Genomic DNA, 57,671 nt, shown 5'->3' on the forward strand with positions numbered 1-57,671 from the left:
ACGGCTGCATCATTCGTGCGGAATTCTTAAATGTCATAAGCGAGGCCTACCAAGAGCAGCCTAACCTGGCCAATTTGTTAGTCTCCCCTTACTTTGCAGAAAGAATCAGGGACTATCAGAACGGACTGCGTAAAATTGTCTGCGAAGGCATTCAATCCGGCATCGCTTTACCGTGCTTGAGCTCATCTCTTTCCTATTACGATAGCTATCGGACAGGAAACTCCAATGCGAGCATGCTGCAGGCACAGCGTGATTACTTCGGTGCCCATACGTATGAACGGACTGATTTAGAAGGAACCTTCCACACAAATTGGAATGAATAAAGCGGCGCCTGAGCTAAATTAATAGAGAAGAAAAAACGCTTGCCCCCGCCAGCTGCTTAGCATAGGGGGCAAGCGTTTTTAGTTTAGTCTCTTTCCAGCAGCGCAGCGCCTGCGATGCCAGGATCTGTCATCTCATATGGATCGAGAATTAAATCCAGTTCTTCTTCTGTCAGCACATCATATTTCAGGCATAGTTCCCTGATTGGAGAGCCTGTTAAAATGGCTTCCCTCGCGATTCTTGATACGACTTCATAGCCAAGGTGAGGGTTTACCGCTGTGATGATGCCCACACTTTTCTCAACGTATTCCCTTAATCTCTCTTCATTGGCTTCGATTCCTTTTACACAATGCTCAGTAAACGTACTGAAAGCATTGTTCATAATGCTGATCGATTGCAGAAGGTTAAAGATCAGGACTGGCTCCATGACATTCAGTTCAAGCTGTCCTGCTTCTGAAGCAAGAGAGATAGTATGGTCGTTTCCGATGACCTGGAATGCCACCTGGTTAATCAGCTCAGGAAGAACAGGGTTTACTTTCCCCGGCATAATGGAAGAACCCGGCTGTCTTGCTGGAAGCGATATTTCCCCAAGGCCGGCTCTTGGGCCAGACGCCATTAGACGCAAATCATTCGCGATTTTGGACATATTGATCATGCAGATTTTCAAGGCTCCGGAAACTTCCGTGTAAGAATCCGTATTCTGCGTGGCATCTACAAGATGATCAGCCCCTGTAAATGGCAGACCGCTGATGTCGGCAATGTGCTTCACTACCAAGTCAATGTATTTAGGGATGGCATTTAGCCCTGTTCCAACAGCTGTTGCTCCCATGTTCAACTCATATAAGTGCTGTTTGGATTGCTGAATGCGCTTAATGTCACGCGCAATGACACGGCTGTAAGCTTCAAATTCCTGGCCAAGCCTGATTGGAACCGCATCCTGCAGATGAGTCCGTCCCATTTTAATTACATGGTTGAATTCCTTTGATTTTTCAAGGAAAACGGAATGCATATGTTCCATGGTCGGGATTAACTGATCCAGCAGATTTAATACAGAGATATGCATTGCAGTCGGGAAGGCATCATTCGTCGATTGGGACATATTGACATGGGTATTTGGGCTGCAATGAGAATAATCTCCCTTTTCATAGCCCATAATTTCAATCGCACGGTTTGCAAGGATTTCATTAATATTCATATTAATGGACGTCCCGGCACCACCCTGGATCGGGTCAACAATAACCTGATCATGCCATAGTCCTTCAATCATTTCATCAGCTGCCTGTACGATCGGGTCTCCAATGCCTGAATAAAGGCGCTTAACCTCCATATTCGCCAAGGCCGCAGCCTTTTTCACCATTGCCATTGCCTTGATTAACTCCGGGTGGATCCGGTAGCCTGTAATCGGAAAGTTCTCAACCGCGCGAAGCGTCTGAACACCGTAATAGGCATCAACCGGAACTTCCTTAGAACCCAGGAAGTCTTTTTCAATTCTGAAGCTGTTCGTTGCTGCTAACATATACTCTTCTCCTTTATATAAACCTTTCAGATATATATAGGTTTTGTAATGACTTATCCTTCGTATACACTATAATCCGGAAAAGGGGAATAAGCAATGGTTATGGGACAATAATATATTGGCTATATGGAGTGCCAGCTTCTCCCTTATTATTTAACTGCACTTTGCCAACTATCTTATGCAATTGACATAAATTTAAATACGACCTACTATTTAATTGCCTTAATTGAAATTGCCTTTAATGCTCGAAATGAACAGGTTCCTTATTACCGGATGGCAGACAAAGGGACAGAGGAAGCTCTTATTATGGATTAAATGGAAGGCCAGCAAATGGCTGAATTTACTCAGCCCTTTAAACCGGAATAGCTTGCTTCACTGATTTTAGCCATAGAAGAAAGAATGCTTAAAGTAAACTCACCTATCCCTATAGGGCTTATTAATATGATTGGGAAGCTTATTGTTTAATCGACCTGCAAAATAAAGAATCAAGCAAGGCGTATATATATAAGACAAAGGAGAAAATCAGCATGTCCAATCAATCGAGCATGAGAACAGCTGGTCCAAAAAAACGTGCTGTTTCACTGGATTTAGCACGAGGTACGATGCTTCTGCTAATTGCACTTGCCCATGCCCCCCTCTATTTGTATACCTCTGAACCCGGGATTATGCAAAGAGTAGAGGCTGTTACCTTCCTTGACCAAATCGTTAATTTTTTGGGCCAATTTTTTATTGATAATAGAGCAAGGGCGATGTTTGCCGTTTTATTCGGATATGGGCTTGTTCTTGCATTTGACAGTCGAATATCTAAAGGAATAAGAGAAAAAGAAGCCATTAAGACGATAAGAAGGCGTTCCTGGTATTTGATTCTATTTGGGATTGTTTTGGCTGTCATCATTGGAGGCCAGGATATTCTTATGGCCTACGGGACAGCAGGGCTGCTCGTCAGCTGGCTTTTAGCACGTGAAATCAAGACACTGATTCGAACCTTTATTTTTATCACCTTATTCTATATAATTTTTGGCCCAATCATGTGGGGCTTCAACATGCTGGAAATCGGAGGCTATGGTTTCCCTCCAGAGGTTTCAGCCGCAGACACCTACCTTGGAACAGCTTTGATAGGCCTATATACTTTTCCTTCTATTCCTATTCTCATTCATTTAATGTTCCCGGTTCTCCCTTCCGTCCTGCTCGGCATGTGGATCGCCAGGTATCAGTTATTAATCAAGCCAGAGCAGCATTTAAAAATCATTTATTTGATTACCGTTTTAGGATTAACCGTTTCTTTATTAGGGGCACTGCCTTTATCGCTGCTGGGGACCTTATGGCATCCAAGCCCATTTACAGCTGGTTTGATGAACGGCTTACACATTTTAACAGGAATTGCAGGAGGCTTGGCATATGCCGCGATTTTCGGGATCATTGGGACCAAGGTAAAAAAGCCTGGGAGTCTTACCCTTTCTTTAATGGCTTTAGGGAAGCGCTCATTAACCTTCTATGTGTGGAACGAGACGATGCTTGTCCTCTTTTTATCGTCGGTGGCTCTTGATTTAGGTGGCCGTGTAAGCAATGGTACTGCAGCGGTTATTGCTGTGGGAATATGGTGTCTTTCTCTTCTATTGGCTTGGGGATTGGAAAAAAAGGATTTGAATGGACCATTGGAAGTTTTATTGAGGAGATTAGCCTATAGAAATAAGTAAACGAAGACAACCGAGTATTTTAGGGAACTCGGTTGTTTTTGAAATGTTTAAATAATTTTAACACTGTCATTTTCTCATACTGAAATGGAGCATTATGACAGGATAAATATCCATATAAGCTTCATAAACGGTCCGATTCATTCAGGAATTCCTTCCGATATTCACTCGGGGAACAGTTTTTCTGGCTTCGAAACACTTTGTAAAAATTGGAAGGACTTTGAAACCCCACCTCATAGCAAATCTCCAGATTTGTCAGCGAAGTGCTTTTAAGGAGGTGGGCTGCTTTATCGATACGAATCTTTTCTAAATAAGCACGCGGAGTTTCAGAGGTTTCCTGTTTAAATAAGCGCTCAAGATAAAAGGGACTTAAACCGATTTGATCCGCTATGTCTTTTAATGCCAGATTTTGTTTGTAGTGATTGACCAGGAATGTAATAATTTCTCTGACTAGGGTAATATGCGGCGATTGCTCCACTTCTGGCTGGCATCTTTTGCAGGGGCGGTAACCCGATTCTTCCGCTACATTCTTTTCTGCGTAAAATGCTACATTTATTTTTTTGGGTTTTCTCGATCTGCAGGAAGGGCGGCAATATATCTTCGTTGTTTTGACTGCTGTATAAAATAAGCCATCATATTTGCGATCACAAGCAATGATTTTCTCCCACATCTCTTCAAATGACAGATTGATATTCGCCGCCATTAACTCCACTTCCTTCCTGCGCTTCTGCTAGTTATTATACAAGATGGCAGTATCCCTAGACTCTGCCAGTTCACGTGCATTCTTTTCTATATATGCAATCACTTTATCAGACAGGGCATTTCCAAAGCTAAAACGCCTCACACCTAATTCTTCTAGCTTATTACAATTGGTCAGTCCCGGTAAAGATAAGACATTGAGCGGGGCACTGACATTCTTCGTGATGGCTTTAATCTCCTCTTCTTCTATTAAACCCGGTACAAAAACTCCGCTGGCACCGCTCTCCACATATGCTTTTGCCCGTTCTATCGTTTCTGGAAGCGGATTTTGTTTCTGTAAATACGTATCGGTTCTGGCGTTAATATAAAAATCCTTATAGCCATTGTTTTCTAACGCGGCTCTTATCCTTTCTAAAAGGCTGCAATGCCAGGAAATCTCCTTTAATCCTTTCTGCTTTTTGAAGGAATCCTCAATATTGATGCCGGCCACCCCTGCATCTGCTGTCATTATGACATGCTCAATTATTGTTGGGATATCTTCCCCGTAGCCCGCTTCAATATCAGCAGAAACAGGAATTTTCACATTTTCCGCTATGGTTTTGATAATCGCTAAGTGTCTATCAAAATCAATTAATTCTCCGTCTGCATATCCCAGTGAATCAGCAATCCCCCAGCTGGTCGTACCAATTGCTTTAAATCCTGCTTTTTCAAGTGTTAAGGCGGAAAGCAAATCCCAGGCGTTTCCCAGGAATAAAAGTTCATTTGAAAAATGCAGCTCATTAAATTTCTGTATTTTGTTCATTATTATCTCCTCCTAAAGTTGTTGGACTCATTTTAACAAGGAACGATATTCATTTCGTCCTCATTCTTGCTCTTATGGTCTGGCTTCAAGAGGACAAAAAAGTGAATGTTGATTGTGTTTCACATTCGGCGCGGGGATCCTTCTGGTTTTTCGAGTAGCAAAAAAAGACCACCTTAAATGGCTTTGGCCAATCAAGATGGTCATAATTTTAATTTACAATACAGAAAAAACTATATAATCAGTCATTAATCTAAGCAATAAACTCTTTAATATTTCATTACTTTACTGCAATTAATAATTCAAATAATGGATTTGAAAACATATTTAAGGATATAAAAGGGAAGAACCAACCATGTTTGGCGATTCTTAAAATGAAGTATTTAGGGAAATATCAGTTCAAGGAATTTAATATCGTTTTTTCACGTATAACCATTCCCGCCAGGTGAACTTTAACCTCCTATTTACAGTAGTATATATTACTTAAATTCTACACTATTAATCAACCATAGCCATAAAGTATTCATCGTCCTCATCAATCTTTCTTATAAATTCCTCTAATGAATCAGCTATTTTTATCCCAAAGAAATAAACAGGAGTATAATTAGAAGTGTTTAAGTCAAGCGTTAAATATACCCCCTCGTTTTTTTCAAAAAACACTAATTTATCTTCCTCTTCATATATATTTTCTAAATCTGGATCAAACTCGTAAATATCTTCTCTAAGCGTTATATCAGCTATAGTGTCTGGATCCATAATTCTATTTATCGCATTACCATTGATTCCTTTTATAAAGCCATAGCCAACTTCTAAGTAAAAATTTCTAAGTTCATTGGGTAACGTAAACCCAAGTCTCTCTTCTGCATTTAACAGTTCACTTTCTTGTAGTTTAATAAATTTATGCTTACCGTTTTTCACAAAATCAAATTTAGCCATTAAAACTACCTCCTTGGAAATAATTTATTTGATGGAGACCCTTTACCATGAATCCCTGCCTGATGTTCATCAGGAAATTTAGCAGGATGTATATTCCACCATTCGTGAGGACCACCAAAATTATTTTCTATTATATGGTGAGCATCATAGGGTTGACCTATATCCCTTGCTAACCTCCCTTTTTTATCATAAATTTCCTCAGTATACCTTGGCCATGTTTGCCCCGTGTTCACTTCCCATTCATCAATCAATTTATTTTTTACACCATTGAATTTACTTCTGTGTTTTATAGTTTCCAATGGGGTCATCTTTTCATATTTATTATCCCTTAAAGCATCCTTTAATTTTTCAATTTGTCTTTTATGAAGTTTCAATCCTGTTTTCGACTCAACATCTCTAATATAATTTTTAGCTAAATCATAATCAATTTTTACGGTATCCTTCGTACCCTTGCCCCCATACACTTTCTCCGTCACAGTCTTTATCTGCGTCAAAGGGTCATGAAGAACATTATAAGGCACCGGGCGCTGAACCAGTCCTCCCGCCAAGGCAGGTCTCTGAATCGGCGTGTAAATCGGAAGTGCCTTCTCTCCTTTACCAGCCTGGCGAACCGTCTTGGCAACGGTTCCAGCTTTCCCAATCCCCTTATCCCCCAGAATGCCAATTCCAAGGGAAGTCAGACCATAGGTAAAGAAGGCTGTCCGGCTTTTGACATCTCCACTTATGACATCCCGCTCCCAGGCGCTGGTGACAGCGGACCATATATATTTCGGCATATCCAGAGCCTGGCTCACTTTTCCTATAGGGTCATTTAAAATGCCTAAGTAAAATTCCTGGTGCTTCCTTTGGTTTTCTAATAGCTGGTCACGGTTAAACAGCAATTCACTGCCCAAAAACAGCGGACTGAACGGTCCCATAATGGTTCTGCCTAGTTCATAGGTCGACTTCAGCCCATCCCATGTATCACCTACAGCTTTGGATGCCCCCTCAATGGCTCCTTCAGCTATATCCTGAAGAACACTTTGCCCGATTTCTGGATTGGGATTCGATATTTCCTCGTGGAAATCCTTCCAGTTTAGAGATTTAGGCTGATATTGGGCCAGAGATAAGCTGCTGCTTTGGAACATGCCCGCTATTTTTTGAATGTACTGGTTCATGAGGTTTAGATCATGCAGGATAGGGTCCAGTGCAGCCGTTTCCCGATGGTCAAAATCCTCCAATTTTTGAACTGTTTCGCGGCTTGAGTCCTCAGCGCTCTTTGTTGCCTGGATAAAGCGGCCAACCTCCAGCCGCGGAAGCGCAACAATATCGCTTACGGACTTCATGATCTCATTCGCTTCCTCTGTCAGCTCAGCAGTGATCTGAAGAGTGTTTCTAAGCCCTTGTTGGAGTTCATGCTCCAGAAATTCCTGGCGGATAAAGCCTGAAGGGGAGGGTTCAAGATTACCCAATGAACCTATGAAACTTTTTAAATAGGATCGATACTCGTCAATCCAGGATTCAAGAATTGCAAAAATGGTTGGTGGCATTCCTGATAAAAAGCCCGTATTGCCTGGCCGCCCTGTCCTTTGAACGCATCTTCAAGAGACACCAGTTCCTGGATGGATACCTGAACTTGACTTACCTGATCTTTAAGGATGGATAATTGATTGCTGGTTTCGTGGATTCCTGCAAGCAAGGAATCTACTTCAAGAACTTTCAACAGAATCAGCTCCGTATTATAAATTCCATTTTCTTCTATTTTTATCTTAAAGGACTCGGGCAATTAGTTGAATAGGAATTTTGGCATGAAATAGTGTAAAAGTATCCTAGAGTTTGATCCATGTTTTTTGGATTCCCCAAGCACCTGAAATGAAAAGAGACAGGCTTTTGCTAAGCATGTCTCTTTTTTATGAGGAAACTAGAAAAATAATGACAATATCAATGTCCAAATACAAACAAACACCAGCAATCCAAAGCTATATTTCAATGTCATTTTCGTCAAATCGGCTTCTTTTCCTGTCTCGCCAACAGCTGCTGTGGCAATGGCGATGGACTGAGGAGAGATGAGCTTTGCCATCACGCCTCCAGCCGTATTGGCAGAGAGCAATAAGGATGAGTTGGTTCCGATCACATGACCGGCAGTCGCCTGGATGGGCGCAAATAGAGTATTATTGTTCACGACAGATCCTGTCATGAACACCCCAATCCAGCCTAAAACGGGTGATAGCAGTGGAAATATAGTTCCAGTGGTTGCAACGGCTTCACCCAAAGTGACGGTCATTCCTCCGTACGTCATGAGCTTTGAAATCCCGATAATGGCACAAATCATGATAATCGGAATCCAAAACTCTGAAACTGTCTTTTTGAGAAGCTTGAATCCTTCACCCATACTGATGCCTTGAGTCGTTGCGATTGTCGTTAAGCCTGCCAATAAGATTGCTGTGCCTGTTGCTCCTATTAAGCTGATGCTGACACTAAGAGAAGATCCGGGTATATCGAAGTTAATGACTGTGAACTCCAGCAGGCCCCCTTCAGCAAAAAAACCTTTAAAAGCCGGGAAACTCCATATTAAAATAAATAGGGTCAATAGATAAAATGGTGACCATGCTTTAACAATTTTACCTAAGGAATGCTGTTCAAATCGACACTCTTTCCCATTGAGCAAAAAGATATTTTTTGGTTTCCACTTTTTCAGAAATAACGCTAATACACCCATTGCTAATAAGGAAGGAATAATATCAGCAAGTTCCGGGCCTATAAATATCGTGATGATTGCTTGTGCCACAGTGTAAACCCCAGCTGTGATCAGGATAGCCGGGAATACTTCCTTAATTCCTTTAATCCCGTCAATGAGCCATATTAATAAAAAGGGAATGGTAAAGTTAATAATCGGCAGTGTCAGAGCTGTCATGATCGACACATCCATGGAAGTAACCCCTGGAATCCCAAACGTATCGACAATGCCGACCGGTATTCCAATCGCACCAAAGGCGCCTGAAGCACCGTTTGCGATGAGACAGAGCATGGCTGCCTGTAAAGGCTTGAAGCCCAGTGACACTAACAGCACGGCACAAATGGCAATCGGTACGCCGAAGCCGGCAGCTCCTTCGAGAAAGGCATTAAAGCAAAATCCGATCAGAAGAAATTGAATGCGCTGGTCCTGGGAAATTCCTGCGATGCTTCCGCGCAAAATATCAAACTTGCCTGATGCCACCGAAATTTTATATAGCCATACAGCCATGACAATAATCCAGCCAATTGGCCAAATTCCTGATGCAGCACCTTGAATAACACTTCCTGCCGCTTCTCCGAATGGCAATTTAAAGATGATAAGAGCGATGAAAAAAGTGACAGCTAAGTTTACTAGTGCTGCATGAATACCCTTCATTTTCAATACCGTCAAGCAAATCAGAAATAACAGAATCGGTATAGCTGCCACCAGGGAGGAAATAGCCAGGTTATGAAAAGGATTGAACGTTTCCACTAACATATGATCTGCTCCTTTGGATCTAAGATGTCAACTCGTCATAATGCTGAATTTTGGATGTCTTTTAAGGTTTGAACAGATCTAGCAAACTTCCTTTTTTCATCCTCTGTCAATGACAGCTCAACAATATTTTTCACACCGTTTCTTGTGATAAGTGACGGAATCCCGACAAACACATCACTGTGGCCATATTCTCCTTCTAACAATGCTCCAACCGGCAATACCACATTCTCATTTCGTAAGATGGCTTTTGTTATTCTGACCAGCCCCATCGCAATTCCATAGTAGGTTGCACCTTTTGCGTTAATAATTTCATATGCAGCATCCCGGACTTGGACAGCAATTTCTTCTTTTCTTTCTTCTGTTAATCTCTCAGCTACCGGGGTTCCGGCAATATTGGCAAAGCTCCATACCGGGAATTGGGAGTCGCCATGTTCACCGATAATATACCCATGGACACTTACGGCTGCCGTATCAAATTCTTTCCCTAATAAATAGCGGAATCTGGCAGAGTCCAGGATGGTTCCAGACCCGATGACTCTTTCTTTAGGCAAGCCAGAGAATTTCCAGGTTGCATAAGATAAGATATCGACTGGATTTGCTGCAACTAAGAAAATCCCATTAAATCCAGAATCCATAATGCTCTCTACAATGGATTTGAAGATCTTAACGTTTTTATTCACGAGATCCAGCCGTGTTTCTCCCGGTTTTTGCGCTGCCCCTGCACAGATCACCACAAGAGCGGCATCCTTACAGTCCTTATAAGAACCATATCTAATCGTCATAGCCGTTGGAGCATAGGCAATGCCGTGGTTTAAATCCATGACATCTCCTTTTGCTTTCTCCTCATTTACATCAATAATGATTAACTCATCACATAAGCCCTGATTTAATAAGGCATAAGCATAACTTGATCCAACAGCGCCATTTCCTACTAATACAATTTTGTTTCCTAATGTTAAATTCATAATAAGTTCCTCCAATAATTAATTGTGAAATATTTCACATGAGATCATAAAAAAATATTCTATTGATTTCATCTTATTTAGGTGATTAAATCTATGTGAATTAATTCACATATTAAACTAAAAAAATATCGATATAGTTATTTGTGAAATGCTTCACATTTAAAATATATCAGTGCTTTTGTTTTTGCGCAAGTCTTTCCTCAAACTTTTTTTAAACAATTAAGGAGTGGATAAGAAGTGCCAGCCCCCCTGTAAGCTGCAGCATAGCGGGGAGCTGGCACTGATCATTATTGCACTAATACTTTTTTCCGTGCTTCATCCTGAATGGGATTTGTGCCATTCTCCACACCCAGCTCATTTAGCCATTTGCGATAGGCAATAGTAAGGGCGTCTGACTTAAGATGCAGCTCTGCCTGTAAGTCAAGCGGCAGAAGCTCTGGTTTTTGACTTTGGACGATATCTAAATCCTGATAAAAAATCGTATCCTGAAATTCAATAAAAGGCTCATCCGGCATGTCCAGATCATAGTTTCTGGTCAACAGCATAAATGCCTTGGCCTGCTCATGATCCTCTTGATTGACAGCTAGCAGAATCGTCAGCTCATCATCCGATCCTTCCGTTGTTTTTGTAAAACGGGCGGTAGTTGGATTGAGGATTTCATACACATAGTCAGCATACCCGCCTTTGGAGCGTCCGTCAGGGTTCGGCTGATAGACCGGGATTTTACTAGTAATTAAGCGATTATCAACAAATTCAACTTTATAATCGACAACCTCCGCATGATCCTCATCTCCAAGCAGGCCTTCATGTACAAACATAAGATGCGAAACATCCAGGAAATTTTCAATAATTCTTGGGGCATTTGCTTTTACCTCATAGGGGCCGCAAATTGCAGTCCGGTACCCCTCCATGCTATATTCAGGAAAGGAAACAAGCGGCGCCGGATCTTCCCCTAAGTTAACCCAGATCAGCCCCAGATACTCCTCACAATGGTAAACGGTTGCTCTTGCTTTACTTGGAATGGCTCTGCCGCTCGGCAGGGCAGGAATCTTCTCACAGGCACCTGTACAATCGTATTCCCAGGCATGATAAGCGCAGACCAGATTTCCGTTCTTCACCTTTCCAAGGGAAAGGGCTGCCCCCCGGTGGATACAAAGATCCTTAAATGCGTGAACCCCTTTTTCATTGCGGAAAATGACGACACGCTCCCCAAGGACAAATACCTGTTTGGGATCCTCCAGTAATTCCTCTGCTTTGCATACTGGATGCCATTCATTCCATAATCGATCTTGCTGCATAGCGACACTTCCCTTCGCGACTTTAATTGACATGTACTGTTACTTCATTTGTTTTTACACTATCTTCAAGCTTTTGCGGCAGAACCAGATTTAGAACCAGCGCTGTAATCGCTCCGATGGCTGTACCTGATGAGACAAAATAGGTTGCAATGTCAGGCAGCCCTTTTAACACATCAGCAGGCATTAGCACGGCAAACAGGGCAAGCATAATCGGCACACCGATCACAAGCATATTCCGTTCTGTAAAGGCCACTTCCTTAATCACTTTGAATCCATTCATCATGATGACTACGCATAAAATGGCAAACACACTGTTGATGACAACCCCGGGAATGCATGCTATTAAATTCATCAGCTTTGGCATCATGCCCAGGATAATCATAATCACACCGCCTGCGATAATTGGCCTGCGGCTTTTCACTCCTGTGATGGCAATGATGCCGGCATTGGATGAGTAGCCTGTTACCGGTGTTCCCCCAAAGAAGGAACCAATAAAACAGCCCAGCCCTTCTCCAAATGCCCCGCCATTTAAACGTTTATCATCCAGTTTTTCCCCTGTCACCTTACTAACCGTAAACCACGTCCCAGTTGTTTCGATTGTGACAATAAAATAGATGGCTGCCATAATCAGAATCGCATGCAGATCAAATTCAGGAGCTCCAAAGGCAAACAGGCTTGGCATCTGGAACCACGCCGACTTACCCAGCGATGAGAAGTCGACTAACCCAAAGAATGAAGCAACAATTGATCCAATACCTAGTGATAAAATAACGGATACGATTTTAATGTATTTCAGTTTCGATTGGGACTTCTCGCCAATATACATGCAGAAAATCAGCACAGCCGCTGTCACAGCTGCAACGAATATATTTTCTCCAAAGTTTCCTGGTGCCGAGTAGATAGAATTGATCGCACTCGGCATTAATGAAAGCCCAACAACGACAATGACTGTCCCCGCTACAATCGGAGGGATGAATTTCCTGACGACCTTGCTGAATACTTTAAGCGGGTAGCCCAATAAGGCAACAAGCAAAGCTCCGGGGATCAAACTGCCAATCATCGCACCGATTCCAGAAGTTGTTCCGATGGCTGCCAGTGCACTAAGCGGTACAAAGGATGGCCCTTGCATGACTGGAAGCTTCATAGCAAATCCTGCTTGAATGATTGTGGCAATTCCGCAGGCAATAAAGGTCATTTGTATTAACAGAGCACTATCCGGAACGGAAAAGGACAATAATCCTGCTAGAATCATCGGCGGAATGAAAAGATCCATCGCCAATACTTGCTGCAGCCCCAGAAAAATGGATTGTCCAACTGAAACCTCTTTTCCCGTTTTACTGCTGTTTGTTTTTCGTTTTTCAGTCCTTGCATCCATCATTAGAACCCCCTGTTGGTGTTATGATATCCATATAATCACTGTTTCTTTAAACAGACCAATAGAAAAAGCCCAACGTATATGCTCTCTCCCAAATGTAAAAAAGCATATACCTCGAGCTTAAAAAATCGAAGTACGAAAAGAACAGACGAATTCCAAGTGAGTCTTTGTCCATCCTGTTCCTGCTTTTCATAGTCGGTTTATTTACGGTAAACGGGTAGAAACTTGTAGGCCATATCCCTACGATTATATGAAAAAACTATTTAATTTTTTGATTGAAATTATCTTACAATAACTTTCCTGTAAATGACAACAAGATTTTTTACAATACTTTTCTGCTAGACTGAGTTTACTCTTTCCTTTACAATGACTATAGTAGCACAAAACACGAACGTTAGGAAGGTATATATGAGTAAATATACGTATATTTTTCATGGAACCGCTTTTTCTAGTCATTCTCCTAAGAAAATAAATATTTTAAAAGATTACTTATTTTTCGTGAATTCAAATGGGATAATTGAAAAAATCGCGGATCCTGAGCATGAGGACTACCAATCCCTGCTGGCTGCCTATGAAGGACAGGAGAACTTTCACCGCTTAGCAGACGGGCAATATTTCCTTCCTGGTTTTGTGGACTTGCATGTCCATGCTCCGCAATGGGCTCAATCAGGGACAGCTTTGGATATTCCCCTCTATGACTGGCTCCACACATACACATTTCCATTAGAGTCCAAATATGCAGATTTGGCTTTTGCCAAGAAGGTTTATGAAGATCTCGTGAATACACTGCTTGCAAATGGAACCACGACGGTCCTTTACTTTGCTACCGTTCATAAACAGGCAAGTTTATTATTAGCGAAAATATGTGCGGAAAAAGGGCAAAGGGGCTTAGTGGGTAAAGTCGTCATGGATGATCCTGAACAAAATCCAGACTATTATCGGGATGCAGATGCGAAAACAGCGTTAGCCGATACGGAGGAGTTTATTTTAGCGGTAAAGGAGCTGGCCAAAACGGTCAAACAAGGCGTGTATCCTGTCGTTACACCGCGATTCATACCAAGCTGTTCAGATGAAGCACTAAAGGGCCTGGGTGAACTGGCTGCCAAATATGATACACATATTCAATCCCACTGCAGCGAAAGTGACTGGGCTCACATCTATGTACAGGAACGTTTCAGCAAGCATGATGCAGCAGCCCTGCATGATTTCGGATTATTAGGCGAAAAATCGGTAATGGCACATTGCAATTTCCTGGATGACCATGATGCAGAGCTATTTGCCAGTACAGGCACCGCAATCAGCCATTGTCCGCTGTCCAATGCCTACTTTGCCAATAGCGTGATTCCAATCAAGCGCTTTATGGCCAAGGGAATTGATATTGGATTAGGGACTGATATTTCAGCTGGCGCAACTCCAAGTCTTTATGATAATGCCAAACAGGCTGTTGTCTCCTCCAGAATGCTGGAGGACGGAGTAAATTCTGCTCTTCCTGCAGAGGAACGGGGAGTGCCGGACTCCCGGCTTTCCATCCATGAAGCCTTTTACCTGGCTACAGCCGGCGGCGGAGAAAGCTTAAGTCTGCCTATTGGGCGAATTCAGGAGAACTATGCATGGGACGTTCAAATAGTCGATACGAAAGTGCCGGGAGCAAGCCTCCCCATCTTTACCGAAAGTGAAGCGTTAGATGATATTTTTCAAAAAGTCATGTATCTCGTCCGTCCGGAGCATATTCGGGAAGTCTGGGTACAAGGGGAAAAGGTTCACTCGCGTTCTTGAGGGATTGCGTAAAAGGTTCAGAATGACTTCTGCCTCTTTTGTCCGAACGAGCATTGGGTTCGGACTACTCCCCTTGGATTCCCATTTCTTCTGTCCGAAGTTGCGCCCGGTTCGGACTCTATCTCCCGGTTTTTCGCCTCTCCTGTCCGAAGTTGCACCAGGTTCAGACTCTCTCTCTCGGTTTTCCCACTCTCCTGTCCGAAGTTACACCAAGTTCGGACTCTATCTCTCGGTTTTCACACTCTCCTGTCCGAAGTTACACCAAGTTCGGACTCTCTCTCCCGGTTTTCCGGCTCTCCTGTCCGAAGTTGCGCCCGGTTCGGACTCTATCTCCCGGTTTTTCGCCTCTCCTGTCCGAAGTTACACCAAGTTCGGACTCTATCTCTCGGTTTTCCCACTCTCCTGTCCGAAGTTACACCAAGTTCGGACTCTATCTCTCGGTTTTCACACTCTCCTGTCCGAAGTTACACCAAGTTCGGACTCTCTCTCCCGGTTTTCCGGCTCTCCTGTCCGAAGTTGCGCCCGGTTCGGACTCTCTCTCCCGGTTTTTCGCCTCTCCTGTCCGAAGTTACACCAAGTTCGGACTCTCTCTCTCGGTTTTCCGGCTCTCCTGTCCGAAGTTACACCAAGTTCGGACTCTATCTCCCGGTTTTCCGGCTCTCCTGTCCGAAGTTACACCAAGTTCAGACTCTCTCTCTCGGTTTTCCCACTCTCCTGTCCGAAGTTACACCAAGTTCGGACTCTATCTCTCGGTTTTCCGGCTCTCCTGTCCGAAGTTACGCCAAGTTCGGACTCTATCTCTCGGTTTTCACACTCTCCTGTCCGAAGTTTCTCCAGGTTCAGACTCTCTGTTTCGGTTTTCCCACTCTCCTGTCCGAAGTTGCGTCTGGTTCAGTCTTATTCCTTTTAATGTAAGTCATTTTTCAGCACATCAGCAAGCCGGTGCAGTTCATCTGACCGCCGAATGAGGTATTGCCGCCCTTCCTTCTGCAGGTATCCTTTATCGCAAAACTGTACAAGAACATGCAATAGGTGGCGATAAGATACCCCTAAAAAATCACAGACGGTTACATGTTTTTCCTTATAGACCTCCCCATCAGCGGTTTGCAGAATGAAATCCGCCAGTCGGTTTTCTAGCGGAAAGGAAAGGCTCTGGGAGTACTTTTCAGCCATTTTCGTTGCTTTCATACTTAAAAACTTGGTGAGTTCACGAAGAAAGGTCGTATCTTCAAGGAGCCTGTTGCGGTATTTATGCAAAGGCATCGCAAAACAGATTGTCTTCGTGGAGGCTTGAATCCCCTTTGTATAGTACACTTCATGTAATAGCTCCATTTCGCCGATATAATCGTGGGCATTAATAAAATTGATCAAAGAAACCTTGCCATTTTGATATGTTACATAGATTTTGGCTTTACCCTCGATAACATAATACAAATAATCTGGCCTCATGCCTTCGCGAATAATCCATTCATCCCGCTTATATTCGCGTACTTCCATAAACTCCTCAACCTGAAAAGAAAATAAATGCGAAATGGAGTACTGCTCCAGGTAATGCTGCCTTTTTTCCTGATTATAAATTTCCATTCTCCACCCCGAAATATGAGATATCTCATATTATTGTACGAATCTTCCTGATATCATGCAAATATCGGAGGGATATTTAATGAATACACAGAGCTGGATGGGCAGACAGTTTTTCAGTTTCTTTATGACCTGGGGTGTTTTTCTGCCCTATTGGACAGGGTGGCTGATCCATATAAAAGGAATGACCGTTTCACAAGCGAGTTTGATCATGAGTCTAGGTTTGGCTGTACGGGGCCTTTCCACACTCTTTGCCTTTCCCTATTTATCAGGAAAATTCAGCAGTAGAACCCTGCTTAACGGGATGGGAATCGGCACACTGATTGCCATTCTCTGCTATATCCCGGCCAATTCTTTTACAAGCCTGCTGGTGGTTACGCTGTTTTTACACTTCTTTTACCCTGCTCTGATGCCAGCATTGGATAGTGCTGCAGGCATTCTTGTACAGAGTAAGCAATTAAGAGATTACGGAAAGAGCCGCTCATGGGGGTCAATTGGATTCGTTGTATCCGGCATGATCCTGACTTTCTTCACAGGGGCATTTGGGGATGATGCCATATTCTGGGCTCTGCTGCTCGGCATGATCGTATTTCTGTGCCTCGGTTTAATGAATACGCCGGACGTTTTATCGGAAAAACCCAAAAGCGTCCAGACAAAAGGCGCCATAAAGAAATTATTCAGCATCCAGCACTTCGGCCTGGTGCTCGTCATAGTCATTTTACTGCAGGCAGCACATGCTTCTTATTACAACTATGGCTATATTTATTTGCAGGAAATTCAGGCTCCCCAATATTTAATCGGCCTGATCATTAACATTGCCGTGATTGCAGAAATCCTATTCTTTTTCATTGCCGACCGGACTTTCCGCAAATTTTCAATCGGCTCTTTACTGGCATTGGCAGCATTGGGCTCAACCGCACGCTGGATACTCGTATTTGCTTTTCCGCATGTGATTATGTTTACGGTTGCCCAAACACTTCATGCCTTTTCATTTGCCATGGCACACTATGCCTTTATGAAATACTTAATCAAATACGTTCCCCATGAACAGGTGCCGATTACACAAGGAATATACTCTGCACTCGCTCTTAGCTGGAGCACAGCCATCTTCACGATTTTTGGCGGGTATTTATATGAAATGGAACCAAGATACGCGTTTATCGGCATGGTGGTTTGCACGATACCAGCATTGATCCTGGCGGTTATTTATAGGAAACTTGTTCATGCGAAGGAAATTACTGAAGGGAGTTTGGCAGGTTAGCGGAGCATGCCCTTTTCGGGAATGCTCTTTTTCTGTGTTATCCAAGTAAAAAAACAGCAAGCTCAAAAGAAGCTTGCCGTCTATTTTGCTTCGAACATATATTTCCGGTACGGCTTTCGTATCGATAATAGGATACCCATGAATATCATATTGGACAGCAATGAGCTTCCCCCATATGACAATAAGGGCAGTGAAATCCCTTTGACTGGCATGACCCCGATTGTCATCCCGATGTTTTGGAAGATTTGCAGGGTATACATCGCTATCGCCCCCGAGCAAATATACAAACCAAAGGGCGATTCCGCATGATCGCCGATTACAGCCATCCGGTACAATAGGACGAAGAATAAACTGAGAACAACAGCAGCAGCTATAAACCCGCCTTCTTCCGCAATGGTGGCAAAGATGAAATCTGTATGCTTTTCAGGAATATAGACTGTTCCGCCGCCAAATCCATTTCCCTTTAATTCGCCGCTTCCCACCGCCAGTATGGCTTTATTCGTCTGATATGCATGATCTGCATATTCACTTGGCGAAAGCCATCCCAGGATTCTCTCCTGCTGGTGGGGCTTTAATAACGGAATCAGCTGATCATAGAAGACGGATGGATACTGAAAGTAGACATACATGAGGATGGCTGTGCCTGCCGCCGGAAAAAAGCACGCGGCTGCTAGAATCTTCTTTTGAATGCCGGACAGAAAGAGGACGGTGGCACTGCCGGCCAAGTAAAGAACAACCATGCCGGTATCAGGCTGCTGATAGACAAAGATGGATGGAATGATTGTCGCCAGAAGGATTTTGCCAATCAGCAGGAGGTCAGTCCAAACCGTCCTCACCTGGTAAAGCAAATTGTGTTTGTAAGCTAATCTGGATGTTAACAGAAGCAAAGCGATTTTAAAAAACTCAGATGGCTGTATAGAGCCAAGCAGGGGGAGGCTATACCATCTTTTCGCCCCTAAAATAGACGGCGCCACTGCAGGAGGCATAAGCGGCAAAAGAACGATGGACGCAAAACAAACAAGATAGAGGGGCCATGCAATTCTCTCCAGCTGGTCTGCATCCAGATAAGCAACAGCCATCAGCAGGACGAACCCAATCATATAGCTGACTCCCTGCTTAAGCGCAAAGTTCTGGTCTCCGTACTGACCGGTCCCCTGGCTGCTGTAAATAAAAAGGATACTCATGATGCTAAATGTACAAATAATGAACAAGACCGATTTATCCAGCCGTTTCAAATATGTATTTCCCATGTTGAAGTTCTCCTCAATCTCTTTGCCCGCTGGATGCGTCTATCCCTGATTTCCTGGAGTCCCCCTCCAAAAAGGATCGGATTGCCTCTTTATTTGTCTCAAAATCAATATCCAGTGCCAGCCCTACCCCCTCATACCTTACATCTGTATAAGAATTCTGGATGGGAATGGTCAGTGTTTCCACCTTATCAGGCCTGTGCATAGCGACGTCCTTCATGATAGCGAGAAGTTCTGCGCCTTGAAGATTCGTCTGAATATAGGGCTGAGCAGTTCCTATCAGCTTCGGCAGCTTTACCACACCACTAACACTTAAAAACTCGTCCTTTAGTGCATTGATGACCTGCTGCTGGCGCCTTACCCGTCCGAAATCGGCCTCTGCATCCTTGCGAAAACGGGCATATCCCAATAATTCCTTCCCGTTCAGCCTTTGCAATCCGGGCTCAAGGGACACGCCGATATTAGCTGACATCTTTTTTTCAACATCCATTTCAATGCCATCAGGGGCAAGAGCATCCACCATTTTCTCGAAGCCTGTAAAATCGATCAGGGCGTAATACTCAATATCCAAGTCAAAGTCATCTTTCAAGGTTTCCCGCAGCAATTCCGGTCCGCCCAGATAAAAGGCAGTGTTAATTTTGTAGTTCTTATATCCGGGAATTTCTGTGTAAATATCCCGCATGATCGAGATGACCTTGGCTGTCCCTTCCTTCGGATCGTATTGGGCGACCATGATGGAGTCAGTGCGGGATTTTCCCTCATCCGGCCGTGCATCGACTCCCAATAGAAGTACATTGATTTTATCGTCGAGGCTTTTCTCCCCATGGAACTCATATTCCTGCTGTTCAACCGGTTCTGCCATGCTTATTCCCGCCTGGTATTGATAGACAAAGTATCCGATCACAGCCGCACTCACTGCCAGCAATGCTGCAGTCAGTTTAAGCACTCTGCTTTTTCTTTTATAGCGATTTTGTCTGCTCATTTTTTCTCCCATCCTACTTATTTTCCGCAATTTATTTTTTCAGCGACAGTCCATTCATCACCCAATTGATGACCAGTGCATCGTCTATATAACCGACCGGAAAGACATAATCCGGGATACAGTCAACGGCCGTGATAAAATAGAGGAGTGCCCCGCCCATCATAGCAAGCTCCAGCTTATTCCCGCTCCCCATAGAGAATTTCCCGTACATGTCCTTTAAATAATGAATAAAGGGACCGATGCTCCCCACTTTCTCCACCTTCTCCTCAAACTTGGACTGAATGGTTTTGGCCCCTTCCTTGGTTTGAGAGAACTGCTGGTATTTTTCAAGTTCCTGCTTCACAGCTTCCAGCCGAAACTCTTTATCTACTAAGCTTGTGGATTCAAGAACAGCCTGAATATAGCCAATCGACTCATTCAGTTCCGTCTGCTTTGGATCTATAGGGTACCCTGCGCTCTCATAAAACCGGGAGATTGATACTCCAAAATAATCCGCAAACCGCTCCAAATGCTCGGGGGTCGCTTTTCGTTTTCCATTAATAATTTTTGATATGACCGCCGTATCGACTCCAGTCATCTGACTGAATTTCCTCATGGATAAAGACCGCTCCTTCAGTAAGCTCTTAAGCAGCTGGCCTATTTCATTGCTTTTATCTGCCATACTCATTTTCCTTTCCAACATGTTCAGCTTCTATCAATATACAAATAGTGTTGACATTTTGTCAACACTACTTTCTTTAACCTATTAAAGGCCGACTTTTCTATTTGCTTAATAAATATCAGCTATCTTTGATTGTATAGATTCTGGCAATAGCTGAAAGAATAGTCCTTGATACTTAATATCGAGCAGTCCAGCAATTAACAAACCAACCGAAATGATCAATACCATCCATTTTTTCTTTTTTTTAAACATCTCTGTCAATTGATTCACCTCCATGAAAATAACGGCAAGCCACGAATTAATAAAAGCCCCTCAGAAGGAGCTCTTTTGATTAATACGTTAACTTATAAACGATTTCCCCATCAATTATCCGGCCATCGGCTTCAAAGCCCAATTTTTCATACAACCCCTTCGCAAGATTGTTTTCTGGCTCAAAGCTTAAATATATCACCTTATGCTCTTGATCCTGTTTAATCCGCTCGATCAGCTTCTCCATGGCCTCTTTTCCATACCCTTTTGACTGGTGCTTCGCGTCAATCATCAGGCGGTATATCCAATATTCCTTATCGTCAGAATCCATGCAATACATCGTAAAGCCCACTAACACATCATCCTGATAGATCGCTAAACAAATACACTCCGGAAATGCCTTTGCCTGTGCAAGCGAAAACACATTCGGCGCTACAAACGATTTCTGCTCTTCTGCTACACGCAAATCAATTACATCCAAAAAATTATGCCGGTCTATTTCTTTGAATTCGATCATGTGATCCCCCTGAAATAAATTTTCTCCGTTACCTGTGTGCCTCCCCGGATGTTTGTGGGGGAGAAACCTGAAATTTGGCTTTCTGAATTCAGAATTCCACAGATCCAAATGAAAATCCTTCAATGTGAACACCTTTAGGATATTGCGGGATAAGAGTTCTTATTTTAGAGGGAGGCACTGCCTTCCATTAGACACATAGATTATCCGCGAGCGCCAATAGGAGCAGATAAAAAAGACCACCTTAAGAGACATTTAGTCTATCAAGGTGGTAATAATTATAATGCTTTTATCAATTTATCTGCAGAATTGCAGGTTGAATCATCTTTGGTTTAATGTTCTTTCAATGAGCATATCAGCTCAATATGCTGAAGGAATTCTTCTCTATTAAGCTGCTTCTTTATCTTCTCCAGAATCTCGTGGTACACGCTTTCCTATTCCAAAAGCGAAATAACTTAAAGTTACAATTCCCAGAAAAACAATACCTGCGATCAGCGAGATCCGGGTATCATCATTCAGCCACATTCCCACTAATACCATCAATAAAAATGCGATGGTTAAATAATTGGTCACAGGAGCAAAAGGCATTTTGAATGGATGCTTGTCCATTTCAGCTCCTTTTGCTTTTCTAAACTTAATTTGGCTGATTAAGATGACAAACCATGGAACCATACCTGGAAGAACACTTGCACTGTATACATAGACAAATAAATTTTCTGGTGCAATATAGCTTAAAACAACACCAACCGCTAAACCAATCAGTACACCCATAGTACCGACAATCGGTACACCTTGAGAAGATATTTTCGTAAAGAATTTAGGTGCCTGCCCATTTACTCCTAACGTATAAAGCATACGACCTGCACTATAAATACCGCTGTTGCAGCCGGACATCGCCGCTGTAATAACAACAAAGTTAATAATTCCTGCAGCCGCAGTAATTCCTACTTTTGCAAAAGTAGCCACAAATGGGCTTCCGACCGATTGAAGCTGATCCCAAGGATATACAGTTACAATCACCAAAATAGCCCCTATATAGAAAATCAAAATCCGCCAAATGATACTTTGAATTGCACTCGTAAGCGTTTTCCTGGGGTCTTTTGCTTCCCCTGCTGTAATTCCAATTAGTTCAACGCCTTGATACGCTCCAATTACAAGGGATAGGGCAAAGAAAAAGCCTGTCCATCCGCCTGTAAAGAATCCGCCATGCTCCCAAAGATTAGAAAAACCAATTGCCTCACCTCCATTGCCAATTCCGAAGAAAATAAGCCCAAAACCGGCAATGATCATTAAGATGATCGTTACAACTTTAATCAAGGAAAACCAAAATTCAAATTCACCAAATGATTTAACGGATATTAAATTCGCGGCTCCCAGCATCACCATGGCAATGATACCCGGTATCCACGCAGGCAAGTCAGGAAACCAGTATTGCATGTAGGCACCGACGGCAATAATTTCAGCCATCCCGACTATTACCCATTGAAACCAGTTGCTCCAGGCAGTCAAATACCCAGCCAATGGATGAATATACTTATAGCCAAATGTGGCAAAGGACCCCGTGTTAGGCTCTAAATACAACATTTCCCCCATGGCACGCATGATGAAGTAGATAAAAATCCCTGCAGTTATATAAGCAAGAAGCACAGACGGTCCTGTCCATTGAATGGTGCTTGCTGATCCCATAAATAAGCCGACACCAATCGTACCACCCAGAGCAATCATCTGAATGTGACGTGATTCTAAGCCTCTCTTCAATTCTTTGTTTGCCACTCCATATCCTCCTTTGTTGAAAATATTGAAATATCAAGAAATATTGGTTAAAAAGATTCTTAATCTTGTACTAAAATACTCATTTATAATAATAAATACCACTAATAATTACAATGGAATATTTTAATAAATGGCTGTATATCAATGTTAACAACAGGAAAGAGTCACAAATAAATACTATAGTAAAATACAAAAATACTTCTGACCTAATCAAAGGAGAGAAGTAATTGCTCCTTTCTATTTATACTTAAAACACCTTGCTTAATAACGCTGCATTTAGGATGAAATAGTGTAAGAAGCCACTTAAACTTATCAAAGACTATTTAACAATTAAATCAGGAGAATCTCACACCGTTTATCGGAAGGATAATGATAAACGATTAGCAAATTAATAATATGGCGGCTGAACAGCTAATGGGCAAGAGGGATTAGTGATATGGTTTTAATCAAATTTAACTTGGAGGGATCGACATGAACCAAAACAACTCAACAAACAAAATGACAACACAAATAGGGGACCGTGAAATTACAGTGACCTGCGTATTTGATGTGCCTGTTGATCTTGTGTTTGATTCTTGGACGAAAGAAGAGCATCTGTCAAAGTGGTGGGGACCTCAAGGTTTTACGTTGACTTCTCAAACATTCGATATGAAACCGGGCGGTACATGGCAGTTTATCATGCACGGTCCTGATGGCGTTGATTTTCCGAATACCAACGTCTTTGTAGAGGTCGTTAAACCCGAGCGAATCGTCTTCAAACATGATGTATTTCCCCATTTTCTCGCCACAGCGGCCTTTGAGGATCTGGATGGCAAAACGAAGCTCACTTATACCACAATTTTTGAAGAAACTGCCGCTGTATTTGAAAAGGTGAAAACATATGCCGCCCCAGGTGCCGAACAGACAATGGAGCGCCTTGAGGAGCATCTGGCTTGTATGTAAAATTAAAGAGCTATTAGGGGCTCTGCAAACCTGGCAAAATGCCGGTTTTAACTAGCTCTGCTTATGGGCAGAATAAGCCTAATCTCTCTTGTAAACCTTCTAAGATTTCTTCCGGCATCTCCCTGACCTTGATATCCCCTCCGAGGAAAAGCAGCCAATTGGTCATTTCGGTCAGCTCTTCTGAATTATTGACATTGATAAAAGTCTTTAGAACGGCTGTCGTTTGGTAAGGATTTGTATAAGAAATGGATACTTTTAAAGGATGGTATTTTTTGAACTGGGCAATCGCCTGTGGACCGAGTTCAAGGACAAGATTGATTACTTCCTCCTGCTTGCTTATTTTTTCTATAATATTTTTTCTGCTTACTCTTTTGTTCACAGGATATGGTTCGACGCTGGTGAGATTGTCCACGGGGAAAATTTGTTTCTTTCCTTCCTTTAAGTCAAAGCCTTCAATCAGCCAGATGCTTTTTTCACGATAAAGGTGCAAGAGATAAATGGGATAAGACCTGATTTCCTTCTCTTCGTTAATGGTAATCAATAAATATCTATCCAAAAGAAGGGTTTGGATGAGTTTCTCCAGCATCGGATGAGGGAGGTCCGACAGTTCAAGCAGGTCGGGATTATTGGGGTTGGTCCCTTCAAACAGCAGGATTTTATTTAATAGAACAATGTCTTCCTGCTGGGCTTCTGAGATGAGGCCGATTAATTTTTCAGCTAAAGACTGACGGCTCTTTAGATAAGGGAGCTGAAGGTTTCTTGTAGCCATAAAGGCAATAAACAGTGCTTTGATTTCATTATCAGTAAAGCGGACAGTGGGCAGGACAGAATTGTTCATGACAAAATAACCCCCATCCCTGCCAACTTCAGCGACAAGCGGCATCCCCATGGCTTCAATTTCCCGAATATCTCTAATAGCCGTTGAACGGGAGATGATAAATTCCCGCATGATTTCAGAAATAGTAAAGTGGGCGCGGTTATTGATATACCGCATCATCACATTAATCCGTTCAACTTTTTTCATGGGGACCTCCTAAACAGTATCATTTTTTGACATGATTTAAAGTTATTATAAACTCATCAAGTGAAAAGATAAATCATTTGATCAATTTTTAGAGAAGGAAGGTTTTGATTATGGCAGATTATACTCTGGAAGAAAAAGAAGGCTTTACGGTTTTAGGCATCGGAACTGAACTGAAGAGCGATTACACAGACTATGCCGGCATCAATAAGGAAAAGGCGGATTTTTGGCAGGCAGTTAAACAGGATGGCAGGCTTGATAAATTAAAAGCTATTGCCGCAAATGATTACATTTTTACCGTGAACGAAGCGGTGAATAACAAGATGATGCATTATGCCGGCGTCATGACAGAGGAGTCGCTCCCAGAAGCATCCAGACTGATCCAATTCCCTAAAGGAGAATACATCGTTGTTAAAGGGGAAGCCGAGACAGCTGAAATGTTGAGCAATATGCTTACCGGCATGGCCTTTGGTCAAGTCTTGCCGGAAGCAACAAATGTTGCCTATGTTGGCGGGCCCAATGCAGCGGTTGAAATGGGCCAGCGAAATGGCTTAGTATTTGGTGAAATGTGGATTCCTGTTGTTAGGAAATAGGAAATAAAAGGCGGGATGAAAATGTCCTATATTGTTGATTTCAAAAATGTGTCTGCAGCTGGTCTAGAGTCTTCACCGGCAGCGGAAGCCCTTGCTGGTTTGCGTGCGAATGAAGCCCGTTACTTCATGACTAAATATAAGCATGAATTTACCGTTGTACCTGCCAGCGAAAGCCAGGAAACCCTTGATTATGTAAACCATATCTTGAAAAAAGAACGGGATATAGAGTTTGCAGCCAAACCTTTAGAAACTTCCCAATTTCAAGTCGAAAATATTAAATGGACCTACGTCTTTTATGAGGATGGCCTTAGTGTCAACGTCATGTATACGGTTGATGACCCCAAGAAACGTGCTGTTGGTTTTAAACTTTCTGAGGGAATGGAAATACCAAAGGAATTAGAAGGGAAGTTTAAGTTTGCCAGGCGGAAGTCTAAATTGGCGGGGGTTATTCGGGGGTCGTTTTTTGTAATTAGAGGGGAGTATTAGGGTTAGAAATAATTCAACTCTAAGGACAATGATACAGACAATACATGTAGGCAATTACAAAACAGCACCTCTCCATTATATTAGGGGGTGCTGTTACTTTTTCGTAAAGTTTCGTTAAATTAGAATTACTACACAGGTGCCTGAACTCTGGAAATGTATATAGGCAGTAAGGTGGGCTCAGGCATATCTCTATTCCGGATGCCCCTTGGAAAGCGAGTGCCACTGAGTAAAGAGAGAATATGGCTGCACTTTAATTCTTAATATCTTTATTAGCACCCTTAGCATCAAACAAGGCTTTCGGGCTCTAAAATGTCATCTCGTCTTTTTATCGTACTTCTTTCACAAAGGAAGTATTAAATATATTACTGTGATAGTACAACCATCATGAGTTATGAATTTCATAAGCATTTTTTATGTTGTCCAAAAGCATAAATTTCTCACCAAAAAGCACTTGTTGCCTATTAAACAATCAAGTGCTTTAAAATAACTGTATAATGTTCTTCATGTTAATACTTCTTTTTATTCTTCTGTGTCCTCATATAAATTATCTAAAAATTCATCAATATCATTTGCTAAAAAATACATATTACTCATATCATCTGGGTCTTCAGGTTCCTGTTCATGATCCCAAAAATAAATCTTGTCGTAAAAAGGTTCCTCCGTACCTAAGCATATAACATTGCCTGCTGGATCATCTGCTATTGGTATAAAGCCTTTAGCAAGCCTATATTCGTATATATCTATAACTTTTTCTAGATTATCGTACATTTCACCTATACCATTAAATACATTCAAAACACTTTTTCCCATTTTATCTGAAATAGTAAATATACTTTCTTTCGGGTATCCACCATTCCATTTAAGTAAAAATTCAGTGTATTTTTCTGTTAATTTCACACCATTATCTATTTCAAACTGTTTAATTTCTTCTATAGTAAGTTTCTTATGAGAACCTTCAATTTTGACCATTTTTATATCCTCCCTTATTTTTTTCCATTAACTGTCGATACTCCTCCCGTATGAGTAAATTGTCTATGAATATCTTTATCTACTAGAATCATCGTTTTCCCATTTTGATGATGATGCCAGATATATCCCACAGGTGGCTTATCTAATGCGGGCACAGGAGGATCAGAATCTTTACTTAATCCTGCCTCTACATTAGCATTTTTATAATCCAATGGACGATTGGTTGGATTTGCAATTTCAATTTCTACCGGCTTAACAGTTGGATGTGCATATTCAGTGAAGTCTGGATAACCATCAGGATACCTTACAGTCTGTCCCTTTTTATTTGTATACACCCAAGTGCCATCTTCATCAATTGTCACTTTACCGCCTTTCTTTGTCCATTTATCCGGGGCAGGCGAATATGACGGTTTAGTGGCAAGTTGTTCTTTGGTAAATTGGACTTCTAAATTACTTTTACCCGTACCCTTAACCCCAAACACATCATCAGTCACCGCCTTAATCTTCGTAAACGGATCATTAAGAACATTATACGGCACAGGCCCCTGAGCCAGTCTCCCTCCAGCCATGGCCGGTGTCTGAACCGGCGTGTAAATAGAAAGTGCCTTCTCTCCTTTACCAGCCTGGCCAACTGTCTTAGCAATGGTTCCAGCTTTCCCAATCCCCTTATCCCCAAGAATGCCAATTCCCAGGGAAGTCAGGCCATAGGTAAAGAAGGCTGTCCGGCTCTTGGCACTACCATTTATGACATCTCGCTCCCAGGCACTTGAGACAGCGGACCATATATATTTCGGCATATCCAGAGCCTGGCGTGCTTTTCCTATGGGGTCATTTAAAATGCCTAAATAAAATTCCCGATGCTTCCTTTGGTTTTCAAGAAGCTGGTCACGGTTAAACAGAAATTCATTGCCCAAAAACAACGGACTGAACGGCCCCATGATGGTCCGTCCCAGCTCATAGGTTGACTTCAGTCCTTCCCATGTATCTTCTATAGCTTTGGATGCACCCTCGATGACTCCTTCAGCCATATCATGAAGGATACTTTGCTCGCTTTCTGGATTGGGATTCGATATTTCCTCATGGAAATCCTTCCAGGAAAGAGTTTTTGGCTGATAATGGGTTAGAGATAAGTTGCCGCTTTGGAATATGACCGCCATTTTTTGGAGGTACTGGTTCATGAGGGATAAATCATGCAGGAGAGGGTCCAGTGCAGCCGTTTTCCGATGGTCGAAGTCATACAGTTTCTCAACGTTTCGCGGCTTGAATCCTTGGCTCGCTTTGATGCCTAGCGTTACCTAGTCTTTATGATTATTAATCACAGTATATTCGTCATTGGTAGCCCATTCCTAAGTGCTTCAATTCCATGTTGACCCTTGACTCTATTTGGTGCCCATACCAGGTTTTCAAGCCCCAAAATTGGATCAATGTCATATTCTTTTAATATTTCCTGTCCTTCTTTATACTAATTCCTGTTGAGCTTTCCCATTTCCTTTCTTAATACAATATGATGGGCATGAGGATCATACATATCACTTGGTGGTTCACCTTTGTTCTTTTTCAAATAAGCTCCATAATCAATTTGGTCAATATAAATAGAGTGATTTTTACCCTTAACTCCAAATACTTTCTCTGTCACCCTCTTGATCTTCGTTAAAGGATCATAAAGAACATTATATGGGAACGACCCCTGAGCCAGTCCTCCAGCCACTGCTGGTGTCTGAACCGGCTTGTAAATCGGAAGTGTCTTCTCTCCTTTACCAGCCTGGCCAACCGTCTTGGCTATCGTGCCTGGCTTTCCTATCCCCTTATCCCCAAGAATACCAATCCCAATTGAAGTCAGGCCATAGGTAAAGAAGGCTGTCCGGCTTTTGGCGTCTCCATTTACGACATCCCGCTACGAAGCAAAGAGAATTCGGCATGTCATCATAGACCCTTTTAAGTTCCCTAACAGAACAAAAGGTGAGCCAACATCTCCTGTAGCCCACCTGTGAATTCCTTTATAAAATTAGATAGATTCAATTCCTTAAATCCTATACCTATTATTTTATTAATTTTTGGTAGCTGGTTAAAGGTGCTTTCATTACTGTACCGAAAACGGGTTCAGTCCCAGTTGACATCAAGTGCAATTGATTAATAAGTATCCCTTGGATTCACCTCATTGTTTTTTTACCAGTTATCAATTCCTTCTTGAAATATGTCTATTACATAGTCGTCAAATGTATTATACCTTGGGTGTAAATCTGTCCCCGCCCTTTCCCAACTAAATACTCTGTCATCTTTAATATCTGCACTATACATACATCTAACAAATTCTCCCGAGTCCTCTAAAACAATTAAGTTCAAACCCAACCCTAATTTTCTCCATCTCTCTGTTGCATTAACTACAGATGCTCCTAAATTCCCCTGAACACCTTCAAGCTCCACTCCACATATTCCTCCCGAACCATATTTTTTTATAAAATTGCGGTAACTTCGAGGAAATTTAACTTTAAGTCTTTCTTCAGCCTTATTAATATATTCTTCTGATACTTCTCCAAAAAAATCATCTTCTTCACCATATTTTTCGATCATCTTTATAATTCTTTCATTCATCAATTAAACTCACTCCTATTACTCACTAGCACGCATTTTCCAATAGTTACTTCTAAAGTTATTATACATTTTTTCGAGTTCTGGATTATTCCTAAAACTTTTTCCATTTTCAACTAAACCATGTAGCGTCGAATCGTATTTATCATGAGTTAACTCCGCAATTTCAACCATTCCACCAGGTTCTTTTTGAACTAAATGGTGTAATTCAACTTTACTTTCCACTCCGTCTTTTACAATATATGGGGATTTCCCCTTTTCCATTAATTCTCCATTCGACTTTCCTAGTGCCTTCGGATTATTAGGTACATAATTTTTATCAATCTCAATTTGGTACACTCTTCTTGATACATCTACTTTCTTTCCTCCAACATTAACTGTTCCTTTTACTTCTACAGCAGTATACTTGTCATCTAGCCAATCTAATTCAATTTGTTCAGAAGATAATTTTCTTGATTTTAGCCCCGCAGCTTTGCCCGTACCCTTAATCCCAAACACATCATCAGTCACCGTCTTAATCTTCGTCAACGGATCATTAATAACATTATAAGGCACAGGCCCCTGAGCCAGTCTCCCTCCAGCCATGGCCGGTGTCTGAACCGGCGTGTAAATAGAAAGTGCCTTCTCTCCTTTACCAGCCTGGCCAACCGTCTTAGCAATGGTTCCAGCTTTCCCAATCCCCTTATCCCCAAGAATGCCAATTCCCAGGGAAGTCAGGCCATAGGTAAAGAAGGCTGTCCGGCTTTTGGCATCCCCATATACGACATCCCGCTCCCAGGCGGTGGTGACAGCGGACCATATATATTTCGGCATATCTAAAGCCCGGCGCACTTTTCCTATAGGGTCATTTATAATGCCTAAGTAAAATTCCTGGTGCTTCCTTTGGTTTTCGAGCAGCTGGTCACGGTTAAACAGCAATTCACTTCCTAAATACAGCGGACTAAATGGTCCCAGGATGGTTCTGCCCAGCTCATAGGTCGACTTCAGCCCTTCCCATGTGTCCCCTACAGCCTTGGATGCCCCCTCAATGGCTCCTTCAGCTATATCTTGAAGAATACTTTGCCCGCTTTCTGGATTGGGATTCGATATTTCCTCGTGGAAATCCTTCCAGTTGAGAGATTCAGGCTGGTATTGGGCCACAGATAAGATGCCGCTTTGAAACAAGCCCGCGACTTTTTGGATGTATTGGTTCATGAGGGATAGATCTTGCAGGAGAGGGTCCAGTGCAGCCGTTTCCCGATGGTCGAAGTCCTCCAATTTCTCAACGGTTTCGCGGCTTGAGTCCTCAGCGCTCTTTGTTGCCTGAATAAAGCGGCCATCCTCCAGCCGCGGAAGCGCAACAATATCGCTTACGGACTTCATGATGTTATTCGCTTCCTGTGTCAGCTCAGCAGTAATCTGCAGAGTGGTTCTCAGCCCCTGTTTGAGTTCATGCTCCAGAAATTCCTGGCGGATAAAGCCTGAAGGGGAGGGTTCAAGACTACTCAATGAACCTATGAAACTCTTTAAATAGGATCGATACTCCTCAATCCAGGATTCAAGGAATTGCAAGAATGGCTGGTGGCATTCCTGATAAAAAGCGCGTATGGCCTGGCCGCCCTGTCCTTTGAACGCATCTTCAAGAGACACCAGCTCCTGGATGGACAACTGAACTTGATTTACCTGCTCCTTAAGAATCGATAATTGATTGCTGGTTTCACGGATTCCTGCAAGCAAGGAATCTACTTCAAGAATTTTCAACAGAATCAGCTCCGTATTATAAATTCCATTTTCTTCTATTTCCATCTTAAAGGACTCTGGTATTTAGTTGAATAGGAATTTTGGCATGAAATAGTGTAAAAAGTTCCTTTAGAATTGTTTAAATATGCTGTGTCATCATTGATTCCGACTTAACAAATGAGAGTGGCAAGGTAATCCACATGCCAAGACAGATCAATCTTTAAGTGGCATTAAAACTCTAGCAACAATGGACTCTGAGAAAGCGCAAGCAGTAGCTGATCAAATTATACGCAATACGTACAGGACTCTTATGACCAGATGACAAAAATTTGTACTGACCCTTAGTTGAATGCTTACTTTGAAGAACGGTTGCAGCGAACAAGAACTAATAATGATCTTTCTCCTGGAAGAGTATTGAAAGTGGCTGAGGATCGGGAGGTTTATTAGAAAGAGAAATAAAAAAGTAGGAAAAGTGCCTTTTCCCTTTATAACATCTGGGTTGGGCACTTTTTTATTGTTATTTCTTGTGTATGGTTCACCGGACTTTTTTTAATTCTTCTGCCTTTTATTATTTATTCCCACGTTATGGTGTCGCTGCGGAGGAAGCAGCTGCCTGGTCGGCCTTCACACAATCAATTGCAACAACGAGTGCAATTATGATAGCTTCCATCTCTTCATCTAAAATTTGAACCTTGTAGCTGTCGCCCCAAGTAAACCACTCCTTGCTCACTTTCCCTGCAACTTCGCCATGCTGTAATACCTGAAAGTCCATATCCCACCAATTACCATGTACTTCAATCCCTGCCGCATCAATCGTATATCGTGCTTTAAAGAAGGATAACTCCTTCTTAATCGTCAGCACCTCTCGGCCATTTACCTCAACAAAAAATTTCGGTAAAAAGCTGAACACCTTTTTCGTAATGAGAGCTATTTCATCTCTTGCTGTATTCATAACAGAGAATGTCTTTGGAATTTGCATAAAACTTCCCTCTACATAATATACTTCGTTCTCCTGCTCATCCTTTACTGTAAATTTGCCACTAAGACTAAACACCTTCTGCTTTATATAAAGTTGCCTCACTTTATGACCCCCTTTTTATATAGCATATTACAAATTAGTATAATCTTGTTCTAACTGTTATGAAACATCAAGGAAGACCACCATGTAACTAATTGGATTTAAAAGCTGCTTATAATACGGTTCACTTTGCATTTATGGTAAAGCTTCCTAAAGTTCATGCTAACTTAATAATGAGTACAGTTGATATCCCATATAAATAGCCATAGCCCATATAATAAGAGCGGAAACTTGATTCATATATTTTAAGAACTTACCATTTTTATCAAATTGACCAATTTTCCTTCCAGAAATTGCTAAGAAAAAGAACCAGATCCAGGAAATCATTATACAAGCCACGCTAAACACCCATTTCTCATATCCTGTATAAGCCAATGAACTAGTTCCTATAACTCCAATAGTATCCATAATAGCATGAGGATTAAGTAATGAGACAGAAGCGGCAAAAGTAACCTGACGACGTGCAGAAAAACGGTTTTGTTCTTGATTAGCGTTTATTTCGGGTGTGTTTTTCCACATAATCCAACCCATATAAACTAAGAAAAGGAATCCCACAAAAAATAACAAAACCTTTAACCATTCAAAACTAAAAACAATAATGGATACCCCGGCAACAGCCAAATAAATCAGTATTGTATCACAAACCCCTGCTGTAATAATTGCAGGTAAAGCATAGGTGAATTTGTTGTGTGTCGCTCCTTGATTAAATACAAATACATTTTGAACTCCTAAAGGTAAGATTAATCCAAATGCCAATATCATCCCATGAAATAATGGTTCCATTTATTCCCCCTATTCTTATCTAGAATAGCTAAGGACGAGTCATATGTCTCCAACCATTTGGATGGGAGTCTAACCAACCATTTGGTATAATTTTAAAAAATGATTGGAGATAGCCTATGTCTGAATTAGATTGGAAGCCAGAAAAAAATTCTGTTGTTCCTTTACATCAGCAAATATATGATTTTATGAAAAACAAAATAATGAACGGTGAATGGACATTAGGCACTAAAATACCACCACAAAGAAATTTAGCAAAACGATTTCAAGTAAATCGCAGTACCATTGTAACTGCACTTGAAGAACTGGCTGCCGATGGACTAATTGAATCTAAGGTTGGAAGCGGTACTAGGGTGATTAACAATACATGGAGCCTGCTTGCTTCCACTCCTCCTCCAGATTGGATTAGTTATGTAAAATCCGGTATTCATAAACCAAATATAAATATCATCCAAGAAATTAATAAAGCAGAAGCAGACCCTGCTATGATTAGGCTTGGGACAGGAGAACTTTCACCAGACTTGTTACCCAGCAAAAAAATGGGGCAAATACTGCAAATAGATACTGAGCAGTCTTTATCGCTTGGATACATGGAGTCTAAAGGGAGCCTATCTTTACGTAAAACCGTTAGTGCATATTTAAAACAAAGGGAATTGAAGCTTCCCCCGAATCGATTTTAATTGTTTCTGGAGGACTACAAGCGCTTCAATTGATTTCCATTGGAGTATTAAAAAGAGGCTCAACAATACTTCATGGATCACCATCCTATTTAAACTCCGTACACGTTTTCCAATCGGCTGGAATGAATTTATTGGGTATTCCACTTGACAAAGAAGGAATTAAAAGTGACTCAATTGGGCGTATGAAGCGGCAGCATCATGCGGCTATACTCTATACGATACCCACTTTTCACAATCCAACCGGCACATTAATGCCTGAAAAAAGGCGGCTTGAATTAATAAAGGTTTGTCAAAGGGAGTCTTTACCTATCATCGAGGATGATGTTTATGGCGATTTATGGTTTGAAAACCCTCCGCCAAATCCTTTGAAAGCTAATGATACACAAGGAAATGTCCTGTATATAGGAAGCATGTCCAAAACATTGAGCCCCGGTTTACGAATCGGTTGGATTGTAGGACCCGAACCTGTTATTGAACGTTTGGCAGATATAAAGATGCAAACAGATTATGGCTCAAGTTCCTTATCACAATATGCTGTAGACAAATGGCTTCGTAGTGGTATGTATGAGGGCTTCTTAAAGGAAACGAAAGAGGAATTAAGATTCAGAAGGGATTTCACCATTCAAATTTTAGAGAAATATTTTTCCGATATAGCAACATGGAAGACCCCAAAAGGTGGATTTTATATCTGGCTTAAATTACTAACAGGTGTTTCCACCCGAAAGCTATTTAACGCAGCCCTTCGAGAAGGAATTTTATTAAATCCAGGTAGTGTGTATGATAATAATGATGATCAGCACCTTCGCATTTCCTATTCATATGCTTCAATGGATCAACTAGAAGAAGGGCTGGTTTATTTAGCACAACTTATTAAAAATTCTTCTATGAATTGAATTTATGAGGATACCGTAATAACGGTATCCTTATTTTTGTAAACTTCTATATAATAAGGGTTTATCCAGGACAAGTTTAACTTTTTGTTTTAACACTATTGGTGATAAGGTTCTCCGTAATATATCTAAAGAGGTTTTTGGGCTTACCTAAAAGAACAGAGTTATTTTTTATTACTATTGTAAAAAGAAGCATTGTATTGTTCATTATCTTTTTCCCTCAAGTTATCTGAGGTCAATAACGCATCCTTATCTGTTACTTTTTAAAATTTAAAATAAAAGCCGTTTTGTCCGCACTTTTCAAGTATAATGAACCATATTCAGAAAATGCATATAATAATTCTTGGAGAGAATTCTATACATATGATGAAAAAACAAAAAACGAGGTTTAAAAATGAATAAAAGAAGTTTTGCGGATTTTCATGTAAGCGAAGAAATAAAAAGAGCACTAGCTGTGTTAAAATACGAAACCCCAACAGAAGTTCAAAGTGAAGTCATTCCATTAGCAATGAAAAATCAAGATCTTGTCGTAAAAGCTCAAACAGGAAGTGGAAAGACTGCCTCCTTTGGTATTCCTGTTTCCGATATGGTTGAATGGGAAGAAAAAAAACCACAGGCCTTAATTCTTACGCCAACTAGGGAGCTTGCGGTTCAAGTCTGCGAAGATATTACGAATATCGGAAGGTTTAAACGCATTAAAGCTGTAGCCGTTTATGGAAAAGAACCTTTTTCGAAACAAAAGGATGAATTGAAACAAAAAACTCATGTAGTCGTTGGCACCCCTGGACGAGTCATGGACCATATTGAACGAGAAACCTTGATTTTGGATCAAATAAAGTATCTTATCATAGATGAAGCTGATGAGATGCTTAATAGAGGTTTCATCGATGAAGTGGAAGCGATCATCAAAGAGCTGCCTTCAAACCGAGTAACAATGGTTTTTTCTGCAACTCTGCCTAAAGATGTTGAAAATCTTTGCCATAAATATATGAAAGATCCTATTCAGATTAAGATTGAATCGACCAAGGTGACGGCCGATACCATTGAACATTCTTTAATTGAAGTGAGAGATGAAGAAAAGATCTCACTCCTTAAAGACGTCACGGTTGTAGAAAATCCAGACAGCTGCCTGATTTTCTGCCGAACCAAAGAACACGTTGATACTGTGTATAGCGAACTAGATAGAGCTGGATATCCTTGTGAGAGACTCCATGGGGGGCTGGAGCAAGAAGACCGATTCTCTGTTATGGAAGGTTTCAAACTGGGGAACTTCCGCTATCTCGTGGCCACTGATGTAGCTGCCAGAGGTATTGATATTGATAATGTGACACTTGTCATCAACTATGACGTTCCTATGGAAAAAGAGAGCTATGTACACCGAACTGGAAGAACAGGCCGTGCTGGAAATAAAGGAAAGGCCATTACGTTTTCGACACCTTTTGAAGGAAAATTCATTAAAGCCATTGAAAGATACATCGGCTTTGATCTACCTGCTAGAGAAGCACCCAGCCATCTTGAAGTTGCTGGTGGAAAAGCTGCTTTCGAAGAAAAACTTAACAACAGGCGTATTGTAAGAAATAATAAAACAGCCCGAATCAATCAAGGTATTATGAAACTCCATTTTACCGGCGGGAAAAAGAAGAAAATCCGCGCTGTTGACTTTGTCGGAACGATCGCAAAAATCCCTGGAGTCACAGCAGATGATATCGGCATTATCACCATCCATGATCAAATGTCTTATGTTGATATTCTGAATGGAAAAGGCTCATTAGTTTTACAAGCCATGGAAAATGCGACCATCAAAGGGAAGAAGTTAAAAGTAAGCAAAGCGATTAAATAAGTAGAAAAAACTTAAATCCCCCTCACTTTATTAGATGAGGGGGATTTTCATTGGCCGGCTTAAACTTCTAATAAACCTTGCTTACTTATGGTACGGTTCCCCCCGATTAATCCGAAACGCCCGATAAACCTGCTCCAGCAAGATAAGCTTCATCAACTGATGCGGAAACGTCATCTTCGAAAAAGAAAGCTTATCATCCGCCCGCTGCAAAACCTCCTGGCTCAATCCAAGAGACCCGCCAATGACAAATGCAATTTTGCTTTTCCCATACGTAGCTAATTTATCAAGATTGTCAGCCAACTCTTCCGATGATTTCATTTTCCCTTCGATAGCTAGTGCTATAACATGAGCATCCGGATGGATCTTCGCCAGGATCCTCTCACCCTCTTTTTGCTTTACCTGAATCATTTCCGTTTCACTTAGTTCTTCAGGGGCTTTTTCGTCAGGAACCTCGATGATATCCATTTTGGCATAGGCTGACAGTCTTTTTAGATATTCGTCAATTCCTTGCTTCAGGTATTTTTCTTTTAGTTTTCCGACCGTAATAATTGAGATATTCACAGCATGTCCTCACTTTACAAACAAGATATCCACAGAAGTTATCCACATGTCCACATTTTTCATCCACATCTTGTATGAGATCATTCGTTCGCTACAACATATATTGCGTTATTTTGACAATATTCACAGGTTGTTGATAACTTTTTATCCTCTTCAAGTTTTGTTAATTGCGGGAATGTTTCGTACTCATCAACCACTATATCTATTGCCAGATCAACGTGTTCGTCACAGCAGTAAATCATTTTCAGCATGCTCCTTTTTAGGCTGGAAGCCTGTTTTTTTATCCGATCTGTGGATAATTTTTATTTTCTCGTATACATATAAGTTATCCACATCTCATCTTAACAAAACAATAAAAAACAGGAAAGCGATTTCCGCTTTCCCATTTAGTCGTTCCATTATAATGTCTCGCCGCTCAGCTTCATGGTTACTTCCTGAGTTTTCCCGTCGCGGTAAAACTTAATTTTCATCTGGTCGCCTACCGATTTCTTCGTATACAAATGCTGGCGCAATTCGATGATGTCATTGATTTCTTGTCCATCCATCTCGACGATTACATCCATTTCCTTCAGTCCTGCCTGTGCAGCTGGAGAGTTCGGTTCAACTGAAGTGATGGCCACACCAGATTTAACATCCTTAGGCAGTTTTAGCGCTTCCTGCTGGTAGTAGCCAGGAATCTCATTGACCGATGCCAGTTGTACGCCCATATACGGACGTTTTACCTCTCCGAACTTTTCGAGGTCATCAATGACTGGGCGTGCGTAGTTAATCGGAATCGCCAATCCAATTCCTTCTACCGCACTCTCAGCGATTTTCATGGAGTTGATGCCAATCAGCTGTCCGCTGATATTAACTAAAGCCCCGCCGCTGTTACCCGGGTTGATGGCGGCGTCTGTCTGCAGTACCTCAGCCTGCCAGTCAACTGTTCCATTCTGATCGATATCAACCGGGATGGCACGCTCCAGGCCAGAAATAATTCCCTGTGTGACAGAGCCTGAGAACTGTCCAAGAGGATTCCCGATCGCAATGACTGGTTCGCCTGGCTTCAGTTTTTCAGAATCGCCGAATTCGGCAACCGTCTTAATTTCCTTTGCTTCTACCTCAAGGACAGCAAGATCCGTCCAAATGTCGCTGCCAACCAGTCTTGCCGGGAGCTTGGTGCCATCCTGCAGACTTACCTCCAGCTCCTGAGCTCCTTCTACCACATGGTGGTTTGTAACGATGAAGGCTGTATTTCCTTCCTTCTTATAAATAACTCCGGAACCTGTTCCGGCTGGCTGGCCGGCACTGCCATTTCCCTCATTCGACCAAAAGCCGGCTGTCTGGATGTTCGTAATGCTTACGACCGCATCCCCGGCTTTGTCGACCGCCTTGGTTACATCTGTGGTCACATCAAGTGAGACATTCTGAACATTGGCGTTATTGTTATTCCCGGCTGCCTCATCCTGCAGCTCTTCATCCGGTTCAACCGTATAAGGGAGCACGTTGTAATCAGATAGCTTTGGCACCGCAACCACGACCAGGATGGCTCCTAATATGACTCCAACAAGGCTGGCCAGAAAATATCCGCCCTTGTTGCCTTTTTGCCCTTTATAACGGTTCTGATGATCTTGATCATAATAGCCCAAACTGCACCCATCCTTTCTTTCATCTGCAAAAACACTGGCTTTTAAAATATAAATGCTAAAATTTAGTCTTCCTTTATACCCAATATTATACTCTCCTGTTTTCAAAAATCTAATAAAAACGCACCTGCTTCAGCAATCTTACGACTTTGTTCATACTTTTTTAAGATTTTTTCAAAAAAGAAAAAGAGGAATACATGGAAACGGCTGTCTCTCTGTGTATTCCTCTTTATATTTTTATTAAACTGCCGTTAGGATTGTCGGAACCTTTGGATCTGTATCATAAAGGTCGAATTGTTCGCCGACAAGGATTCCGCGGCTTTCAAGTGTCTGGGATACGGACATTCTCGCCAGATCCTTGATATTGTTATCCTGGCTTAAATGAGCCAGATAAAAGCTCTTCGTCCGGTCGCCCGCCACTTCACTCATCGCAAGGGCGGCATCCTCATTGGATACATGGCCGACATCGCTTAAGATCCTTCTCTTAATATTCCACGGGTAGCGGCCCATACGAAGCATCTGGACATCATGATTGCTTTCAAATACATAAGCCTCCGCATTGGAAATCAGACCTTTCATGCGGTCGCTGACATAGCCTGTATCGGTGATCAGCACAAGCTTTTTCCCATTATGATGGAACACATAAAACATCGGGTCGGCTGCATCATGGGAAACCCCGAAGGATTCAATATCAAGGGATCCAAATGTTTTCACCGTTTCCATATCAAAATGGAACTTCTGGTCAACCGGGACTTGTCCAATCAGTCCGTCCATGGCCAGCCATGTTTTTTCATTCGCATAGATCGGCAGGTTATACTTCCGGGCAAGAATCCCGACACCCTTAATATGGTCACTATGCTCATGGGTCACCAGTATCCCTGATAGCTTGCCGATGTCCCGGCCAATATGCTGAAATAAACCTTCCATTTGCTTTCCGCTTAATCCGGCATCAACCAGAAAGGAATGTTCCTCCGTCTCGACAAAGATTGCATTCCCAGTACTGCCGCTCGCGAGAACGCTGAATTGTAAAGACATGTTCTCCTCACTCCACTATTTTTTTCTCTTCGTTGTTCAGCTTAATGATTTTCCCCTCAAAGGCATCAACAAATAAATTCTCCTCGTCATTAATGACAAATCGCCAGGCAGGCGTTAACAATTGCGAAGAGCTCAAATGCACAAAGGTAAAATAACCAAGCTCTACATTTGTAACTTTTGACTTCGGCTGCAGTGAGCCGTTCTTGTAAAGTGTTTCAACGGCCTTTATCGGCTGAATAACTTTTTCACTTTCTTCCTTCGACTCAATCTTTGTCAGGAGCGTCTGCTTATAAGAGACAATTTCATTTTCATCATTCAAATAAAATGTAAGCTCGCCATTTAAATTCATATAAAACATCTTGCCTTCAAATTCCTGATAATACGTGATTCTATTACTGTTTTCTGGTTTTTCCCAGAAGCGGTATTGGTCACCGAATAACACCCTGTTTTTGATAAAGGCAGATAATTCGGAAGGACTGAATTTATCACTGATCTTGATCGATTCGTCCAGGACTGAATTCAGAGTAGTCCCCTCTGTAATCGTAATTTCCTGGCCCTCCAGCCTTGTATCTCCTTCAAGATCTTCAATATCAAATTCAACCGGCTTAGCCCTCAAATACCGGTCTTTCGGGTTGCTTTTCGGCAGGGGCTCATCAAAGGTGATATCAGCATCCTTAAGCTGTTTTTCCAGGGTGGCCTGTGCAATCGGTTCAAATTCACTGGCCTCCTTCAATTTGAAAAACTCATACATCAAATAAATATCCAGGACCAGGAAGGTTAAAATAAAGATTGTTTTGATCTTACTCCAATCCATTATTCATGCCCCCTGTCTCATCAAGCGAAATGCTTTTCCAAGTTCCTTCATACCGGTAATACCAGGAAGGCTCCAGACGGATGAAGGTGGTCTGAGCTTCCTTGACCATCATCATTTTATATCCCAGCTTTACATTCTCCAGTAATTCCGGCTCAAACCCTTCCAGACCTAACAAGTATTCCAAAACGCGGGTTCCGGAACTTAGAGATACTTCTGAGGGGGGTTCAGCACTCAGACCAAGCTGAAAATTGCTCCGATAATATTCATAAATCTCATTTTGCCCCCAAGTCTGGCGGATTTCGGATATTTTCGGATCATCACTGAAAATTGGATAACCTGAAGAATCATACATCCTGAATACCACTCTATGATTCAGCTCATCAATCTCCGCAAATTGGTAATTGTCTGTCCATCCCGAATGTCCGTTAATATAATCAATGCTCCTTTTCAGCAGGTCGCCTGAAGCAAAAGTCGGGTTATCCCCGGCAGCCGGTTTTATATATTGAAGGGTATTTTTGTCTGAGTTTACCCTCAATAAGCTTAAGGTATCATTATACTCATCCTCTGATTGCTGAAAGCTTTTCTGCACTACACTTGGGTCGCTGAATAAAGCATTTTTATATTGTTCAGAGTCCAATTTTTTCTCCAAATACTGATATCTCGCCATTTTTGTATCCTGTGAAGGCAGATAGATCGTTCTTTCATCAGATGGCTTATAAGCAAAATAGGCTTTATATTCAGGGTTGTACTCGGATAAATTGAAGAATTGGCTTTTGAAATTCTGAATAAAGGAAACAGGCACACGGCTCCTATACACCTGCCGGTTATCCAAAGAAACAAAATCGACTATTCCATCCTTTTTCTCCAATTGCCTAGTATCAATGACAATATGGTCAAACTGAAAATCAGGCAGATTCTTGTCAGCAATTTTAATTACTGATTTGTATAATTCAATCGGAACAGAATCCGGAAACGCAAGAACAGCTTTTCCTTCATCATGGAGAATGCCCGCTTCCTCTGTAATATTTTCAAAGTCAGCAAAATTCCAACCGCTGATTTCTTTCATGACTTTATCAATTTCGCCGGGGCTGACAGTTCCAAAAGTCTTTTTTTCCCCGAGATGGAATAAGAGAGTGTCCGGTCTCACAATCTGATTCACTTCTTTTTTTTCCGCTATTGTTACTTCCTGAACGGTATTTGATTCTTTTTCAATCCGTTCAAAGTTCGGCTGGTAGGTCCAAAGATTCCAGGTCAGGAGAGCGCTTGTCACTACTAGAATGGTCAGTATGATGGTTTTTATATTTTCATAACTCATTCCCAATCATCCTCTTCCGAGCGAACATATGGAAGGCTAAATGAAATCGTTGTCCCTTTCCCTTCTGTACTCGCTGCCCAAATTTTCCCGCCATGCGCTTCCACCATTTCTTTCGCAATGGCCAATCCGAGGCCTGTTCCGCCAAGCTTTCTTGTCCTGGCTTTATCCACCCGGTAAAAACGCTCAAAAATCTGATCAATATTTTCTTTCGGTATCCCCACACCCTGGTCTGAAACGCTGACAACAATAAATTCATCTTTTTCCTCAATGCTGAACGTAACCTTTCCGCCTTCCGGAGAGTATTTAAGCGCGTTTGAAATGATATTGTCCAGCACCTGGGTGAGCTTGTCTTCATCTATTTCCACAAAAGCCGAATGGTCCGGAAGCTTTCTTTCAAACGTAACATTCTGCTGCTTCGTCATTTCAAAACGGTCTATAATTCTATTATAGAAGAAAATGAAATCAGTCCAGTCCTTGGTCAAGCGGTAATCCTTGCTGTCCATTTTAGACAGCTGCAGCAGATCATTGACCAGGCGGATCATCCGCTCTGTTTCATTTTGGGTGACATCCAGGAAGTTTGGGGCAATCTCCTCATCTCTCCAGGCGCCTTCCGCAAGAGCCTCCAGATAGCTTCTCATCGTGGTCAGCGGCGTCCTGAGTTCATGAGATACATTCGCCACAAATTCGCGGCGTTCCATGTCAATTTTCTCCTGCTCGGTGATATCATGCAAAACGGTAATTAAGCCGTTAACAAAGCCAGTTTCTTTTTGGATAACCGAAAAGTTAGCGCGGAGAATCAGTGTTTTCGACTTGCTGCTGTAATCCAGGATGACCGAATCCCGCTCGTTTAATAGCTCTTCAAAGTTATAATCCTCTTCAAGACCAAGCAGGGAAACAATTGGGGAAGACAGGACCGTTTCACGTGAAACATTCAGCATTTTTGCTGCAGGCTCGTTAATCAAAATAACACGCCCTTTGCGGTCGGTTGCAATAACTCCATCCGTCATATAGGAAAGAACGGAGGATAATTTTCGCCGTTCGCCTTCTGTTGTAGCATGAGCTTCCTGAAGTTTCTTTGTTAAACTGTTAAAGGTAATGGCCAGCTGGCCAATTTCGTCATACCCATAAACCTTAACCTTTCGGGAGAAGTTCCCTTTTGCCATGGCAAGCGCCTGTTTCCGCATATCTGAAATCGGGCGTGTCACCGTCTGGGCAAGAAGTATGCCCAGGATCGCTGTGATAGCTAACGCAATGGCTATACCGGTAGTGAAAATATTATTAATCTCCCTCATCTGTTCATAGATGTTCTCGATTTTTGCAACCAGATAGATGGCTCCATTGACTTCTCCGTTATTTTTAATAGGTGTGACGAGAACCCATATCCGTTGTCCCTGCTCAACCAGATCCTCCGTTACCGGCTCCCTGGTGGCTATGGCCATCTTGATCAGATTGTCAGTAGACCTCCCCCCGACAACACCCTGATTTTCAGGATCGGAGGTGCCAAGTATTTTCAGTGATTCATCAACCACACGGACTTCGGATATATCCGCCGAGTTGTAATCACTTAATAGCCTTCTGATATCTTCCTCCTGGGATGGGGTTTCCTCATCAGGAAGCCTTACCTTGGTCATTTGTTCCTCCACATAATAGCTAAGAAGATTGACCCTCTCCTGAATGGCATCTTTGAAATTTTCCTGTAAGGTCGATTCCAGCTGCCTGACAAAGTAGACCCCGATAATCTGCATGGCTACCAGGATGAGAAGAACATATATGATCACAAACTTCAAATGAATGGACCGAAAAAAACCAACCTTTTCCATGTACCCTTTTACTCCTGTTCAGGATTCCGCAAGTAATAACCGACCCCTCTTCTTGTCACGATCCATGTCGGGTGGCTTGGATTATCCTCGATTTTCTCCCGCAGTCTCCTTACGGTTACGTCCACTGTGCGGACATCACCATAATAATCATAGCCCCATACGGTCTGGAGTAGATGCTCCCTCGTCATGACTTGTCCAATATGCTTGGCCAAATAGTGAAGAAGCTCAAATTCACGGTGTGTTAATTCAATCGTCTCACCGCGCTTGGAAACCACGTAGGCATCCGGATGAATAATCAGGGAGCCAACTTCAATTTCATTGGATTCGTCCTCTTCTTCCGTCTTGGAAGCTATTTGCTGATGGCGCCTCATATTAGCCTTCACACGCGCAATCAATTCTCTCGTGCTGAACGGCTTTGTAACGTAGTCATCTGCACCGAGCTCAAGGCCTAAAACTTTATCAATTTCAGAATCCTTTGCTGTCAGCATTATGATCGGCATATCGTATTTCTTGCGCACTTCGCGGCAAACCTCAATGCCGTCCCGCTGCGGAAGCATGATATCAAGCAGAATCAGGTCCGGCTTGATTTCTTCTACTTTATCGAGTGCGTCATTGCCGTCATAGGCACACACCACTTCATAGCCTTCTTTTTTCAAATTGAACTGCAGTATATCTGCAATTGGTTTCTCATCGTCTACAACCAGAATTTTTTTATCCATACCTATCTCCTTTTTCTTGCTCATTTATTTATTTATGGAGCAGTAGAAGTCAGTTTCATACATATGTTATCTACTTTACTTTACCATTTTAGCAGTGGGAATTCATCTATTAGTAAAGGCCTGTAAAACTTTGGTGTTGTATTTTTATCTTATTCTTAACTACAAAAGCCTCTAGCATGGAAGCTAGAGACTTTTTAGCAGGAATTATTTATTTATATATTTAAGCGGATCTTGCATTTTTCCGTTTTTGTATACTTCAAAATGCAGGTGGACACCGGTTGAATCCCCAGTGGACCCCATTATACCGATCTTTGAGCCTTTTGAGACGGTTTGGCCAACACTGACACTGATTGAGTCGAGATGGGCATAAACCGTGCGGAAGCCATTATTATGGTCGATGACGATTTTGTTGCCATAGCCGCCGCCATCGTTGCCCGCAGAAACAACCGTTCCATTATCAGCAGCTTTTATCGTCCGGTCGCTAGGTCTTGCAATGTCAATTCCCTTATGCATTTTCCCCCAGCGGTATCCCATTTTACTTGAGATATAGCCCCCGACTGCAGGATAAGCAAGGCTGCCTTCACCGCGGGATGGAATGACCTTGGTTCCCTTGATGACAATTTGTTTCACAGGGTCTTCAAGAACTTTTTCTTCTTTTACTTCTTTTTTGACCGTTTGGCCGTTTTCTTCAGAAATCAGATAGGTTGCAGCGCGTACGCCTTCCTTGCCTTCTTGCTTTACTTTCGTTTCGCCTTTTGGCATGCTGCTGTCTTCGATGACTTCTTGTTCATAATCGATTTTTTCTTTCTTGAAAACTTCCTTATCTGCTATAACTTTTACATATGGTTTGTAGACAGTCACATTTAATTCCTGCCCTGCTTTAATAAGGGAATCTTCCTTTAGTCCGCTGTTAAGCTCAACCAGCTGGTTCATATCAAGATTATGGGCACTGGCAATATTGGTTAGTGCGTCACCTTCTTTAACCTCATATTTCTTTTCCTCAAGGGTTCCCTTTTGAAGAAGCTTCACAGCTTCATCTGTACTGATGATCTGATCCGGTTTCACAGTTGTTTCAGAGATGGATACATCTTCCGTAAAACGGACATCTAAAAGACGTGTTTCATTTTCCTTCAGCTGAGGTAAAGGAGTTTTAGCAGATTCCTTTCTTTCCTCAAGAGCCTTTAAATCTTTCTCTGATACATAGGAAGTTTTGATTTTCTGAAGGGCCGCTTTGGCCTGCTCGTCATTCTCAACGTAAGCCACTTCCTTACCGCCAATGACTAATGCTGCTGCTTCGGCATGTACTTCCATCTTATCTTTTAAGCCATTAACCGCTTCTAATTCATTCACTTCTGAACTTGACTCAAAAACCTGTTCAGGAATGAAAGATAGTTCAGTTGCCAGCCCCAGCTTTAATCCCTTATGGGAACCTTCTGCCTCACTGATCTTTTTATCGGCCATATCTTCGATAACTTTCTTATCCGACACCGTTCCGATATATTCGTCACCCATATAGACATAATAAACCGTCACAAGCTTATCATCATTAGCAGAAGCGGAAACACCGCCTGCAAAAGTTAAAGCCGCCGCTGCAAAACCAGCTGCGATCGTCCTATTTATGGTTTTATTAAAGCTTTTCGCTGTAGATTCTGATGCTGAGGTTACTTTCTTCACCCATTTGAACATGGTTACATCCCCCTAGACTACGGTAACAAAAGACACTTTCATTTAGTGCTATGTAACTACGAATTTGTCAACCTTATTTTTCACAATATTTACTTTACCATACAGCAAAGCAAATAGATTACTAGACTCGGGAATGTAACAAAAATGTATAATAGCTGACATTTTATGACTATTAATGGCAAAGCTTAGAGAGTTTTTTGTCGAAAAGAAGATAGGAAATAGTCCCTATTTATAGGGGTTTGTTAGGGGTGCGAAAGAAGATGAGTTTGGGGAGTGCTAAATTACACCAGCCATGCAGCCCCAACCTGCTTATATTACGTGAATGTAACAAAAAGGAGCATGCTTGGTTACATACTCCTTTTTGGGATGGCTCAGGACGGAATCGAACCGCCGACACAAGGATTTTCAGTCCTTTGCTCTACCGACTGAGCTACTGAGCCTTATTAAATTATTTTGCCTAAGCAAAATTTGGCTTCTTCCCGATTTTCCAATCGATTTTAGATGAAGCAGATTATGTAAATGGCGGTCCGGACGGGACTCGAACCCGCGACCTCCTGCGTGACAGGCAGGCATTCTAACCAACTGAACTACCGGACCAAATAATAACCGCCAGCAAGTAAGCTGGGCTTGCCAGCCGTTTGCTGACGGTTATTCGCCATGACCCCTACGGGATTCGAACCCGTGTTACCGCCGTGAAAGGGCGGTGTCTTAACCGCTTGACCAAGGGGCCAAATAAAATATAAATGGTGAGCCATGAAGGACTCGAACCTTCGACCCTCTGATTAAAAGTCAGATGCTCTACCGACTGAGCTAATGGCTCGTACTATAATTGTTGCCTAAAGCCTGATACTGAAAAGTCAGATGTTCCAAAGCCCTGCGTGCTTTGTCACAGATTGCTATTCGGGTGAAGAAATTCACTGATGCTGCAATCTGCTCTACCGACTGAGCTAATGGCTCGTACTATATGTGTTACCAAGTTTGTCACCTTGGCGACGCTTTTTATAATATCATAGAGTTTTATAAAAGCGCAATAACTTTTTTTATAAAACTTTCTTTTTAGGAGAAGACTGCGGCAGGATAGGGTTAAACCCACGCTACAGCAACCCGTTGGAGAGGTCCTTTCCCTAAATTAAGAGTTCTTTTCCTTGATATGGATTCTTTTCCCCATTTTTTATCGTTTACTCCTTAAATTTCCATTTATTTCCCCAAATTTAAACCAGCTGGGGCGGGTTTGGACTCGCCAGCTCGGATTTCCTCTTCCTCTGTCCGAATGTGCTCCAAGTTGGGCCTCATTCCCTCAATTTTCTCCTCTTCCTGTCCGAATCAGCACCAACTTCGGGCTCATTCGCTCGGTTTTCCCTTTCTCCTGTCCGAATCCGTGCCAACTTCGGACTCATTCCCTCAGATTTCTCCTCTTCCTGTCCGAATCCGTGCCAACTTCGGACTCGCCATCTCGGATTTCTCCTTCTCCTGTCCGAATCAGCGTCAACTTCGGACTCACTCGCTCGGATTTCTCCTTCTCCTGTCCGAATCAGCACCAACTTCGGACTCACTCGCTCGGATTTCCCCTCCCCCTGTCCGAATGAACCCAAAATAAAAGCAGCATCCAGAAAAAACAAAAAGCCCTAATTCGCATTAGGGCTTTCCAATCAAGTATTAGTTCTGTCTCCATGGGCTGAGGACTACGTTTGTTTGTGTGCGGTCCGGACCGACTGAGAAGATCGATAATGGAATTCCTGTCAGCTGTGAAACGCGCTCCAGATAGTGGCGGGCATTCGCAGGAAGCTCATCAAGTGATTTGCAGCCTGTGATGTCCTCTGTCCAGCCTGGAAGCTCTTCGTATACAGGCTCACAGTCAGCCAGTACTTTCAAGCTTGCAGGGAATTCTTCGATTACTTCTCCATTATAACGGTATGCTACACAGATTTTTAATGTCTCAATTCCAGTCAATACATCGATGGAGTTAAGAGAAAGGTCTGTAATACCGCTGACACGGCGGGCATGACGGACAACCACGCTGTCGAACCAGCCGACACGGCGGGCACGGCCAGTTGTTGTACCGTATTCACGGCCTACTTCACGAATCTGGCTGCCGATTTCATTATCAAGCTCAGTTGGGAATGGGCCATCTCCTACACGAGTCGTATAGGCCTTAGATACACCAACAACATGCTTGATTTTTGTAGGGCCGACACCAGAACCGATTGTTACGCCGCCAGCCACAGGGTTAGAGGATGTAACGAATGGGTAAGTCCCCTGGTCGATATCAAGCATAACTCCTTGTGCACCTTCGAAAAGCACGCGGCGGCCTTCATCCAATGCGTCATTAAGCACAACAGAAGTGTCGCAGACATAATGCTTGATCTGCTGGCCGTACTCATAGTATTCTTCTAGGATTTCTTCGATTGTGAATCCTTCTGTTTCATAGAAGCGCTCAAGCAGGCGGTTCTTTTCTTCAAGGTTGCGCGCAAGCTTTTCTTCAAACACTTCACGGTCAAGAAGGTCCGCAATGCGGATTCCGTTGCGGGCTGCTTTATCCATGTAAGCAGGGCCGATGCCCTTTTTCGTTGTACCAATCTTGTTAGCGCCTTTGCGCTCTTCTTCCACTTCATCAAGCTTCAGGTGATATGGAAGGATGACATGTGCGCGGTTTGAGATGCGCAGGTTGTCTGTTGTAACTCCCTTGTCATGAAGATACGCCAATTCCTTTACAAGCGCTTTTGGATCGACAACCATTCCGTTTCCGATCGTGCAAATTTTATCGCTATAGAATATTCCAGATGGAATTAAATGAAGCTTGTATGTTTCACCATTAAATTTAATTGTGTGTCCTGCATTGTTTCCGCCTTGGTAGCGTGCGATAACTTCTGCATTTTCAGAAAGGAAGTCTGTAATTTTTCCTTTCCCTTCATCTCCCCACTGTGTTCCAACTACTACTACTGATGACATTAAAAAGCACCTCCGGGAATCCCATGGTTTTAAAATTCTATAAATACATTTTTAATTAAGTAACTTTTTTCAACCACTTTAGTTTATCAAGGTGATGTGTGATAGTCAATAAAACACGAACATTTTTAATAAAAATATAAAAATATGTTCGTAAAACCATGAAAATATGAAAATCAGAAATTCCTGGAGCAAGACAATAAAAAAGAGGACATGCAAATGCAGGCCCTCTTTATGCACCAGGCGGCGCAAAGGAATCATCAAAGCGTTTCTCTAAGTTTACGAATTTATTATACTCTTTTACGAAAGCCAGCTGAACGGTTCCAACCGGGCCGTTACGCTGCTTGGCGATAATGATTTCGATGATGTTTTTATCTTCGGATTCTTTGTCATAATAGTCATCTCGGTATAGGAATGCCACGATATCGGCATCCTGCTCAATACTTCCCGATTCACGGATATCTGACATCATCGGGCGCTTATCCTGGCGCTGTTCCACTCCACGGGAAAGCTGGGACAGTGCGATAACAGGGACCTGAAGTTCACGGGCCAATTGCTTAAGGGAACGTGAGATTTCAGATACTTCCTGCTGACGGTTTTCTCCCGAACGACCGCTTCCCAGGATTAATTGCAGGTAGTCGATCAAAATCATGCCAAGCCCATGCTCCTGCTTTAAACGGCGGCACTTAGATCGAATATCTGTGATTCTGACACCTGGGGTATCATCAATAAAAATTCCTGCATTTGATAGGCTTCCCATTGCCATGGTCAGCTTTCCCCAGTCCTCATCCGTCAGGGAGCCGGTACGAAGCCTTTGCGCATCAATATTGCCTTCTGCACAGAGAATACGCATAACAAGCTGTTCGGCACCCATCTCAAGACTGAAGATCGCGACGTTTTCACCGGTTTTCGTTGCCACATTTTGCGCGATATTCAGGGCGAAGGCAGTTTTACCCACGGAAGGGCGGGCACCGACAATGATGAGGTCATTTCGCTGGAAGCCGGCTGTCATCCGATCCAGTTCGGTAAATCCAGTCGCAATCCCTGTAATATCCCCTTTACGGTTATGCATTTCCTCGATATTATCGTAGGTCCGGACGAGAACATCCTTAATATTATGAAAGGCACCGGCGTTTTTGCGCTGTGCTACCTCCATGATATTTTTCTCTGCTTCACCCAGCAGAACTTCTACTTCATCCTCACGTGTATAGCCGTCCTGGGCAATGCCTGTCGCCGTCCGGATCAACCTTCGAAGCAGTGACTTTTCTTCAACGATCTTTGCATAGTACTCGATATTCGCTGCTGTTGGAACAGAGCCGGCCAATTCACTTAAATAGCTGACGCCTCCGGTATCCTCTAGCAGTTTCGCTGCACTGAGCTCTTCTGTCACGGTCACTAAGTCGACGGCTTTTCCTTGATCGCTCAGCTTCAGCATTACATTGAAAATTTTCTGGTGTGCCGCACGGTAGAAGTCTTCGGGTATCAAGATCTCTGATGCTTGTGTAAGAGAGGAGGGTTCAAGAAAGATTGCCCCAAGCACTGCCTGTTCCGCTTCAATATTTTGAGGCGGGAGCCGATCCGCAAATAAATCACTCATCTGTTCAAACCTCCTAATAAGAAATGCACAAGCGCCTTAGTCACCCCCGCCAAGCACAAGATGCGCCTCACGGAAAGGCGTTCATTGCCTTGGCTTGTGAACACGAGGGCAGGCGCCCCTCCTAAAAGCTAACGCTCTTAGTCGTTTGATGATAATGCTGTCGAAGCGTCCCCTGTGGAGCTGGACAGTTATCTATAAAGCAATACTATATCTATATAAAAATCTCTAAATTTCCCTTTAAAAAATGTGACCAGCCGAAACTGATCACATTTTTAATCAACCCTTTTATTTTAACATGTTTATCGGCAAAAGCCACTTCCAATATTAGTTTATCGCATTCTAACTAATTGCAGTTTCACTTTAAGCTTCTTTTACATGTACGTTTAATGTTGCCGTTACTTCAGTATGAAGCTTGACTGGAACCTTTGTGTATCCGAGCGTGCGGATCGCGTCTTCCATTTCGATTTTGCGCTTATCGATTTTGATGCTGTGCTTCTTTTGAAGTTCTTCTGCAATTTGCTTGCTTGTGATGGAGCCGAAAAGGCGGCCGCCTTCACCTGATTTTGCTGTAAATTCAACCGTCAGCTTTTCAAGTGTTTCTTTTAGTTTTTTTGCTTCAGCCAATTCTTCTTCTGCAAGCTTAGCCTCTTTTTTCTTTTGAGCATTCAGGCTGCTGACATTGGCCTGGTTTGCTTCAACAGCAAGCCCTTGCTTAATTAAAAAGTTATGTGCATAGCCATCTGCTACATTTTTTACTTCGCCTTTTTTGCCCTTGCCTTTAACGTCTTTTAAAAAGATTACTTTCATTCTTTTTTTCTCCCTTCAAAGTATTCATCTATAGCCTCTTTTAATCGGGCCTCAACTTCATCAAGTGTTGCATCGTGAAGCTGTGTGGCAGCGTTAGTTAAGTGCCCGCCGCCTTCAAGGTTTTCCATGATCACCTGGACATTGATATCCCCGAGGGAACGCGCGCTGACCCCTATCATGTTTTCAGAGCGGTTGGAAATGACAAATGAAGCAACCACACCATCCATCGTCAGCAGGGTATCTGCTGTCTGGGCAATCAGAACCTGATCAAATATCTGATCCGGCTGTCCCTTTGCAATCGCAATTCCTTCTCTGTAAAATTGAACGGTTTCAATCAGTTTAGCCCGCTTGATGTAGGTATCTACATCCTCTTTTAAGAACTTTTGAACTAGCACGGTATCTGCACCCTGTCCGCGCAGATAGGAAGCCGCATCAAACGTCCTGGATCCTGTCCGCAGCGAAAAACTCTTCGTATCGACAATAATCCCGGCAAGCAGGGCCGTTGCTTCCAGCATTTCGATTCTGCCGTTTTTCGGCTGATACTCCAGAAGCTCTGTTACCAGTTCTGCTGTGGAAGAGGCATATGGCTCCATATAAACCAGCAGAGGATTATGGATAAACTCTTCCGCGCGGCGGTGATGGTCGATGACGACAACATGTTCAATTTTATGAAGCAGCTTTTCTTCAATCACCATGGATGGCTTGTGGGTATCAACGACCACGAGCAGGGTATCGTCTGTTGCAATCTCCATCGCCTGTTCCGGGGTAATGAATTTAGAAAAGAGCTCTTCATTCTTTTCAATTTCCTTCATCATTCTTCTGACACCAGTATCGAGTTCATTGAAATTTACAACCACATAGCCTTCACGCTGATTCAGGCGAGCCACTTTCTGAATACCGATGGCCGCTCCAATCGCATCCATATCCGGGCTTTTGTGGCCCATGATAATCACTTTATCGCTTTCGGAAATCAATTCCTTCAGCGCATGGGAAATCACGCGTGCACGGACCCGGGTTCTTTTTTCAACAGGATTGGTTTTTCCCCCGAAGAATTTAACCTTCCCGTTCGTCTGTTTGATGGCTACCTGGTCTCCGCCGCGGCCTAATGCCAGGTCTAAGCTGGACTGGGCCAGCGAACCGAGTTCAGGAAGGGAAGAAACCCCTGTTCCGACGCCCACGCTTAATGTTAATGGAACGTTTTGCTTGGAAGTGGTCTCCCGGACATCATCGAGAATCGTGAACTTTCCTTTTTCCAGAAGCTGCAGAATATGTTCATTAAATACGGCGATAAACCGCTCAGACGAGACTCTCTTCAAGAAGACCCCATTGTCCTGTGCCCACTTATTCAATATTTGGGTCACCAGGCTATTGAGGCTGCTTTTTGTCTGGTCATCCATCCCCTGAGTCAGTTCATCATAATTATCAAGGAAAATAATGGCAATAACCGTCCGTTCTTCCTGATACATTTTTTCAATTTCGGTCTGTTCCGTGACATCAAAAAAGTATAATAAGCGCTCTTCCGGTTTATGGATTACCCGGAATTTGCGGTCATGAAGGGTAATGATTTCGGTTTCCACTTCTTGTTTGATCAGCGGAACAAGTGAATCCGCGACATCATAAAGTGATCTTCCGACTAGCGTATCTTCATCGAAGCAGGATGCTAAAAAGGGATTGGTCCATTCAATGTAATAATCATCATTAATGAGCATGATCCCGATCGGCATTTCCATCAGAGCTTCTTCGCCGACTTTTTTCACCCTGTAGGAAAGGGTCGAGATGTATTCTTCCGTCTCCTTCCGATGCTTCTGAATCAGCTGAAAAAGATAGTAGAAAGGAAGGATGACAAGAAACAGCCCAATTAGTGCAAAAAGCCAATTGTAGTACGCCAATATACCGAGAAGCACCACTGTTATGCCCATCAATCCAAAAATCGGATAGCGTATGGACCGCTTTTCTAAATACGAAGGCATGTTTTCAGCTCCTAAACAGTAGTGTTGTTCATCACTTTTTTCCTAATCTTTGCCTTAAATCGAATCCTAAGTCAATTATACCTAATATCCTCACAATATAAAGGAGAAATGGCATAAGAAATGTAAATACAGCGGCCAGGACCGGCACAGCTTTCGGCCACCCCTTTAAATGGCTGAAAAAGAAAATCAGGGACAGGCCTTGAATGACCATGAAAATCTGCAGAATGAATGCAATATTTACAAGCGCCATAAACCAGTAGCTTCCTTCTGACGGATTAAAAAGGAAAGAAGCTATAATTGTAATGAGATAGTACCATAATATGCTTTTCGGCAGGCTCATTTCCCTGAACGGCTTCCAGCTTTCAACCTTAATGCCGAATCTTTTGGCAATCGGAAAGGAGACAAGCTGGATGACAAAAACGGAAATAACCGATGTCATGACGAATAAGCTTGGCGTCAGCGTCTCAATCATTTTCAGGCCTTCTGTAAATTGCTCGACTGCTTTATCCGCATTCTGGCCAAAGCCTTCAAGCACTCCTTCTGAAATTTGGATGGACTCCTCCATCATATCGATGCCTTCTTGAATAATATTTACATTAAAAAGAGCAACTGCCGCCGCATACAGGATCAGCAGGGCTGCAAGGAATACAAGGGTGCCCGCAATAAAGGAAGGCATCCGTCCTTTCTTTTCACTTATAAAAATGCCAATTACCGTCCCGGTCAGTCCAAATGTCAGCACAAGCGGCAGAGCCATAAACGAACCGATAATCAGAGAAAGCAGGATGCCTCCCGTTAGAAATACGATTGCATACATCCGGTTATTTTTTGCTGCAAACATAATAAACGGAAGAGCCAGGAAGAAAACCGAAATGGTACCGAGAAACGGCACATAGAGCGAAATCAGAAGAAGCACTGCAAAAACAGCCAGAAGCACTGCACCCTCTGTTAATTTATGTACATTATTCATTGATACACCCCTCAAACTGTGTATCCAAAAAGGGGGAAATCATTTTCCCTGCTTTTTGAACCATTCCAAATAAGACAACTCATAAAGTCTATTGTAGCTAGTATTAAATGCAGGTTCAACCTTCGTGATTTCAGAAGAGGGAATGCCGGCTTTTTCATCAGGTTTGCACTTTAATACAATCCTGCATTAAAGAAGAAAGCATAATAAAAAAAGACGCCGGATACCAGCGTCTTTTCATATTTATTATTCACCTGAAACGTATGGCAGTAATGCCATTTGGCGCGCACGCTTAATAGCAATCGTTAATTTACGTTGGTATTTAGCGTTAGTGCCAGTTACACGACGTGGTAAAATCTTACCGCGCTCAGAGATGAATTTTTTTAGAAGATCCACATCTTTGTAGTCGATGTGAGTGATTCCGTTTGCAGTGAAAAAGCAAACCTTACGACGTTTAGCACGTCCTCCTCTGCGTCCTCCAGCCATGGTCAGTTACCTCCTTTAGCTTTTTGATTATATATTTCCGTTCATAATCAGGCACTATTAGAATGGCAGGTCGTCATCGGAAATGTCGATTTGGCCGTCATTTGCGAATGGGTCCTGATCCACGCGAGTATAGCCGCCCTGATTACGATTATCCTGGCGTTGATTCTGATTGCTGTTATTTCCAAATGGGAAATCCTGATCTCTTGGACCGCCGTAGTTCGGATTGCCTCCCTGGCCGCCAGAACTATTCTTAGGCTCAAGGAATTGCACACTCTCAGCCTGGACTTCTGTCACGTAAACACGCTTTCCATCCTGGCCTTCATAGCTGCGGGACTGAATCCGGCCATCTACACCTGCAAGACTTCCTTTTTTAAGGAAGTTCGCTACGTTTTCAGCTGGCTTTCTCCATACCACACAGTTGATAAAGTCTGCCTCCCGTTCACCTTGCTGATTCGTAAAAGTACGATTCACGGCAAGAGTGAATGAAGCGACAGGAACTCCGTTCGGGGTATACCGCAAATCAGGATCCTTTGTCAAACGTCCGACAAGAACAACACGGTTCATCATCAGAATCAACTCCTCTCGGTAAAAATGGCTTTATCTATTATTTTTCGTCTTTAACAACGATGTAACGGATGATGTCTTCGCTGATTTTAGCTAGACGAGTGAACTCGTCAACTGCTTTTGCTTCAGCATTAACGTTCATTAGCTGGTAGTAGCCATCGCGGAAATCATTGATTTCGTATGCAAGGCGACGCTTACCCCAATCCTTTGATTCAGAAACCTCCGCACCATTGTCAGTTAAGATTGTGTTGAAACGCTCAACTAGGGCTTTTTTAGCCTCATCTTCAATGTTTGGGCGGATGATGTACATAACTTCGTACTTTCTCATCACTTTCACCTCCTTTTGGTCTAACGGCCCTTCAAAAGGGCAAGGAGCAATATATTCATTACTCACAAGTTGAAATTATAGCACATTAATTATGCAAAAGCAATATCACTGGAGTTAATTGCTAGATGGAAGTTTATTTGAGAGAGGATATCTTTTCGAGCTTTAATTCTGAAGATCGATTTCGCTGCAGCAGAGATGACCGGCTGCTTTATCGGTCACCGCACTTGAAATCAACATCATACTGTTGCATAGAAAAAAAAGAACCCCTAATATAGAGGTTCTCAGTAAATTAAACGTTAAAGCGGAAGTGCATGACATCTCCGTCTTTAACAATATATTCTTTTCCTTCAAGGCGGACTTTTCCTGCTTCTTTGGCAGCTGTCATGTTGCCTGCAGCGACAAGGTCTTCATAGGAAACCGTTTCTGCACGGATGAAGCCTTTTTCAAAGTCTGAGTGAATAACTCCCGCACACTGGGGAGCCTTCATGCCTTTGCGGAATGTCCAGGCGCGGACTTCCTGTACGCCGGCTGTGAAGTAAGTTGCAAGTCCAAGAAGATTGTAGGCTGCTCTAATCAGCTGATCAAGGCCTGATTCTTCGATGCCAAGCTCCTGAAGGAACATTTCTTTTTCTTCCCCATCAAGCTCCGCAATTTCAGATTCAATTTTTGCACAGATGACAATTACTTCCGCATTATCCTTTGCAGCAAATTCTTTAACCTGCTGCACATATTCGTTTGAAGAAGGATCAGCTACATCATCTTCGCTAACATTCGCCACGTAAAGCACAGGTTTAATTGTCAGCAGATGAAGACCTTTTACAAGCTTCATTTGTTCCTCTGTAAACTCAACTGTACGCGCCGGTTTGTCTGCTTCAAACGCTTCTTTTAATTTTTCCAGAATTTCAAGCTCAAACACAGAATCTTTATCTTTCTGCTTTGCCAGCTTGCTCACGCGGCCAATTCGCTTTTCAACCGATTCCAGGTCAGCCAGAATCAATTCCAGGTTGATGACTTCAATATCGTCGATTGGATCAACTTTCCCTGCAACGTGTGTAATATTGTCATCCGCAAAACAGCGGACAACCTGGCAGATGGCATCTACTTCACGAATATGAGACAGGAACTTATTCCCAAGACCTTCCCCTTTGCTCGCACCCTTTACGATGCCGGCAATATCCGTAAATTCGAAAGCCGTTGGCACAGTCTTTTTCGGCTGAACCAATTCAGTTAATTTATTCAAACGGTGATCAGGCACTTCAACAATTCCCACATTCGGATCAATTGTACAGAACGGATAGTTCGCAGACTCCGCTCCTGCCTGGGTAATTGCATTAAACAACGTAGACTTTCCGACGTTCGGCAAACCTACAATACCAGCTGTTAAAGCCATCCAAGTCACTCCTCAACTTTAATTCATCATAAGAAAAGCGCAAGCGCCTTGGTTCCAAAGGAATGCAGACTAAGAACGCCACGTCCTGTGGCAACGTCTGCATGACCCACATCCTGTGGGCCCCAAGCACAAGACGAACCTAACGGAAAGGTGTTCTTTACCTTTCTGGGAGGTTTGGCTTGTGACCTCGAGGGGGTAGGCGCTGGAGCTAGACAGTTATCGAAATTCAAAGTTATGATTCTTATGTTTAAAAAAATACGATTGTTTCTCATTTAAACAAGCCTCTAACAATTATAGATAGTTGCCGTTAAAATGTAAAGAAAAGGTGACAGGCACCT

The 57,671-nt window shown here is 42.5% G+C and carries 50 protein-coding genes, 4 tRNA genes, 3 pseudogenes and 1 riboswitch (1 of these 58 cut by a window edge); of the genes and pseudogenes, 9 read left to right on the top strand and 48 right to left on the bottom strand.

Annotated elements, in window-relative coordinates; translation table 11 throughout:
• Positions 1–323: the final stretch of a decarboxylating NADP(+)-dependent phosphogluconate dehydrogenase gene (gnd, locus tag AC0VZ9_RS26510; RefSeq protein ID WP_251264390.1), read on the top strand. The gene continues 1,084 nt to the left of window position 1, outside the view; only the last 323 of its 1,407 coding nucleotides appear in the window; its start codon lies off the left edge, out of view; it ends in the stop codon at positions 321–323.
• A gap of 83 nt (positions 324–406) precedes the next feature.
• Here the strand turns inward: gnd and aspA are convergent, their stop codons facing one another.
• On the bottom strand, positions 407–1,837 hold the full coding sequence (aspA, locus tag AC0VZ9_RS26515) for an aspartate ammonia-lyase (protein ID WP_019380508.1): 1,431 nt from the start codon (positions 1,835–1,837) through the stop codon (positions 407–409).
• Positions 1,838–2,364: 527 nt separating this feature from the next.
• Here aspA and AC0VZ9_RS26520 point away from each other — a divergent pair.
• Complete coding sequence (locus AC0VZ9_RS26520) at positions 2,365–3,534, top strand: DUF418 domain-containing protein (protein WP_475396944.1); 1,170 nt, start codon at positions 2,365–2,367, stop codon at positions 3,532–3,534.
• Between the two features lie 121 nt (positions 3,535–3,655).
• On the opposite strand, the gene AC0VZ9_RS26525 is transcribed toward AC0VZ9_RS26520, so the two are convergent.
• The 9 genes and pseudogenes from AC0VZ9_RS26525 to AC0VZ9_RS26565 all read right to left on the bottom strand — a co-directional run bounded on the left by AC0VZ9_RS26525 (position 3,656) and on the right by AC0VZ9_RS26565 (position 13,078).
• Positions 3,656–4,234: a bifunctional transcriptional activator/DNA repair enzyme AdaA gene (locus tag AC0VZ9_RS26525; RefSeq protein ID WP_475396945.1), complete on the bottom strand. Its 579-nt coding sequence runs from the start codon at positions 4,232–4,234 to the stop codon at positions 3,656–3,658.
• Between the two features lie 27 nt (positions 4,235–4,261).
• Positions 4,262–5,032 (bottom strand): isocitrate lyase/PEP mutase family protein, encoded by a 771-nt coding sequence (locus tag AC0VZ9_RS26530; RefSeq protein WP_019380497.1) that lies wholly within the window; start codon positions 5,030–5,032, stop codon positions 4,262–4,264.
• 495 nt (positions 5,033–5,527) lie between these two features.
• The gene (locus tag AC0VZ9_RS26535; protein WP_217026043.1) at positions 5,528–5,965 is read right to left on the bottom strand and encodes an SMI1/KNR4 family protein; all 438 of its coding nucleotides are present in this window, start codon (positions 5,963–5,965) and stop codon (positions 5,528–5,530) included.
• Positions 5,966–5,970: 5 nt separating this feature from the next.
• Positions 5,971–6,408: pseudogene (locus AC0VZ9_RS26540) on the bottom strand (WXG100 family type VII secretion target); the annotation flags it as partial.
• 726 nt (positions 6,409–7,134) lie between these two features.
• Positions 7,135–7,730, bottom strand: a pseudogene (locus AC0VZ9_RS26545) (T7SS effector LXG polymorphic toxin); the annotation flags it as partial.
• A 135-nt stretch (positions 7,731–7,865) separates the two neighbouring features.
• Positions 7,866–9,437: an L-lactate permease gene (locus AC0VZ9_RS26550; RefSeq protein ID WP_475396946.1), complete on the bottom strand. Its 1,572-nt coding sequence runs from the start codon at positions 9,435–9,437 to the stop codon at positions 7,866–7,868.
• Between the two features lie 35 nt (positions 9,438–9,472).
• A complete protein-coding gene (locus tag AC0VZ9_RS26555) occupies positions 9,473–10,402 on the bottom strand; it encodes an L-lactate dehydrogenase (protein WP_019380492.1) in 930 nt (309 codons plus the stop codon).
• Between the two features lie 287 nt (positions 10,403–10,689).
• Entirely contained in the window at positions 10,690–11,700 is a 1,011-nt protein-coding gene (locus AC0VZ9_RS26560) for an aromatic ring-hydroxylating dioxygenase subunit alpha (RefSeq protein ID WP_019380491.1), read from the bottom strand.
• A gap of 22 nt (positions 11,701–11,722) precedes the next feature.
• On the bottom strand, positions 11,723–13,078 hold the full coding sequence (locus AC0VZ9_RS26565) for a nucleobase:cation symporter-2 family protein (protein WP_083390512.1): 1,356 nt from the start codon (positions 13,076–13,078) through the stop codon (positions 11,723–11,725).
• Positions 13,079–13,247: 169 nt separating this feature from the next.
• A riboswitch (purine riboswitch) is annotated at positions 13,248–13,349 on the bottom strand.
• 134 nt (positions 13,350–13,483) lie between these two features.
• Here AC0VZ9_RS26565 and guaD point away from each other — a divergent pair.
• Complete coding sequence (gene guaD, locus AC0VZ9_RS26570) at positions 13,484–14,851, top strand: guanine deaminase (protein WP_251174359.1); 1,368 nt, start codon at positions 13,484–13,486, stop codon at positions 14,849–14,851.
• A gap of 906 nt (positions 14,852–15,757) precedes the next feature.
• Here guaD and yeiL read toward each other — a convergent pair.
• Positions 15,758–16,435 (bottom strand): transcriptional regulator YeiL, encoded by a 678-nt coding sequence (gene yeiL, locus AC0VZ9_RS26575; RefSeq protein ID WP_071158171.1) that lies wholly within the window; start codon positions 16,433–16,435, stop codon positions 15,758–15,760.
• 79 nt (positions 16,436–16,514) lie between these two features.
• Between yeiL and AC0VZ9_RS26580 the strand changes: the two genes are divergently transcribed.
• Positions 16,515–17,693, top strand: a complete 1,179-nt coding sequence (locus tag AC0VZ9_RS26580) for an MFS transporter (protein ID WP_019383529.1) — start codon at positions 16,515–16,517, stop codon at positions 17,691–17,693.
• An 80-nt stretch (positions 17,694–17,773) separates the two neighbouring features.
• On the opposite strand, the gene AC0VZ9_RS26585 is transcribed toward AC0VZ9_RS26580, so the two are convergent.
• The 6 genes from AC0VZ9_RS26585 to AC0VZ9_RS26610 all read right to left on the bottom strand — a co-directional run bounded on the left by AC0VZ9_RS26585 (position 17,774) and on the right by AC0VZ9_RS26610 (position 23,119).
• Positions 17,774–18,943 (bottom strand): FtsW/RodA/SpoVE family cell cycle protein, encoded by a 1,170-nt coding sequence (locus tag AC0VZ9_RS26585; protein WP_019383528.1) that lies wholly within the window; start codon positions 18,941–18,943, stop codon positions 17,774–17,776.
• Between the two features lie 13 nt (positions 18,944–18,956).
• On the bottom strand, positions 18,957–19,922 hold the full coding sequence (locus AC0VZ9_RS26590) for an LCP family protein (RefSeq protein WP_009332419.1): 966 nt from the start codon (positions 19,920–19,922) through the stop codon (positions 18,957–18,959).
• A 31-nt stretch (positions 19,923–19,953) separates the two neighbouring features.
• Positions 19,954–20,589 (bottom strand): helix-turn-helix domain-containing protein, encoded by a 636-nt coding sequence (locus tag AC0VZ9_RS26595; RefSeq protein WP_251264440.1) that lies wholly within the window; start codon positions 20,587–20,589, stop codon positions 19,954–19,956.
• A 102-nt stretch (positions 20,590–20,691) separates the two neighbouring features.
• Complete coding sequence (locus tag AC0VZ9_RS26600; RefSeq protein ID WP_019383526.1) at positions 20,692–20,844, bottom strand: hypothetical protein; 153 nt, start codon at positions 20,842–20,844, stop codon at positions 20,692–20,694.
• A gap of 70 nt (positions 20,845–20,914) precedes the next feature.
• Complete coding sequence (locus AC0VZ9_RS26605; RefSeq protein ID WP_026041857.1) at positions 20,915–21,349, bottom strand: GNAT family N-acetyltransferase; 435 nt, start codon at positions 21,347–21,349, stop codon at positions 20,915–20,917.
• Between the two features lie 384 nt (positions 21,350–21,733).
• Positions 21,734–23,119: an amino acid permease gene (locus tag AC0VZ9_RS26610; RefSeq protein ID WP_019383523.1), complete on the bottom strand. Its 1,386-nt coding sequence runs from the start codon at positions 23,117–23,119 to the stop codon at positions 21,734–21,736.
• A 471-nt stretch (positions 23,120–23,590) separates the two neighbouring features.
• On the opposite strand from AC0VZ9_RS26610, the gene AC0VZ9_RS26615 reads away from it, so the two are divergent.
• Positions 23,591–24,061 (top strand): SRPBCC family protein, encoded by a 471-nt coding sequence (locus AC0VZ9_RS26615; RefSeq protein ID WP_475396947.1) that lies wholly within the window; start codon positions 23,591–23,593, stop codon positions 24,059–24,061.
• A gap of 61 nt (positions 24,062–24,122) precedes the next feature.
• Here the strand turns inward: AC0VZ9_RS26615 and AC0VZ9_RS26620 are convergent, their stop codons facing one another.
• Positions 24,123–25,085, bottom strand: a complete 963-nt coding sequence (locus AC0VZ9_RS26620) for a helix-turn-helix transcriptional regulator (RefSeq protein ID WP_475396948.1) — start codon at positions 25,083–25,085, stop codon at positions 24,123–24,125.
• 110 nt (positions 25,086–25,195) lie between these two features.
• Between AC0VZ9_RS26620 and AC0VZ9_RS26625 the strand changes: the two genes are divergently transcribed.
• Both AC0VZ9_RS26625 and AC0VZ9_RS26630 read left to right on the top strand, forming a co-directional pair.
• A complete protein-coding gene (locus tag AC0VZ9_RS26625; RefSeq protein WP_009332426.1) occupies positions 25,196–25,675 on the top strand; it encodes a GyrI-like domain-containing protein in 480 nt (159 codons plus the stop codon).
• Between the two features lie 21 nt (positions 25,676–25,696).
• The gene (locus AC0VZ9_RS26630; protein ID WP_009332427.1) at positions 25,697–26,161 is read left to right on the top strand and encodes a hypothetical protein; all 465 of its coding nucleotides are present in this window, start codon (positions 25,697–25,699) and stop codon (positions 26,159–26,161) included.
• 519 nt (positions 26,162–26,680) lie between these two features.
• Here AC0VZ9_RS26630 and AC0VZ9_RS26635 read toward each other — a convergent pair.
• From AC0VZ9_RS26635 to AC0VZ9_RS26665, 7 genes are all read right to left on the bottom strand, one after another.
• Positions 26,681–27,130 carry an SMI1/KNR4 family protein gene (locus tag AC0VZ9_RS26635; protein ID WP_019383520.1) on the bottom strand — a complete coding sequence of 150 codons (450 nt, stop codon included), beginning with the start codon at positions 27,128–27,130 and terminating at the stop codon, positions 26,681–26,683.
• Positions 27,131–27,144: 14 nt separating this feature from the next.
• Positions 27,145–28,308, bottom strand: coding sequence for an HNH endonuclease (locus tag AC0VZ9_RS26640; protein WP_099049181.1), 1,164 nt, complete (start codon positions 28,306–28,308; stop codon positions 27,145–27,147).
• 284 nt (positions 28,309–28,592) lie between these two features.
• Positions 28,593–28,766: a hypothetical protein gene (locus tag AC0VZ9_RS26645; RefSeq protein ID WP_157888563.1), complete on the bottom strand. Its 174-nt coding sequence runs from the start codon at positions 28,764–28,766 to the stop codon at positions 28,593–28,595.
• Between the two features lie 530 nt (positions 28,767–29,296).
• Positions 29,297–29,722 (bottom strand): SMI1/KNR4 family protein, encoded by a 426-nt coding sequence (locus tag AC0VZ9_RS26650; RefSeq protein ID WP_026041605.1) that lies wholly within the window; start codon positions 29,720–29,722, stop codon positions 29,297–29,299.
• Between the two features lie 18 nt (positions 29,723–29,740).
• Positions 29,741–31,504 (bottom strand): T7SS effector LXG polymorphic toxin, encoded by a 1,764-nt coding sequence (locus AC0VZ9_RS26655; protein WP_475396949.1) that lies wholly within the window; start codon positions 31,502–31,504, stop codon positions 29,741–29,743.
• A 517-nt stretch (positions 31,505–32,021) separates the two neighbouring features.
• Entirely contained in the window at positions 32,022–32,519 is a 498-nt protein-coding gene (locus AC0VZ9_RS26660) for an LURP-one-related/scramblase family protein (RefSeq protein WP_475396950.1), read from the bottom strand.
• 159 nt (positions 32,520–32,678) lie between these two features.
• Positions 32,679–33,299: a LysE/ArgO family amino acid transporter gene (locus tag AC0VZ9_RS26665; protein ID WP_251174367.1), complete on the bottom strand. Its 621-nt coding sequence runs from the start codon at positions 33,297–33,299 to the stop codon at positions 32,679–32,681.
• A gap of 116 nt (positions 33,300–33,415) precedes the next feature.
• On the opposite strand from AC0VZ9_RS26665, the pseudogene AC0VZ9_RS26670 reads away from it, so the two are divergent.
• Positions 33,416–34,869, top strand: a pseudogene (locus tag AC0VZ9_RS26670) (aminotransferase-like domain-containing protein).
• 391 nt (positions 34,870–35,260) lie between these two features.
• A complete protein-coding gene (locus AC0VZ9_RS26675; protein ID WP_251174369.1) occupies positions 35,261–36,706 on the top strand; it encodes a DEAD/DEAH box helicase in 1,446 nt (481 codons plus the stop codon).
• A gap of 81 nt (positions 36,707–36,787) precedes the next feature.
• Here the strand turns inward: AC0VZ9_RS26675 and rlmH are convergent, their stop codons facing one another.
• From rlmH to ychF, 23 genes are all read right to left on the bottom strand, one after another.
• Positions 36,788–37,267 (bottom strand): 23S rRNA (pseudouridine(1915)-N(3))-methyltransferase RlmH, encoded by a 480-nt coding sequence (gene rlmH, locus AC0VZ9_RS26680; RefSeq protein WP_009332442.1) that lies wholly within the window; start codon positions 37,265–37,267, stop codon positions 36,788–36,790.
• 80 nt (positions 37,268–37,347) lie between these two features.
• Entirely contained in the window at positions 37,348–37,518 is a 171-nt protein-coding gene (locus tag AC0VZ9_RS26685; RefSeq protein WP_374940688.1) for a CxxH/CxxC protein, read from the bottom strand.
• A gap of 147 nt (positions 37,519–37,665) precedes the next feature.
• Positions 37,666–38,895 (bottom strand): S1C family serine protease, encoded by a 1,230-nt coding sequence (locus AC0VZ9_RS26690; protein WP_009332447.1) that lies wholly within the window; start codon positions 38,893–38,895, stop codon positions 37,666–37,668.
• Between the two features lie 237 nt (positions 38,896–39,132).
• The gene (locus AC0VZ9_RS26695; protein ID WP_009332448.1) at positions 39,133–39,927 is read right to left on the bottom strand and encodes an MBL fold metallo-hydrolase; all 795 of its coding nucleotides are present in this window, start codon (positions 39,925–39,927) and stop codon (positions 39,133–39,135) included.
• A gap of 7 nt (positions 39,928–39,934) precedes the next feature.
• Positions 39,935–40,741 (bottom strand): two-component system regulatory protein YycI, encoded by an 807-nt coding sequence (locus AC0VZ9_RS26700; protein ID WP_009332450.1) that lies wholly within the window; start codon positions 40,739–40,741, stop codon positions 39,935–39,937.
• The gene (locus tag AC0VZ9_RS26705; RefSeq protein WP_475396951.1) at positions 40,728–42,056 is read right to left on the bottom strand and encodes a YycH family regulatory protein; all 1,329 of its coding nucleotides are present in this window, start codon (positions 42,054–42,056) and stop codon (positions 40,728–40,730) included. Before AC0VZ9_RS26705 ends, AC0VZ9_RS26700 begins: the two co-directional genes overlap by 14 nt.
• Positions 42,053–43,876, bottom strand: a complete 1,824-nt coding sequence (gene walK, locus AC0VZ9_RS26710; RefSeq protein ID WP_475396952.1) for a cell wall metabolism sensor histidine kinase WalK — start codon at positions 43,874–43,876, stop codon at positions 42,053–42,055. Before walK ends, AC0VZ9_RS26705 begins: the two co-directional genes overlap by 4 nt.
• Before the next feature lie 8 nt (positions 43,877–43,884).
• Complete coding sequence (gene yycF, locus AC0VZ9_RS26715) at positions 43,885–44,595, bottom strand: response regulator YycF (RefSeq protein ID WP_009332454.1); 711 nt, start codon at positions 44,593–44,595, stop codon at positions 43,885–43,887.
• 204 nt (positions 44,596–44,799) lie between these two features.
• Entirely contained in the window at positions 44,800–46,281 is a 1,482-nt protein-coding gene (locus AC0VZ9_RS26720) for a peptidoglycan DD-metalloendopeptidase family protein (RefSeq protein ID WP_475396953.1), read from the bottom strand.
• Between the two features lie 367 nt (positions 46,282–46,648).
• Positions 46,649–46,721, bottom strand: a tRNA-Phe gene (locus AC0VZ9_RS26725).
• An 80-nt stretch (positions 46,722–46,801) separates the two neighbouring features.
• Positions 46,802–46,878 (bottom strand) — tRNA-Asp (locus tag AC0VZ9_RS26730).
• A 61-nt stretch (positions 46,879–46,939) separates the two neighbouring features.
• A tRNA-Glu gene (locus AC0VZ9_RS26735) sits at positions 46,940–47,011 on the bottom strand.
• Positions 47,012–47,025: 14 nt separating this feature from the next.
• Positions 47,026–47,101: transfer RNA gene (locus AC0VZ9_RS26740), tRNA-Lys, on the bottom strand.
• 469 nt (positions 47,102–47,570) lie between these two features.
• Positions 47,571–47,834, bottom strand: a complete 264-nt coding sequence (locus tag AC0VZ9_RS26745) for a hypothetical protein (RefSeq protein WP_475396954.1) — start codon at positions 47,832–47,834, stop codon at positions 47,571–47,573.
• A gap of 103 nt (positions 47,835–47,937) precedes the next feature.
• Complete coding sequence (locus AC0VZ9_RS26750) at positions 47,938–49,230, bottom strand: adenylosuccinate synthase (RefSeq protein WP_009332456.1); 1,293 nt, start codon at positions 49,228–49,230, stop codon at positions 47,938–47,940.
• Positions 49,231–49,459: 229 nt separating this feature from the next.
• On the bottom strand, positions 49,460–50,824 hold the full coding sequence (gene dnaB / locus AC0VZ9_RS26755) for a replicative DNA helicase (protein ID WP_009332457.1): 1,365 nt from the start codon (positions 50,822–50,824) through the stop codon (positions 49,460–49,462).
• 360 nt (positions 50,825–51,184) lie between these two features.
• The gene (gene rplI / locus AC0VZ9_RS26760) at positions 51,185–51,631 is read right to left on the bottom strand and encodes a 50S ribosomal protein L9 (RefSeq protein WP_009332458.1); all 447 of its coding nucleotides are present in this window, start codon (positions 51,629–51,631) and stop codon (positions 51,185–51,187) included.
• Positions 51,628–53,601 (bottom strand): DHH family phosphoesterase, encoded by a 1,974-nt coding sequence (locus AC0VZ9_RS26765; protein WP_009332459.1) that lies wholly within the window; start codon positions 53,599–53,601, stop codon positions 51,628–51,630. The genes rplI and AC0VZ9_RS26765 overlap by 4 nt, the downstream gene beginning before the upstream one ends.
• Before the next feature lie 31 nt (positions 53,602–53,632).
• Positions 53,633–54,568, bottom strand: a complete 936-nt coding sequence (locus AC0VZ9_RS26770) for a YybS family protein (protein WP_217035480.1) — start codon at positions 54,566–54,568, stop codon at positions 53,633–53,635.
• Between the two features lie 243 nt (positions 54,569–54,811).
• Positions 54,812–55,051, bottom strand: coding sequence for a 30S ribosomal protein S18 (rpsR, locus tag AC0VZ9_RS26775; protein ID WP_009332461.1), 240 nt, complete (start codon positions 55,049–55,051; stop codon positions 54,812–54,814).
• Positions 55,052–55,108: 57 nt separating this feature from the next.
• Positions 55,109–55,618, bottom strand: coding sequence for a single-stranded DNA-binding protein (gene ssb / locus AC0VZ9_RS26780; RefSeq protein ID WP_009332473.1), 510 nt, complete (start codon positions 55,616–55,618; stop codon positions 55,109–55,111).
• Positions 55,619–55,655: 37 nt separating this feature from the next.
• The gene (gene rpsF, locus AC0VZ9_RS26785) at positions 55,656–55,943 is read right to left on the bottom strand and encodes a 30S ribosomal protein S6 (RefSeq protein ID WP_009332474.1); all 288 of its coding nucleotides are present in this window, start codon (positions 55,941–55,943) and stop codon (positions 55,656–55,658) included.
• Positions 55,944–56,232: 289 nt separating this feature from the next.
• Positions 56,233–57,333 (bottom strand): redox-regulated ATPase YchF, encoded by a 1,101-nt coding sequence (ychF, locus tag AC0VZ9_RS26790; protein WP_009332475.1) that lies wholly within the window; start codon positions 57,331–57,333, stop codon positions 56,233–56,235.
• Positions 57,334–57,671 lie beyond the last annotated feature (338 nt).

The sequence above is a fragment of the Cytobacillus sp. QJM3NY_8 genome (assembly GCF_056173585.1).

Excerpts from the sequence above, each read along its gene's own strand:
- aspA (WP_019380508.1), bottom strand. The coding sequence starts at position 1,837 with ATGTTAGCAGCAACGAACAGCTTCAGAATTGAAAAAGACTTCCTGGGT.
- AC0VZ9_RS26520 (WP_475396944.1), top strand. The coding sequence starts at position 2,365 with ATGTCCAATCAATCGAGCATGAGAACAGCTGGTCCAAAAAAACGTGCT.
- AC0VZ9_RS26525 (WP_475396945.1), bottom strand. The coding sequence starts at position 4,234 with ATGGCGGCGAATATCAATCTGTCATTTGAAGAGATGTGGGAGAAAATC.
- AC0VZ9_RS26530 (WP_019380497.1), bottom strand. The coding sequence starts at position 5,032 with ATGAACAAAATACAGAAATTTAATGAGCTGCATTTTTCAAATGAACTT.
- AC0VZ9_RS26535 (WP_217026043.1), bottom strand. The coding sequence starts at position 5,965 with ATGGCTAAATTTGATTTTGTGAAAAACGGTAAGCATAAATTTATTAAA.
- AC0VZ9_RS26550 (WP_475396946.1), bottom strand. The coding sequence starts at position 9,437 with ATGTTAGTGGAAACGTTCAATCCTTTTCATAACCTGGCTATTTCCTCC.
- AC0VZ9_RS26555 (WP_019380492.1), bottom strand. The coding sequence starts at position 10,402 with ATGAATTTAACATTAGGAAACAAAATTGTATTAGTAGGAAATGGCGCT.
- AC0VZ9_RS26560 (WP_019380491.1), bottom strand. The coding sequence starts at position 11,700 with ATGCAGCAAGATCGATTATGGAATGAATGGCATCCAGTATGCAAAGCA.
- AC0VZ9_RS26565 (WP_083390512.1), bottom strand. The coding sequence starts at position 13,078 with ATGATGGATGCAAGGACTGAAAAACGAAAAACAAACAGCAGTAAAACG.
- guaD (WP_251174359.1), top strand. The coding sequence starts at position 13,484 with ATGAGTAAATATACGTATATTTTTCATGGAACCGCTTTTTCTAGTCAT.
- yeiL (WP_071158171.1), bottom strand. The coding sequence starts at position 16,435 with ATGGAAATTTATAATCAGGAAAAAAGGCAGCATTACCTGGAGCAGTAC.
- AC0VZ9_RS26580 (WP_019383529.1), top strand. The coding sequence starts at position 16,515 with ATGAATACACAGAGCTGGATGGGCAGACAGTTTTTCAGTTTCTTTATG.
- AC0VZ9_RS26585 (WP_019383528.1), bottom strand. The coding sequence starts at position 18,943 with ATGGGAAATACATATTTGAAACGGCTGGATAAATCGGTCTTGTTCATT.
- AC0VZ9_RS26590 (WP_009332419.1), bottom strand. The coding sequence starts at position 19,922 with ATGAGCAGACAAAATCGCTATAAAAGAAAAAGCAGAGTGCTTAAACTG.
- AC0VZ9_RS26595 (WP_251264440.1), bottom strand. The coding sequence starts at position 20,589 with ATGAGTATGGCAGATAAAAGCAATGAAATAGGCCAGCTGCTTAAGAGC.
- AC0VZ9_RS26605 (WP_026041857.1), bottom strand. The coding sequence starts at position 21,349 with ATGATCGAATTCAAAGAAATAGACCGGCATAATTTTTTGGATGTAATT.
- AC0VZ9_RS26615 (WP_475396947.1), top strand. The coding sequence starts at position 23,591 with ATGAACCAAAACAACTCAACAAACAAAATGACAACACAAATAGGGGAC.
- AC0VZ9_RS26620 (WP_475396948.1), bottom strand. The coding sequence starts at position 25,085 with ATGAAAAAAGTTGAACGGATTAATGTGATGATGCGGTATATCAATAAC.
- AC0VZ9_RS26625 (WP_009332426.1), top strand. The coding sequence starts at position 25,196 with ATGGCAGATTATACTCTGGAAGAAAAAGAAGGCTTTACGGTTTTAGGC.
- AC0VZ9_RS26630 (WP_009332427.1), top strand. The coding sequence starts at position 25,697 with ATGTCCTATATTGTTGATTTCAAAAATGTGTCTGCAGCTGGTCTAGAG.
- AC0VZ9_RS26635 (WP_019383520.1), bottom strand. The coding sequence starts at position 27,130 with ATGGTCAAAATTGAAGGTTCTCATAAGAAACTTACTATAGAAGAAATT.
- AC0VZ9_RS26640 (WP_099049181.1), bottom strand. The coding sequence starts at position 28,308 with ATGAACCAGTACCTCCAAAAAATGGCGGTCATATTCCAAAGCGGCAAC.
- AC0VZ9_RS26650 (WP_026041605.1), bottom strand. The coding sequence starts at position 29,722 with ATGAATGAAAGAATTATAAAGATGATCGAAAAATATGGTGAAGAAGAT.
- AC0VZ9_RS26655 (WP_475396949.1), bottom strand. The coding sequence starts at position 31,504 with ATGGAAATAGAAGAAAATGGAATTTATAATACGGAGCTGATTCTGTTG.
- AC0VZ9_RS26665 (WP_251174367.1), bottom strand. The coding sequence starts at position 33,299 with ATGGAACCATTATTTCATGGGATGATATTGGCATTTGGATTAATCTTA.
- AC0VZ9_RS26675 (WP_251174369.1), top strand. The coding sequence starts at position 35,261 with ATGAATAAAAGAAGTTTTGCGGATTTTCATGTAAGCGAAGAAATAAAA.
- AC0VZ9_RS26685 (WP_374940688.1), bottom strand. The coding sequence starts at position 37,518 with ATGCTGAAAATGATTTACTGCTGTGACGAACACGTTGATCTGGCAATA.
- AC0VZ9_RS26695 (WP_009332448.1), bottom strand. The coding sequence starts at position 39,927 with ATGTCTTTACAATTCAGCGTTCTCGCGAGCGGCAGTACTGGGAATGCA.
- AC0VZ9_RS26700 (WP_009332450.1), bottom strand. The coding sequence starts at position 40,741 with ATGGATTGGAGTAAGATCAAAACAATCTTTATTTTAACCTTCCTGGTC.
- AC0VZ9_RS26705 (WP_475396951.1), bottom strand. The coding sequence starts at position 42,056 with ATGAGTTATGAAAATATAAAAACCATCATACTGACCATTCTAGTAGTG.
- walK (WP_475396952.1), bottom strand. The coding sequence starts at position 43,876 with ATGGAAAAGGTTGGTTTTTTTCGGTCCATTCATTTGAAGTTTGTGATC.
- yycF (WP_009332454.1), bottom strand. The coding sequence starts at position 44,595 with ATGGATAAAAAAATTCTGGTTGTAGACGATGAGAAACCAATTGCAGAT.
- AC0VZ9_RS26720 (WP_475396953.1), bottom strand. The coding sequence starts at position 46,281 with ATGTTCAAATGGGTGAAGAAAGTAACCTCAGCATCAGAATCTACAGCG.
- AC0VZ9_RS26750 (WP_009332456.1), bottom strand. The coding sequence starts at position 49,230 with ATGTCATCAGTAGTAGTAGTTGGAACACAGTGGGGAGATGAAGGGAAA.
- dnaB (WP_009332457.1), bottom strand. The coding sequence starts at position 50,824 with ATGAGTGATTTATTTGCGGATCGGCTCCCGCCTCAAAATATTGAAGCG.
- rplI (WP_009332458.1), bottom strand. The coding sequence starts at position 51,631 with ATGAAAGTAATCTTTTTAAAAGACGTTAAAGGCAAGGGCAAAAAAGGC.
- AC0VZ9_RS26765 (WP_009332459.1), bottom strand. The coding sequence starts at position 53,601 with ATGCCTTCGTATTTAGAAAAGCGGTCCATACGCTATCCGATTTTTGGA.
- AC0VZ9_RS26770 (WP_217035480.1), bottom strand. The coding sequence starts at position 54,568 with ATGAATAATGTACATAAATTAACAGAGGGTGCAGTGCTTCTGGCTGTT.
- rpsR (WP_009332461.1), bottom strand. The coding sequence starts at position 55,051 with ATGGCTGGAGGACGCAGAGGAGGACGTGCTAAACGTCGTAAGGTTTGC.
- ssb (WP_009332473.1), bottom strand. The coding sequence starts at position 55,618 with ATGATGAACCGTGTTGTTCTTGTCGGACGTTTGACAAAGGATCCTGAT.
- rpsF (WP_009332474.1), bottom strand. The coding sequence starts at position 55,943 with ATGAGAAAGTACGAAGTTATGTACATCATCCGCCCAAACATTGAAGAT.
- ychF (WP_009332475.1), bottom strand. The coding sequence starts at position 57,333 with ATGGCTTTAACAGCTGGTATTGTAGGTTTGCCGAACGTCGGAAAGTCT.